Annotated in this window: 57 protein-coding genes, 1 tRNA gene and 1 other annotated feature (1 of these 59 running past the window's edge); of the genes, 19 read left to right on the top strand and 39 right to left on the bottom strand. The window is 46.2% G+C overall.

Annotated features, from left to right (window positions below; genetic code table 11):
• Window positions 1-388, bottom strand: the start of a protein-coding gene (locus tag KNQ15_RS07070; RefSeq protein ID WP_214728526.1) for a DEAD/DEAH box helicase. 785 nt of this gene lie to the left of the window's left edge; 388 of the gene's 1173 nt are visible here — the first part of the coding sequence; the start codon lies at window positions 386-388; its stop codon lies beyond the left edge, outside the window.
• Window positions 389-416: 28 nt separating this feature from the next.
• The gene (locus KNQ15_RS07065; protein WP_214728524.1) at window positions 417-845 is read right to left on the bottom strand and encodes a hypothetical protein; all 429 of its coding nucleotides are present in this window, start codon (window positions 843-845) and stop codon (window positions 417-419) included.
• 339 nt (window positions 846-1184) lie between these two features.
• Here KNQ15_RS07065 and pflB point away from each other — a divergent pair, with 339 nt between their 5' ends.
• The 3 genes from pflB to abc-f all read left to right on the top strand — a co-directional run bounded on the left by pflB (window position 1185) and on the right by abc-f (window position 6163).
• Window positions 1185-3434: a formate C-acetyltransferase gene (gene pflB / locus KNQ15_RS07060; protein WP_214728522.1), complete on the top strand. Its 2250-nt coding sequence runs from the start codon at window positions 1185-1187 to the stop codon at window positions 3432-3434.
• Window positions 3435-3468: 34 nt separating this feature from the next.
• Entirely contained in the window at window positions 3469-4188 is a 720-nt protein-coding gene (gene pflA, locus KNQ15_RS07055) for a pyruvate formate-lyase-activating protein (RefSeq protein WP_214728520.1), read from the top strand.
• 274 nt (window positions 4189-4462) lie between these two features.
• Complete coding sequence (gene abc-f / locus KNQ15_RS07050; protein ID WP_214728518.1) at window positions 4463-6163, top strand: ribosomal protection-like ABC-F family protein; 1701 nt, start codon at window positions 4463-4465, stop codon at window positions 6161-6163.
• A 71-nt stretch (window positions 6164-6234) separates the two neighbouring features.
• Here the strand turns inward: abc-f and rsgA are convergent, their stop codons facing one another.
• A complete protein-coding gene (rsgA, locus tag KNQ15_RS07045) occupies window positions 6235-7284 on the bottom strand; it encodes a ribosome small subunit-dependent GTPase A (RefSeq protein ID WP_029340866.1) in 1050 nt (349 codons plus the stop codon).
• 273 nt (window positions 7285-7557) lie between these two features.
• On the opposite strand from rsgA, the gene KNQ15_RS07040 reads away from it, so the two are divergent.
• Genes KNQ15_RS07040 through KNQ15_RS07020 form a run of 5 tightly spaced genes read left to right on the top strand, consistent with a single transcriptional unit; the run spans window position 7558 to window position 11035 of the window.
• On the top strand, window positions 7558-7935 hold the full coding sequence (locus tag KNQ15_RS07040; protein ID WP_023467260.1) for a lmo0954 family membrane protein: 378 nt from the start codon (window positions 7558-7560) through the stop codon (window positions 7933-7935).
• A gap of 55 nt (window positions 7936-7990) precedes the next feature.
• Entirely contained in the window at window positions 7991-8608 is a 618-nt protein-coding gene (locus tag KNQ15_RS07035; protein WP_214728516.1) for a PspA/IM30 family protein, read from the top strand.
• A gap of 59 nt (window positions 8609-8667) precedes the next feature.
• Entirely contained in the window at window positions 8668-9387 is a 720-nt protein-coding gene (liaF, locus tag KNQ15_RS07030; protein WP_029340864.1) for a cell wall-active antibiotics response protein LiaF, read from the top strand.
• On the top strand, window positions 9384-10409 hold the full coding sequence (locus tag KNQ15_RS07025) for a sensor histidine kinase (protein ID WP_034785901.1): 1026 nt from the start codon (window positions 9384-9386) through the stop codon (window positions 10407-10409). Before liaF ends, KNQ15_RS07025 begins: the two co-directional genes overlap by 4 nt.
• Window positions 10406-11035, top strand: a complete 630-nt coding sequence (locus KNQ15_RS07020) for a response regulator (protein ID WP_023467256.1) — start codon at window positions 10406-10408, stop codon at window positions 11033-11035. The genes KNQ15_RS07025 and KNQ15_RS07020 overlap by 4 nt, the downstream gene beginning before the upstream one ends.
• Before the next feature lie 90 nt (window positions 11036-11125).
• On the opposite strand, the gene KNQ15_RS07015 is transcribed toward KNQ15_RS07020, so the two are convergent.
• The 11 genes from KNQ15_RS07015 to KNQ15_RS06965 form a co-directional block, all read right to left on the bottom strand.
• The gene (locus tag KNQ15_RS07015) at window positions 11126-12817 is read right to left on the bottom strand and encodes a b(o/a)3-type cytochrome-c oxidase subunit 1 (RefSeq protein ID WP_214728514.1); all 1692 of its coding nucleotides are present in this window, start codon (window positions 12815-12817) and stop codon (window positions 11126-11128) included.
• 1 nt (window position 12818) lies between these two features.
• Window positions 12819-13289, bottom strand: a complete 471-nt coding sequence (locus KNQ15_RS07010) for a cytochrome c oxidase subunit II (protein ID WP_050678241.1) — start codon at window positions 13287-13289, stop codon at window positions 12819-12821.
• A 12-nt stretch (window positions 13290-13301) separates the two neighbouring features.
• Complete coding sequence (locus KNQ15_RS07005; protein WP_214728512.1) at window positions 13302-13415, bottom strand: cytochrome C oxidase subunit II; 114 nt, start codon at window positions 13413-13415, stop codon at window positions 13302-13304.
• A 231-nt stretch (window positions 13416-13646) separates the two neighbouring features.
• Entirely contained in the window at window positions 13647-14360 is a 714-nt protein-coding gene (locus tag KNQ15_RS07000; protein ID WP_251137623.1) for a Crp/Fnr family transcriptional regulator, read from the bottom strand.
• A 157-nt stretch (window positions 14361-14517) separates the two neighbouring features.
• Window positions 14518-15672: a CDP-glycerol glycerophosphotransferase family protein gene (locus KNQ15_RS06995; RefSeq protein ID WP_035412610.1), complete on the bottom strand. Its 1155-nt coding sequence runs from the start codon at window positions 15670-15672 to the stop codon at window positions 14518-14520.
• A gap of 52 nt (window positions 15673-15724) precedes the next feature.
• Window positions 15725-16114, bottom strand: coding sequence for a glycerol-3-phosphate cytidylyltransferase (gene tagD, locus KNQ15_RS06990; RefSeq protein ID WP_035412608.1), 390 nt, complete (start codon window positions 16112-16114; stop codon window positions 15725-15727).
• Between the two features lie 16 nt (window positions 16115-16130).
• Window positions 16131-17300 carry a CDP-glycerol glycerophosphotransferase family protein gene (locus KNQ15_RS06985; RefSeq protein WP_214728564.1) on the bottom strand — a complete coding sequence of 390 codons (1170 nt, stop codon included), beginning with the start codon at window positions 17298-17300 and terminating at the stop codon, window positions 16131-16133.
• Window positions 17301-17362: 62 nt separating this feature from the next.
• Window positions 17363-18745, bottom strand: a complete 1383-nt coding sequence (locus tag KNQ15_RS06980) for an aldehyde dehydrogenase (protein ID WP_214728510.1) — start codon at window positions 18743-18745, stop codon at window positions 17363-17365.
• Window positions 18746-18845: 100 nt separating this feature from the next.
• On the bottom strand, window positions 18846-19553 hold the full coding sequence (gene deoD, locus KNQ15_RS06975; protein ID WP_023467244.1) for a purine-nucleoside phosphorylase: 708 nt from the start codon (window positions 19551-19553) through the stop codon (window positions 18846-18848).
• Window positions 19554-19577: 24 nt separating this feature from the next.
• Window positions 19578-20282: a response regulator transcription factor gene (locus KNQ15_RS06970; RefSeq protein WP_023467243.1), complete on the bottom strand. Its 705-nt coding sequence runs from the start codon at window positions 20280-20282 to the stop codon at window positions 19578-19580.
• On the bottom strand, window positions 20279-22042 hold the full coding sequence (locus KNQ15_RS06965) for a sensor histidine kinase (protein WP_214728508.1): 1764 nt from the start codon (window positions 22040-22042) through the stop codon (window positions 20279-20281). Before KNQ15_RS06965 ends, KNQ15_RS06970 begins: the two co-directional genes overlap by 4 nt.
• 197 nt (window positions 22043-22239) lie before the next feature.
• Between KNQ15_RS06965 and KNQ15_RS06960 the strand changes: the two genes are divergently transcribed.
• A complete protein-coding gene (locus tag KNQ15_RS06960) occupies window positions 22240-23532 on the top strand; it encodes an NCS2 family permease (protein WP_214728506.1) in 1293 nt (430 codons plus the stop codon).
• Between the two features lie 58 nt (window positions 23533-23590).
• On the opposite strand, the gene KNQ15_RS06955 is transcribed toward KNQ15_RS06960, so the two are convergent.
• Entirely contained in the window at window positions 23591-24871 is a 1281-nt protein-coding gene (locus KNQ15_RS06955) for an ABC transporter substrate-binding protein (RefSeq protein ID WP_058703668.1), read from the bottom strand.
• Between the two features lie 188 nt (window positions 24872-25059).
• Between KNQ15_RS06955 and KNQ15_RS06950 the strand changes: the two genes are divergently transcribed.
• Window positions 25060-26520, top strand: a complete 1461-nt coding sequence (locus KNQ15_RS06950; protein ID WP_023467237.1) for a potassium/proton antiporter — start codon at window positions 25060-25062, stop codon at window positions 26518-26520.
• Window positions 26521-26579: 59 nt separating this feature from the next.
• On the opposite strand, the gene KNQ15_RS06945 is transcribed toward KNQ15_RS06950, so the two are convergent.
• The 5 genes from KNQ15_RS06945 to KNQ15_RS06925 form a co-directional block, all read right to left on the bottom strand.
• Entirely contained in the window at window positions 26580-27215 is a 636-nt protein-coding gene (locus KNQ15_RS06945; protein ID WP_149426856.1) for a DedA family protein, read from the bottom strand.
• A 16-nt stretch (window positions 27216-27231) separates the two neighbouring features.
• Complete coding sequence (locus KNQ15_RS06940) at window positions 27232-27453, bottom strand: hypothetical protein (protein WP_058703665.1); 222 nt, start codon at window positions 27451-27453, stop codon at window positions 27232-27234.
• Window positions 27454-27621: 168 nt separating this feature from the next.
• Complete coding sequence (gene asnA, locus KNQ15_RS06935; protein ID WP_029340849.1) at window positions 27622-28596, bottom strand: aspartate--ammonia ligase; 975 nt, start codon at window positions 28594-28596, stop codon at window positions 27622-27624.
• A gap of 66 nt (window positions 28597-28662) precedes the next feature.
• Window positions 28663-28910, bottom strand: a binding site (T-box leader).
• 144 nt (window positions 28911-29054) lie between these two features.
• Complete coding sequence (locus tag KNQ15_RS06930; protein ID WP_058703664.1) at window positions 29055-29942, bottom strand: carbohydrate ABC transporter permease; 888 nt, start codon at window positions 29940-29942, stop codon at window positions 29055-29057.
• Entirely contained in the window at window positions 29939-30826 is an 888-nt protein-coding gene (locus KNQ15_RS06925; RefSeq protein WP_023467232.1) for a carbohydrate ABC transporter permease, read from the bottom strand. The genes KNQ15_RS06930 and KNQ15_RS06925 overlap by 4 nt, the downstream gene beginning before the upstream one ends.
• A 166-nt stretch (window positions 30827-30992) precedes the next feature.
• Between KNQ15_RS06925 and KNQ15_RS06920 the strand changes: the two genes are divergently transcribed.
• Together KNQ15_RS06920 and KNQ15_RS06915 are read left to right on the top strand one after the other, a co-directional pair.
• Window positions 30993-32672 carry a formate--tetrahydrofolate ligase gene (locus KNQ15_RS06920; RefSeq protein WP_214728504.1) on the top strand — a complete coding sequence of 560 codons (1680 nt, stop codon included), beginning with the start codon at window positions 30993-30995 and terminating at the stop codon, window positions 32670-32672.
• A 16-nt stretch (window positions 32673-32688) separates the two neighbouring features.
• Window positions 32689-33645: an alpha/beta fold hydrolase gene (locus KNQ15_RS06915; RefSeq protein WP_082202576.1), complete on the top strand. Its 957-nt coding sequence runs from the start codon at window positions 32689-32691 to the stop codon at window positions 33643-33645.
• 73 nt (window positions 33646-33718) lie between these two features.
• Here the strand turns inward: KNQ15_RS06915 and KNQ15_RS06910 are convergent, their stop codons facing one another.
• Both KNQ15_RS06910 and KNQ15_RS06905 read right to left on the bottom strand, forming a co-directional pair.
• Window positions 33719-34138, bottom strand: coding sequence for a hypothetical protein (locus tag KNQ15_RS06910; RefSeq protein ID WP_023467229.1), 420 nt, complete (start codon window positions 34136-34138; stop codon window positions 33719-33721).
• On the bottom strand, window positions 34135-34680 hold the full coding sequence (locus KNQ15_RS06905) for an imm11 family protein (RefSeq protein ID WP_244290094.1): 546 nt from the start codon (window positions 34678-34680) through the stop codon (window positions 34135-34137). Before KNQ15_RS06905 ends, KNQ15_RS06910 begins: the two co-directional genes overlap by 4 nt.
• Window positions 34681-34849: 169 nt before the next feature.
• Between KNQ15_RS06905 and KNQ15_RS06900 the strand changes: the two genes are divergently transcribed.
• Both KNQ15_RS06900 and KNQ15_RS06895 read left to right on the top strand, forming a co-directional pair.
• Window positions 34850-34923, top strand: a tRNA-Gly gene (locus KNQ15_RS06900).
• A gap of 152 nt (window positions 34924-35075) precedes the next feature.
• Window positions 35076-35885 (top strand): MBL fold metallo-hydrolase, encoded by an 810-nt coding sequence (locus KNQ15_RS06895; protein ID WP_058712863.1) that lies wholly within the window; start codon window positions 35076-35078, stop codon window positions 35883-35885.
• 53 nt (window positions 35886-35938) lie between these two features.
• On the opposite strand, the gene argF is transcribed toward KNQ15_RS06895, so the two are convergent.
• From argF to argC, 7 genes are read right to left on the bottom strand one after another with little or no spacing between them, the layout of a single operon-like run.
• Entirely contained in the window at window positions 35939-36868 is a 930-nt protein-coding gene (gene argF / locus KNQ15_RS06890; RefSeq protein WP_214728502.1) for an ornithine carbamoyltransferase, read from the bottom strand.
• Window positions 36865-39897 (bottom strand): carbamoyl-phosphate synthase (glutamine-hydrolyzing) large subunit, encoded by a 3033-nt coding sequence (carB, locus tag KNQ15_RS06885; protein WP_214728500.1) that lies wholly within the window; start codon window positions 39895-39897, stop codon window positions 36865-36867. The genes argF and carB overlap by 4 nt, the downstream gene beginning before the upstream one ends.
• Window positions 39887-40945, bottom strand: a complete 1059-nt coding sequence (locus KNQ15_RS06880; protein WP_214728498.1) for a carbamoyl phosphate synthase small subunit — start codon at window positions 40943-40945, stop codon at window positions 39887-39889. Before KNQ15_RS06880 ends, carB begins: the two co-directional genes overlap by 11 nt.
• Window positions 40942-42087: an acetylornithine transaminase gene (locus KNQ15_RS06875; RefSeq protein ID WP_214728496.1), complete on the bottom strand. Its 1146-nt coding sequence runs from the start codon at window positions 42085-42087 to the stop codon at window positions 40942-40944. The genes KNQ15_RS06880 and KNQ15_RS06875 overlap by 4 nt, the downstream gene beginning before the upstream one ends.
• A complete protein-coding gene (gene argB, locus KNQ15_RS06870; protein ID WP_214728494.1) occupies window positions 42053-42826 on the bottom strand; it encodes an acetylglutamate kinase in 774 nt (257 codons plus the stop codon). Before argB ends, KNQ15_RS06875 begins: the two co-directional genes overlap by 35 nt.
• The gene (gene argJ / locus KNQ15_RS06865; protein WP_214728492.1) at window positions 42823-44040 is read right to left on the bottom strand and encodes a bifunctional glutamate N-acetyltransferase/amino-acid acetyltransferase ArgJ; all 1218 of its coding nucleotides are present in this window, start codon (window positions 44038-44040) and stop codon (window positions 42823-42825) included. Before argJ ends, argB begins: the two co-directional genes overlap by 4 nt.
• A 27-nt stretch (window positions 44041-44067) precedes the next feature.
• A complete protein-coding gene (argC, locus tag KNQ15_RS06860) occupies window positions 44068-45099 on the bottom strand; it encodes an N-acetyl-gamma-glutamyl-phosphate reductase (protein WP_214728490.1) in 1032 nt (343 codons plus the stop codon).
• 507 nt (window positions 45100-45606) lie between these two features.
• Here argC and nhaC point away from each other — a divergent pair.
• Together nhaC and KNQ15_RS06850 are read left to right on the top strand one after the other, a co-directional pair.
• Complete coding sequence (nhaC, locus tag KNQ15_RS06855; RefSeq protein WP_214728488.1) at window positions 45607-46983, top strand: Na+/H+ antiporter NhaC; 1377 nt, start codon at window positions 45607-45609, stop codon at window positions 46981-46983.
• A gap of 258 nt (window positions 46984-47241) precedes the next feature.
• Window positions 47242-47451, top strand: coding sequence for a DUF3006 domain-containing protein (locus KNQ15_RS06850; protein WP_023467214.1), 210 nt, complete (start codon window positions 47242-47244; stop codon window positions 47449-47451).
• A 91-nt stretch (window positions 47452-47542) separates the two neighbouring features.
• Here KNQ15_RS06850 and KNQ15_RS06845 read toward each other — a convergent pair whose 3' ends face one another.
• The 5 genes from KNQ15_RS06845 to nfsA form a co-directional block, all read right to left on the bottom strand.
• Entirely contained in the window at window positions 47543-47995 is a 453-nt protein-coding gene (locus KNQ15_RS06845) for a hypothetical protein (RefSeq protein ID WP_214728486.1), read from the bottom strand.
• Window positions 47996-47997: 2 nt separating this feature from the next.
• Window positions 47998-48543, bottom strand: a complete 546-nt coding sequence (locus tag KNQ15_RS06840; RefSeq protein WP_214728478.1) for a TlpA family protein disulfide reductase — start codon at window positions 48541-48543, stop codon at window positions 47998-48000.
• A 148-nt stretch (window positions 48544-48691) separates the two neighbouring features.
• Window positions 48692-49402 (bottom strand): NAD(P)H-binding protein, encoded by a 711-nt coding sequence (locus KNQ15_RS06835; protein ID WP_023467211.1) that lies wholly within the window; start codon window positions 49400-49402, stop codon window positions 48692-48694.
• Between the two features lie 155 nt (window positions 49403-49557).
• A complete protein-coding gene (locus KNQ15_RS06830) occupies window positions 49558-50796 on the bottom strand; it encodes an LCP family protein (protein WP_251137622.1) in 1239 nt (412 codons plus the stop codon).
• Window positions 50797-50811: 15 nt separating this feature from the next.
• Entirely contained in the window at window positions 50812-51558 is a 747-nt protein-coding gene (gene nfsA / locus KNQ15_RS06825) for an oxygen-insensitive NADPH nitroreductase (RefSeq protein ID WP_064300829.1), read from the bottom strand.
• Between the two features lie 144 nt (window positions 51559-51702).
• On the opposite strand from nfsA, the gene KNQ15_RS06820 reads away from it, so the two are divergent.
• Entirely contained in the window at window positions 51703-52614 is a 912-nt protein-coding gene (locus KNQ15_RS06820) for a hypothetical protein (RefSeq protein WP_214728476.1), read from the top strand.
• Between the two features lie 88 nt (window positions 52615-52702).
• Here the strand turns inward: KNQ15_RS06820 and KNQ15_RS06815 are convergent, their stop codons facing one another.
• A complete protein-coding gene (locus KNQ15_RS06815) occupies window positions 52703-52966 on the bottom strand; it encodes a hypothetical protein (RefSeq protein ID WP_149426844.1) in 264 nt (87 codons plus the stop codon).
• 149 nt (window positions 52967-53115) lie between these two features.
• On the opposite strand from KNQ15_RS06815, the gene KNQ15_RS06810 reads away from it, so the two are divergent.
• Complete coding sequence (locus KNQ15_RS06810; protein WP_290780440.1) at window positions 53116-53946, top strand: GNAT family N-acetyltransferase; 831 nt, start codon at window positions 53116-53118, stop codon at window positions 53944-53946.
• Here the strand turns inward: KNQ15_RS06810 and KNQ15_RS06805 are convergent.
• From KNQ15_RS06805 to KNQ15_RS06790, 4 genes are all read right to left on the bottom strand, one after another.
• On the bottom strand, window positions 53935-54870 hold the full coding sequence (locus KNQ15_RS06805) for a hypothetical protein (protein ID WP_214728474.1): 936 nt from the start codon (window positions 54868-54870) through the stop codon (window positions 53935-53937). The genes KNQ15_RS06810 and KNQ15_RS06805 overlap by 12 nt on opposite strands.
• Before the next feature lie 112 nt (window positions 54871-54982).
• Window positions 54983-55342 carry a hypothetical protein gene (locus tag KNQ15_RS06800; protein WP_029340826.1) on the bottom strand — a complete coding sequence of 120 codons (360 nt, stop codon included), beginning with the start codon at window positions 55340-55342 and terminating at the stop codon, window positions 54983-54985.
• Window positions 55343-55371: 29 nt separating this feature from the next.
• Window positions 55372-55857, bottom strand: coding sequence for a GNAT family N-acetyltransferase (locus tag KNQ15_RS06795; protein ID WP_214725314.1), 486 nt, complete (start codon window positions 55855-55857; stop codon window positions 55372-55374).
• A 14-nt stretch (window positions 55858-55871) separates the two neighbouring features.
• Window positions 55872-56387 (bottom strand): GNAT family N-acetyltransferase, encoded by a 516-nt coding sequence (locus tag KNQ15_RS06790; RefSeq protein ID WP_214728472.1) that lies wholly within the window; start codon window positions 56385-56387, stop codon window positions 55872-55874.
• Between the two features lie 248 nt (window positions 56388-56635).
• On the opposite strand from KNQ15_RS06790, the gene murB reads away from it, so the two are divergent.
• Window positions 56636-57547, top strand: a complete 912-nt coding sequence (gene murB / locus KNQ15_RS06785) for a UDP-N-acetylmuramate dehydrogenase (RefSeq protein ID WP_029340824.1) — start codon at window positions 56636-56638, stop codon at window positions 57545-57547.
• Window positions 57548-57671: the final 124 nt, after the last annotated feature.

Here is a 57671-nt window from a genome sequence, read left to right as displayed (position 1 = left end):
TCAACTCAACAAGGCGTCCAGGTGTACCAACGATGATTTGCGGTTTTTTCTTCAATCGTTCATATTGTCGTTTTAATTCAACTCCACCAATGAATGCACCGGATTTGATCCCACTTCCTTGAGCAAACAATTGAATGACTTGATGAATTTGCATGACGAGTTCCCGTGTTGGTGCCGTGATCACGACTTGCACGTGTGGTTCTTCTACTTCAATCTTTTCTAAAGCTGGAATGACATAGGCAAGCGTCTTCCCTGTACCTGTAGGCGCTTCAGCAAGGACATCTTTTCCTTCGCGCAACAATGGGATCGCTTGTTCTTGAACAGGCATCAACTCCGTAAAACGTGCCCGTTCCCATGCTTCCTGTAAAAATGGTTTTGTAAAGTTCATAACGATTTCTCCTACTCTCTTAATTCCATCATGCCGTTACGTATTCGACATGATCTCCTGATGCATCACGGTATCCCCGTAATGTCTGTGTATATTCATTTCCTGCATCGAGCAATCGAATGTGGAACCGGATCTCGCCTTCACCGGCTTCTTCTTCTAGAATCTCGAATCCTTGGATGACACGATCCTGTAATTCTGCAGCGAGTGCCGGATACTCCGAAAGACTCGCATACGTCGCTTTTACGTCGACGGGACGGCGAACAAGCGCAATCCAATACGATTCATCATAGCCGATAAAGTCTTCATAATCAAAATCGTCTTCAAACCGAATCCAGAATCCATCATCTTCAAATTCCGTGATCATTCCCGTTCGCGTCGAACCGTCCGATCCGATTTTCAGCGAGACCCAGTCTCCCGACTGATACTCTCCTTGTTGTGTTAATGATACATACTCCATTTGGCACACCTCCACGTTCTATATTCCCTTTTTCATTGTCAACGATACGTCTTAAAAATACAAGGCACCGTAGCGTGACATTCCTCACAGTTTCAACTGTTCTAGTGGATCTTTTTTAAATTAACTCATACAGTTTCCAAAAAACCTTGAATTAGCAACACCAAACTGTTTTTTCTGAACTATTTTCATATGGATACAGAAATAAAGAAAGCCCGTCATATCAACGTTTATTCACTTGTTAAAACATTCACATGAACGTAAAGGGAATCAACCCTTCCTTTTGTTACACTATTCACATAAGGAACTGATGATTAGCTCAATATTAAAGGAGTGGTATCCATGTTATTAGAAAAAACGAGTGCTTGGACGAACTTTACGTCTGGTGAATGGGTAAAGACGATCGATGTCGCAGACTTCATCCGACTCAATCGCACAGAATATACAGGAGATGATCACTTTTTAGTCGGTCCAACGCAAGCAACGGAACGGCTCTGGCAACAAATTCTACAGCTGACGAATGAAGAACGCCAACGTGGTGGTGTGTACGCCGTCGATGCTAAAACACCATCAACGATCCTCTCGCATGATGCAGGATATCTGAATCGCTCACTTGAAAAAATCGTCGGTTTACAGACAGACGAACCGTTTAAACGTTCGATTCATCCAAACGGTGGGATTCGGATGGTAAATGATGCCCTAGCTGCGTATGGCTTTGAAGCAGACGAGACTGTCACGAAAACCTTCAGCGAGTACCGGAAGACACATAACCAAGGGGTTTTCGATGCCTATACCCCTGAGATGCGCGCCGCACGTAAAGCCGGTATCATCACAGGATTACCTGATGCTTATGGTCGCGGACGGATCATCGGTGACTATCGTCGTGTTGCTTTGTACGGAACGGCACGCTTGATTGAAGAACGTAAGCGAGATTTAAAGGCGCGTGGCGGGTTCCTCTCTGAATCAATGATTCGTGATCGCGAAGAGATGAATGAACAGTTGCGCGCATTAACAGAATTGACCGAGCTTGGAACTCGTTATGGTTTTGACCTCTCTCGCCCTGCAGAAACAGCACAAGAAGCATTCCAGTGGGTCTATCTTGCTTATCTTGCTGCCATCAAGGAGCAAAACGGGGCAGCCATGTCACTCGGTCGAGTCTCGACGTTCCTTGATATTTATGTCGAACGTGATCTTGCGACTGGGCGCTTGACTGAAGAGACTGCACAAGAGCTCGTCGATCATTTCGTCATGAAGCTTCGGATCGTCAAATTCTTACGGACACCGGACTATAATGATTTGTTCTCGGGTGACCCGACGTGGGTAACGGAATCCATTGGTGGAATGAGTGAAGATGGGCAATCAAACGTCACGAAAAGTTCGTTCCGCTTCTTACACACGCTCTCGACACTCGGTCCGGCACCGGAACCGAATCTAACCGTTCTCTGGTCTACTCAGCTTCCACGCGGATTCAAGGAATTCTGTGCGAAGATGTCGATCGTATCGAGCTCGATTCAGTATGAAAACGATGATTTGATGTTGCCGGTTTATGGGGATGATTACGGTATCGCTTGCTGTGTCTCCGCGATGAAGATTGGGAAACAGATGCAGTTCTTCGGTGCGCGAGCAAACCTGGCAAAAGCATTACTTTATACGATCAATGGCGGAATGGACGAGAAGCTCAAAATCCAAGTCGCCCCTGCTACACCACTAATGCTCGACGAAGTACTCGATTACGAGACCGTCATGGCGGCTTATGATCGTCAACTCGATTGGCTTGCAGAACTGTACGTCAATACACTGAATGTCATTCACTACATGCATGATAAATACAGTTACGAACGGATTGAAATGGCGTTACATGATCCGGAAATCTTACGGACGATGGCATGCGGTATCGCTGGTTTATCGGTCGTCGCTGACAGTCTATCCGCCATCCGTTACGCAACAGTCCGTCCGATCCGAGATGCGGATGGGATTGCAGTTGATTTCAAGATCGAAGGTGAGTTTCCGAAGTTCGGAAATAACGATGAACGGGTCGATCAGATGGCAGTTGATCTCGTGACGCTGTTCATGGAGAAAATCCGTAAACATCCAACGTATCGCAATGCGCTTCCGACACAGTCTGTCCTAACGATCACTTCAAACGTCGTCTACGGTAAAAAGACAGGAAATACGCCAGATGGACGCCGTGCGGGTGAACCATTTGCACCGGGTGCTAACCCGATGCACGGACGTGACACTAGAGGAGCTGTCGCCGCACTGACATCTGTCGGAAAATTACCGTATGAACATGCGCTCGATGGTATTTCGTACACGTTCTCGATCGTGCCAAAAGCACTCGGTAAGGATGAGGTTACACGTATTCGCAATACGGTCGGATTACTTGACGGGTATATGGGTGGTACGACTTCAAAAGGACACCATTTGAATGTTAACGTCTTTGACCGTGAGACGTTACTCGATGCCATGGAGCATCCAGAACAATATCCGCAGTTAACGATTCGGGTATCCGGTTATGCCGTCAACTTCATTAAACTGACGCGTGAACAACAGATCGACGTCATCAATCGAACGTTCCACGGTTCTCTCTAAAATGATGTGTAGTATGTGAAAGGAAGTGAGTAAGATGACCTATGGTATGATCCATTCCGTTGAATCATGTGGAACAGTCGATGGTCCTGGCATTCGATTCATCGTCTTTACGCAAGGATGTCCATTACGGTGTCAATACTGTCATAACGTGGATACATGGGAGTTCGGTTGCGGACGGCGTGTCTCAGCAGAAGAAGTCGTAAAAGAAGCGATCAGCTATCGCTCCTTTTTCGAGGCAACGGGTGGCGGAATCACCTTCTCTGGAGGTGAACCACTCGCTCAGCCAGAATTCTTGGAGGCTGCTTTAACAGAAGCAAAACGCCATGGACTGCATACGGTCATCGATACCGCGGGATCCGTCGTCCCGAAAAACATCGACGCCATTCTCGATGCGACGGATTTGGTTCTGCTCGATATCAAACATATTGACGATGCTGCTTGCCGTGTCTTGACCGGACGAAGTAACGCCAATACACTCGCTTTTGCAAAACGCCTAGCCGAGCGAAATATTCCTGTCTGGATCCGCCACGTCTTAGTTCCAGGCATTACGATGTCGGAACATTTCCTCCGTCAGACTGGCGAGTTCATCCGGACGCTCGGAAACGTCGAGCGCGTCGAAGTACTTCCGTATCATCAACTCGGAGTCTATAAGTGGGAAAACCTTGGTCTTGCTTATCCGTTAACTGATGTCCTTCCCCCTTCACCAGAAGAAACGGATGCTGCGCAAACCTTACTTGAATCGTACTTGTGTTAACGTTTCCATTTTGTTACAATGACGTCATAGACTATGAACAGGAGGTACAACACCGAAATGAAGCAATCACTCGTACACGTCGCTTGATGAATGAAATCATCTCTTTCGCAATGCAGTTGCGGATGTCTGACGCTACGAGTCTGCTCTTTTTCGGTGTGACCAGTCTTTGGTCATCGCCTTCTTTGAGTTACACTCCGGCACACCATCCGCTCGCTTCGGATGGTGTGTTTTTCATTTCATCTTATCGGAAATGAACGCTAAAGGAGCTGCTTTTATGCCTACTGAAACACTTACGATTCAACACCTATCGATGGACTACGACGAACGACGCCTTTTCTCGGACGTTTCTTTTCATATTCATACCGGCGAACATGTCGCCTTAATCGGTCCGAACGGTATCGGAAAAACAACACTATTACACTTGATTGCTGACCAACTTCAGCCGACTGACGGTTCGATCAAACGTCATTATAAACAGCTCGGTCTCCTATCCCAACACTTCCTGCCCGGTGATAGAACCGTTCTTGATGTCGTCGAACGAGCGGATGCGGTTCGTTATCGCCTTCGCGCTGACGCCATGAATGGTGACTTGACGGTCTATCAACAAGCACTCGATCAGGATGCCTTCTCGCTTGAAGCAGATGCGACCCGCGTCTTGAAAGAAGTCAAATTAGAGGAAGCACTCTGGACACATGTAGCATCTAGTTTAAGCGGTGGTGAACAGACACGCCTCCAGCTTGCCTGTCTGCTTCTGTCACGACCTGATTTCATCATTCTCGATGAACCGACGAATCATTTGGATCAAGAGACACTCGAGTGGCTCACCGAATGGGTCAATACGTCACGGACTTCGATTCTCTATGTCTCACACGAACGGTTCTTCATCGATGCAACGGCAGATGCCGTCATTGAACTATCCGAATCAGGAGCAACGCGATACAACGGAAACTACCAGTCCTATAAAGAACAAAAAGAACATCAAGCTCTGTCGCAACAACGAGCGTACGAAAAACAAGAACGTACACGTAAAGAGCTGACCCGCATGATTCAGGGTTATCAGCAATGGCATCAAAAAGCCTCCGATCAAGCGAGTGAACGAGATCCGTATGCGAAAAAAAAGGCTGCTAAACACGCAACCAAGGTCAAAGCAAAGGAACAACAGCTCGAGCGTCTACTCGAGGATCGTGTACAAAAACCACAAGTTGCACCGACTGTTCACGTCGCATTCGAACATGAAGCGATTCGTGCGAAACGGCTGATTTCGTTCGAACGTGTCTCATTCATGCATGAGACAACAGTAATCCTAAACGATGTTTCGTTTACGGTAGAACGTGGCGACCGAATTGCTGTCATCGGACCGAATGGAAGCGGGAAATCGACCTTACTGCGTCTCATCGAGGGCGAGTATGTCCCTAATCAAGGGAATGTAATCCGTCATCCTCGATTGAAGACTGGCTATTTTTCACAAGCCCTTTCCCACTTACCGACATCCGGTACGTTGTTAGAGGCATTACTTGAGTACGGCACGATGAGTGAAACGGACGCTCGGACGTTGCTCGCCTGTTTTTTATTCCGTCGCGATGATGTTTACCGGTCGATTTCCGACGCTAGTATGGGTGAGAAATGTCGGATCGCTTTCTTACGCCTGTATTTTTCTGGTGCTCACTTGCTTATTCTCGACGAACCAACGAACTATTTGGATCTTGCGACTCGTGAACAAATCGAAGCCGCTCTCGATGTCTTCCCTGGTGAGCTCCTCTTCGTCTCTCACGATCGCTATTTCACCGATCGGCTGTCGAATCGGACGTTTGATTTAACGACTGGATTCAACGATCATTCGGTCGGAACTGCCACGGTACGAAACGCTCGCCGAAGTGACCCTGAAGCGATTCAATCCGACTTACACCGTCTTGATGCTTTGACGGGTAACGTTCCGTTCAATACAGAAACGAATGAATCACTTTCAAAAGAATAACGAGAAAAAGCATCTGCATAGAAAAAGAGACTCCTTTTTCCGTTGCAGATGCTTTTCATATTTCAGTCGTATTATCGCTTTTGATACTTCACTTTCGTATGCGCTTGGGCCTGCTTGTGGATTTTTTTCCACTTTTCCTTCTCTGCCGCCTGCAACGCCACGTTTTGCTTGCGTTCCGCATAGGCGATTTCCCGTTTTAGCTTGACGAAGCTGTTCCAGCGCTCAGCAGTTAGTGTACCATCTTCTAAAGCTGTCCGAACGGCACAGCCCGGTTCCTTCTCATGTTCACAGTCTCGGAAACGACAGTTTTCAGCAAGCTCCTCAATATCGGAAAACGTCGACGATAAACCGTCACTTCCATCCCATAAGGCCAATTCTCTCATCCCCGGTGTATCAACAAGCAATAGACCGTTCGATAGTCGTTTCAGTTCGCGATGCGTCGTCGTGTGACGTCCGCGTTCATCGTCTTCTCGTACGCCCCCCGTCTCCATTAACTGTTCTCCAGCTAAAGCATTGACGAGTGTCGACTTCCCGACGCCGGACGATCCAACTAACACGATCGTTTGCTTGATTTGTAACTGTTCACGCAACACCTCTAATCCGTCACCCGTCAAGGAATCAACGGCAAGGATTGGTGTTCCGAACGCAATCGCTTCGACAGCCTGCAGTTCCGTTTCAATCGACGGCATCAAACTTTTTTTCGTCAGGACGATGATTGGTGTCACCCCTGCATCCCAAGCAACCGTTAAATAGCGTTCCAGTCGACGGACGTTGAAGTCATGTCCAAAAGCCATGACAAGCAAGGCGACGTCGACATTTGCGCAGATGATTTGTTCCTCGGTTTCCGTTCCTGCCGCTTTTCGGGAAAATTGAGAAGATCGTGGCAAGACACGTTCGATTCGTCCTTTGCCTGGCTCTCGCTCTGTTTGGATGATCCAGTCCCCGACCGCTGGCAATTCAGCTTTTGTTCCCGATTGGAAACGTAACTTACCAGACAGCTCGCTGAGCGACTCTCCTGTTTCCGTCATAACACGATAGTGTGTTTGATAGACAGCTATAATCCGTCCTAATCGTTCTGTTCCTGTCGTTTCGTAGACAGGTGGTGTACCCCATTCGTTCAAATGGTTTCCTCCTCTGATTTAAGGGAGGGAAACCCCTCCCTGGTTTCCGACACATGTTACTTGTTTTACGTTGATTGTTGCACTCATCAACATCACTCCTCTCAATTCGATTCCTTTATAGAATACCATATCAATCAATGGTTCTGACAGCGCTTCCCTCGAAGTCAGATCTTCTCTCCGCCTTAAGCCCGAGAGCAAATACGGTCCAAAGAGCGTCGTCGGAACAGAAGGACTCCCGTATCATAAAGGTATCAACACAAGGGAGGCTTCCTCATGAAGCAATCGAAAGGAAAACAACTGGTGATGATTCTCGCTGGACTGGCATTACTTGCCGTTGTCATCGGAACATTACCGCACATGATCGGACTTGGCTTAGGGGCGTTACTCGCGTTCTATTCGATCAGTAAGTTCATGCAATCGAACAAATGGCCAGCGAAACTCGGTTTCGGATTCCTAGCAGCCATCGGAATCGGACTTGCCCTCTCGAACATCTGGGCAGTTATCGGAATCGCAGCAGCCATCGCATTGTACGTCGGTTACATGCGTATGAAGCTACAACGTGTTAATGTCCAGGATCTCTTTAACCGTCGCCGTACATCAACGACACATTTCGAAGCAGACTGGAAAGACTTAGACGAAAAACGTTTCTAATCAAATCAAAAGGTATGACCCGATAGCATTCGCCACTTCTAAGGAGGAATTTTTCATGAAAAATGTATTTGATCAACTCAACGATTTTGCAACACAAATGATGACAGAAGTTAAAAAGGCAGCCGAACAGGGCGAAGTACCTGCTAAAAAGCTCGTTCGTCATATTCGATCTACAGAAGCTGATTTAAAAGAAATCGATCGACTACTCGAGCGTCAACGGACATTACTGCAAGAATTAACGCATAAACAAGAAGAAGCGAAGGATTTAGCCGATAAACGCTTCAAGCAAGTTGAGATCGCAAATGAAGCCGGTGAACAACAACTGGCTGAGCGCGCAGCCATCGAATCGAAACATTACGGGGAGCAATACCGGTTCTTCGAAGAACTCGTCGCTGAGACGAAACGCGAGTTGAACGAATTGGAACGTGAAGCTCTCGAGTTGAAGTTAAAGCTCGAAGATTTACAGAACAAACGGTACGAATGGATGATGCGCGAAAACGTCTCAAACTTAAAAAACAAGATGAACCAGGTGCTAGATCGCGAACCAAATGCTACTATAAAAGAAGAAGCACATCCGTTCACGGCAGAAGAGTCTGAGGCAAAACAACCAGCCGTTGATGAAGATGATATCGATGCGCGTATCGCTGAACTCGAGCGCCGCATTCACCAATAAGCAGTCAATGACGAAGGAGGCGTATGCCTCCCTTTGTCATGTTAGAAAGGAGATTGATCGTGCGACGATTAAGTACGAAACAACTGGTCGGTTACGTATCGATCCTGTTCGCCCTCGGTCTGTTCTATGACCTATTGTCCGGTGCAGGAAATGTATTGTTTGGTGTCTTATTTCCGTTCCTGCTGTACTATGTCGGGATTCATTTCCGACGACGCAATCATGAAAAATTAGCGATTCTCTTCTACATCGTCGGTACGATTATTCTTGCTGGCGTCGTCCTTAGTTCGGCTGCCATCGGTTTTGTCATTGCCGGAATTTTGCTCTATCTCGGGATTATTCTCGTAACACGGCATTCCGTCCGAGAATTTTTGTTTTCACGGATTGCCCCGCATCAATATGAAGAAGAAGGCATCAAGATTCAACCGGCTTACTCCTTCTCGACCCAAGCCGATGCACCATACGTCTTACAGGATTTGAGCGAACAGTTCATCGTCAAGGATTTAGAAATCGATTTGACACACGCTTACGTTCCGGAAGGTGAGACATTAATCGTCGTCAGTGGTGTCGTCGGGGACGTCCGGATTCTGTTACCGTCCGGCTATGACTATACGCTTGATACCTCAATCGGCTTTGGAAGCGTCAAAACGGACATCCGCCGGATTCCAACCTTCTTTAATCGACGTATTCAATTCCGAGCACCTGAATACGGTGAAGCGACACGGAAGGTTCGTATCCATGTCATGCTCGGTATTGGCAACGTGGAGGTGTCTTCGATATGAAGCGTGATCAATTCCCGCTTGGTGTCATTGCACTCCAAGTCATGACGGGCTTTTTGACAGCCGTCATGACGACGTTGTTATTCTTAAGTACGCGACAAGTCGATTGGCATGTCTTGTTCGTTCGCCAACAAGATTTCCCTGTCCTTCTACTCGTCATCGGACTCTCTTTATTGCTACCGCTTGCCATCGGTAGCATGCATTACTTTTTCTTGCGACGTGACTTCAAACGTGTCACGACTGCCATCATTGAACTGGAACAAGGAAAAGATGTGACAATCGTTCCCGGTCCCTACTTCCATACGTTGACACGCTTATCGCGGATCGGAAAACGTATCGACGAACAAGTCGAAACCGTCCAAAAGATCAGCACGCGTCCGCAACATGTTGAACAAGTAAGAGTTCAAGCCGTTACGGAAGAACGAAAGCGATTAGCACGTGATTTACATGACTCCGTTTCGCAACAGCTTTATGCCATTTCCATGATGACAACAGCAGCCAAACAGACGATTCTGTCTCAACCTGAAGCTGCCGCCAAACAAATCGAGATGGTCGAGACGATGGCACAAACGGCACAGTCCGAAATGCGCTCACTCTTACTTCAACTTCGCCCCGTCGAACTTGAAGGGATGACGTTACAACAAGGACTTTCTCAATTGCTCGAAGAATTATCCAGAAAGCAGTCCACACAATTAAGTTGGAAGTTAGAAGAGATGTCACTGCCACGACAAATTGAAAACGAGTTATTCCGGATCGTTCAAGAAGGATTGACGAATGCATTACGTCACGCGAAAGCGTCTCATATGGATATTGAACTTCGACAATTCAACGAAACGATCATTCTGAGCATGAATGATGATGGTGTCGGATTCGTCGTTGATGAAAAGAAACTTGCCTCTTATGGCATTAATTCGATGCGGGAACGGACGGCTGAGATGGGCGGAACGATTCGTCTCGTCAGTGTTCCAGGACAAGGAACCCAAATCGAAGTCAAACTTAGAAAAGATCGGATGGTGCAAGTATGATACGCGTATTATTAGTAGATGATCATGAGATGGTCCGGGCCGGTGTGTCTGCTTTCCTTTCCACACAACCAGACATCGAGGTCGTCGCCGAAGCGTCGGATGGTCAAGCAGGAGCCTTGCTTGCGCTTGAACATCGACCGGATGTCATTTTGATGGATTTAGTGATGGAGCCAGTTGATGGCGTCGAAGGAACACGACTGATTCGCAAAGACTGGCCGGAAGCAAAAATTCTCGTCGTGACGAGTTTTCTTGATGACGAGAAAGTCTATCCTGTCATTGAAGCGGGTGCGATGAGTTATGTTTTAAAGACCGCTAGCGCCTTTGATATTGCAGAAGCGATTCGCAAGACGGCAAACGGTCAATCGGTCATGGCAGCACAAGTGACCGGTAAAATGATGGAACGTCTTCGTCGTCCTACGACACACTTGCATGATGATTTGACGGAACGTGAGCAGGAAGTTCTTCAATTGATGGCTCGTGGTATGGCGAACCAAGAAATCGCAGACGAATTATTCATTTCCTTAAAAACCGTTAAGACACACGTCTCGAACATCTTATCGAAACTCGATGTCGTAGACCGTACACAAGCTGTCGTCTATGCCTTCAAGCATAATCTCGTCAAATAAGAATTAGCCCTTCATTACTTATTCCTTAAGCTCACGCAAAGAACCCCGAATCGTCTCCTATTTAGAGACGATTCGGGGTTTTTCACTGTCTTACCAGAGTCTCCATCCGGGAGCTCCTGGAGGGGCATTTTCAATCATATGCCAAATCGGTACCGTATAGGCAAACGCAATCAAAGCGAACGTCACGAAAATCCATAGCTTCCAATTTTCAAAGAAGAGTGGCGTTGCCATCGCCTCTTCTTCTGTTTCAGCAATCGGAAATTCTTCTTTTCCCTTCGGTGCCCGGAAAGCAAGTTGGAACATCGCATAGAGGAATAGCAGAATCGAGATGAATAAAATCGTTCCACCGATCGCCATTGCAACATGATACGGAATCCAGTCGGCGACGATTGAATCTTTGAAATAAGCGGCCGGACCGGTCCGTCTTGGATTACCGAGTAGACCTGAGATATGCATCGCCGTCGACATGAAGAGCATTCCGATCGTCCAGGCAGCCGTTTGAACAAGTCCGAGACGATTCATTGCCGGCGTCAACGTCCGACCACGTAAGAGTGGAACAAGCCAGTACGCTGTTCCGAAGAACGTTAGTGCGACAGCCGCACCGACCGTGATGTGAAAGTGTCCAGTGACCCATAATGTATTGTGAACGATGATATTTAGTTGATGGGACGCATTAATGACACCACCTGCACCTGCTGGAATGAAGAATAACATCCCGATGAACGGTGCAAGAAAACGAACATCACGATATGGCATTTTCTTCACCCAACCAAATATGCCAGTTGCTCCCTTACGGCGACCCGCTAGCTCGAATGTCGCAAACATCGAGAAGGCAGTCATCAATGATGGGATGATGACGAGGAATGTCAAAACGACTTGGACATACTTCCAAAATGCAGAAATCCCCGGCTCTAACAATTGATGGTGAAAACCAACTGGGAATGAAAAAAGTAAGAACAATAAAAATGACATTCGCGCTAACGCGTCAGAAAAAATCTTCCCACCAACGATTTTCGGAATGACCGTATACCAAACGATATAAGCAGGTAATAACCAAAAATAGACGAGTGGATGACCAAAGTACCAAAATAGCGTTCGGGATAGCTCGATCCCGACCTTATCTGTCCAACCAAGAGATAAAGGAAGGAGTTGAAAGAGAATCGTCGCTGCTACGCCGAGTGTCGCAACCACCCATAATAAGGCAGTCATAATACTCATGTATGCTTGAAGTGGTGGATGAACGCCAGGGTGTTCCCGTTTATAATCAGCATACATACGGAACATGGCACCAGAAGCAATCCACGTTCCGACGACGAAGATGACGAGTCCAATATAAAATACTGGATGTGCCTTGAGTGGTGCATAGAATGTATAGAGGACGGAAGCTTCTCCTGCAAGCACCATCCACGTGACGAGGACGACACCAAGAATCATGAACCAGAATCCGACCCATCCGAGACGTCGCGGAAACTCTTCGAATCGTCCGAACGATTGACCTAAAAATGAGAACAATAATCCGAAAATGAATAACGTCGTAAAGACGATTGCAAGCATTAACCCGTGGGCAGTGAGAAGCTCATAGTAGCCGACTCCAGCAATTTCTGGAATGACACCTGTCCGCACCATCGTTTGCAACAATCCACATAAACCACCAATCAATAAGGCGACAAGTGAAAAACTAACATGTGCGAAAGCGAGCTTCGCTTCCTTAATTCCGATGACGGTAGCAGGCAGACCACGCTCCATCTCGAACTGTCTTAATTTTTTTGAAATGGCATTCATCTTATTCCACCACCTTGATTTTCGTTGCCATCATATGATGGGCATTACCACAATATTCATTACATACGACGAGATATTCGCCTGCTTCCTTGAACGTATACTCAATCGAATTAATATGTCCGGGAACGACCATCATGTTGACGTTCGTCTTAACGATTTCAAATCCATGAACGACGTCCTTCGATGTCACGAGAAAATCGACTGTCGCCCCTTTAGGTATGACCATATCTTTTGGTGTAAACTGAAAAGCTTGTGAAACGATGACCGCTTCGTATCGGTCATCATCAATCTTTTTTAGTCCTGGTTTATCAAACGGTTTCGTCTGATCGACTTTCGTCGGATCAATCAATGTCGCATCGGATGGTGGTTGATTGCCCGATGCAAAAGCGGATACACCGATGATGGTCAAGAAGACCGCTAGCATCGCTACTCCGAAGATCAGCCAAATTTTTTCTAAACGATGAATGTGCATCGTGATTCCCCCTTAACGTGATATGAACAATAGAAAGATTGAACTCCACATCCCGATGATGACACCTGCTACGATCAGGACGGCAATAAATGTTCCTTTGAGGTTTGATTCTGATTTTTGGTCCATGGTGATTACTCCTCTCCTGCTTTGAACTTGTCTTTATTGTAAGAATTCAGCAAGTTCGGAAACTGTGATATATATCACTTCAAATGTGAAGAATCCGCACTTTTCTTTCTAAAAACACACAAAAAGTTCACATCTGAACAAGAGAAGGAGGCACGACTCATCTACAAAAAAACAATCCATACATGAGGCAGAAAATTCTGCTTCACGTTTGAATTGTTTGTACACTATCTATTAAATTCGACAAACACCTGCTGGGCATCCTTCACAATGACACAGATCACGCAGATATTGTGCATCATGAATGATGATTTCTTTTGGCGTCATCGAAATGACACCTTCTTTTTTCCACTGGGAGAACATCCGATTGACCGTTTCACGCGGTGCGCCAATCAATTGACCAAACTCCCCATCGGATGGACGTTTTGCAAGACGGTAGGTTTCTCCTACTTGTTCCCCTTCCATCGCGATGAGACGAAGTAACGTCGAAGCTAACGCACCCGGTTTTCCGAACAATAGCAAGTCGCGCAATTTAGTCTCCGTCTGTTTCCGCATCAATGCTTGCCACCGCATGATCTCAAGCGCAAAAGTACCATCCTTTCTCATGAGTTCCTCTAATTTTTCTTTTGAGAGGAAACCGATGATACTATCCTCCATCGTCTCGATACTGTATGAACTCGGAAAAGCTTCTCCTACATCAAATTCACCAAATAGATCCCCTTTGAAATATAAGAACATCAGTAATGGACTGCCTTTTTTCGTCAACTTCGATAGTTTGACGCCTCCTTGTTTCACATAAAACAACTTGTCGTTCATTTCCCCTTCCCAACAGACGATGGAATCCTTTTTGAACGTCGTTTCCGTCATGAAGCTCTCTAGTAACGTTCTTGTCTCAGGTGATAAGATGAATGTATTCGCTTCAGTCGTTCCACAAGTCAGCATATCCATTTCTCCTCTCCTTTTCTTCTGCTTTTAGTATAGAACATCACAGTTCAAAAGAATGGATTTTCAAAAGATTGTCAAACTTTGTTCAATTTTTCACATTATTTTTGAAAAAGTATCTGACGACCGCTTTCTAAAACTAAAGCAATCGTCAGATATAGTATTACATACCTGTTCCGTAATAATGATGAACGATTCGTTCAACTGCTTGACCTGGTGGGTGATCATACCAACTTGTTTGGAATTCTTGCATGTGCTGACGGCACTCTTCAAGTATCGCGTCAGACACGATCCACTCCATCAATTGCGCCATCTGCTCCGTCTGTCGCACCGGTAATGGTTTTGGATACTGATCGACAAGTCCTGGTAGTTGTCGATATGTATCGATGTCCGGTGTGTATAAGAACGTTGGAACCTCAAGAAGACAGCTTTCAAATGGAATCGACGAATAGTCGGTCACCAGAACATCCGTGATGAGCAAATAATCATTGATCTGATACGTGTCATCCACAAGATGTATATGGGCGGAACGATAGGTCGAAAGCGCTCGGATCGTCGGATGTAACTTAACAAGAATCGTCCAGCCTGTTTTAGCCAGTTGTTCAAATTGTTGAATCGTGTGATCTTCCGTTCCTTTATATTCGCGGTAAGTCGGGGCATACAATAGAATCCGGCGGTCGGGTTTTACATAACGTTCTTTTAAATCAAGCGCCCGATGTTCCCGCTGAACCTCATCATACCAATAATCCGTCCGTGGCATGCCGAACGGTTTAAAATGAGATCGTTTTAAATCATGCGGTGCCATGAATTGTGTCGCACAACGCATCCCCGGCACGATGAAATCACCATATTCCTGATAGACACGTCGGAACCGATTTCGTATCCGTTCCGATACGAACAGGCTTTTCGAAGAAGTTAGTCCAAACTGCTTTAACGTTCCGCCGGCATGCCATAGCTGGATACGTCGTGTTCCACGTCGCGTTTTAGCAACACTGAATTCCGCAACATAATTATCGACGAAAACCGTCCGGGAGGTCGCAAGTAAATATGCGAGTCTGACGAACCGTAATCGACGAAAGCGAAGCATTCGGTCTGACTTCCATAAATCCGGCTGCTTCATGAAATGGTGATCATATACCAGATACCGTTTCTCATTTGGCAATTCCTGCGCCAAGCGATCATTAACAGGTTTTGCGTTATCCCCGTATGTCATCCAAAATAAAGTGACGGGGCGAAGCGGTAACAACCGAAAGACACCATAACAAATACGAAACAACAATAAATAGACCCATACGATTCCTTCTCTAACCACTTTCATCCTGCCCTTCTACGAAGAAAGACCGCACGTCGTCGTGTGGTCTCCTCTTCAATCACTTCGAAGCTAATTCCGTTTTAATCTGACTCGTAGAAATACCCTCAGTTCGGCTAAGGTAAACGACTTCACAATGCTCTTTTAAGAAATCGAACTCGCCTTTCCAATCATCACCCATGACGAAGAGGTCGACGTTATGCTTCTTCACATCTTCTACTTTTTGATCCCAGCTGTTTTCCGGAATGACTTCATCCACATAACGGATGGCTTCAAGAATCATCTTTCGATTCTCGAAATTATGGTAGGACTGCTTATGTTTCAAACGATTGAATTCGTCCGTTGAAATCGCAACGATAAGATAGTCTCCCATCGCTTTTGCGCGTTTTAAGATGTTGATATGACCCCAGTGTAATAAATCAAATGTTCCGTACGTAATAACCTTCTTCATGATTCTGCTCTCCCTTTTATCCGTGAATTCTCTTTATGATCGTCTTCATCGCCCGTTCTGAAGCCTGTCCATCATCCCATTGACAATACGTCTCTTGGAACGCTCGAAATGCTGACGCATACCGTGTGTGCCAATCATCTAACTGGTTCAGCTCTTCAAACAGTGCTGTTTCAGTCGACAACAATGGTCCCGGTGCCTCCTGCTCAAAATCGAAGTAAAATCCACGCAACTGATCTCGATAATGTTCTAAATCATACGTATAGAATAAAATCGGACGAGATAAGTGCGCAAAATCAAACATGACAGAAGAATAATCCGTGATCAAGGCGTCCGACGCCAGATAGAGCTCCGCGATATCCGGGTAGTCCGATGTATTTCGAACGGATGGATAAGCAGTGACGTCGAGACGACTTCCGACTAAATAGTGCATTCGGACAAGCAGAACGTATTCATCCCCAAATCGCTTTTCAAATTCATTTAGCGAAAAAGGTAGCTCAAATGAATATTTCCCTTGACCTTCGAATGCATTATCTCGCCAAGTTGGTGCATACAACAAGACTTTTTTTGAATGATCAATATCATAGTGGCGATATACTGCTTCTTTGATTTTAGCATGCCGTGCCTCTTGATAAAATATATCATTTCGAGGGTATCCAATTTCTAGCATCTCACCTTCAAAAGCAAATGCTCGCCGAAAGATTGAACTAGAGTAGGCATTCGGGGAAATTAAGCCGGACCATTTTGCAGTCTCTTGCTTAAATCCTTGCTTGTACCGCTCCGTCGTCGTATTCGCCATTTGGACATCATCCATATCAAGCGCGAGCTTTTTGAGCGGTGTGCCGTGCCATGTCTGGAGATAATACGTTTTTTTCGGTTTGATCAACCAACCCGGTAACCGACTGTTTGATACCCAGACCCGTGACGTCGCGAGCAAATAAATCCAGCGAAACGTCAACCGATCTACCGTCTTGACGTCTCGTGGAAACGTAACACCTCGTTGTTTACTAAAAATCAACTCACATTCCGGATGCATCGTACGCATCAATTCGTAGATGGCACGCGGACTGTCACTATATTGCTTTCCGAGAAAACTCTCGAAAAGGACTCGATTTGATTTTTGTGGCAACCACGTAAAGACTTTCATGATGGTTCGCAGACTGCGTTCAATCAAGCCTGTTCGTTTCATCCACTGTTTTACTTGATCTTTCAAGTGAAGAGCTCCTTCTTAAGTCAATTAATCACAGCTCATCATAACAAAAAGCGCATCCATTTGGAATTGCTATTTGTTCGCATGTAGCGGAAAGGTAAATCGAACGCCGTCGTGTTTTTGACGATTCCTTTACGATGGCTGAACGTCTCGAAACTATACTTGCCATGATATCCACCCATGCCACTCGCCCCGACTCCACCAAATGGTAGATGATGCTGTGCGACGTGCATCAACGTGTCATTGACACATCCGCCACCGAATGAAATCCGTTCAAGGATACGATGTTCGACGGCTTTGTTCTCTGTGAACAGATAAAGCGCAAGCGGCTTATCACGATCGTTAACGAACGCGATGACCTCTTCGACTTCACGGTATGTCAATACCGGCAAGATCGGTCCAAAGATTTCGTCTTGCATCAATGGAGCATCCACCGCTACATTCGTCATGACAGTCGGCGCCATCTTACGCGTTTCCGGATCCACTTGTCCACCGAATTCGATCGTCCCTTGCGACAAGTAACTGCTGAGGCGATTCAGATGATCGTCCGATACGATTTTGACGTAGGATGAGACGCCGACGCCATTCCCGTACTGTTTAAAGGCTTCTTCTTCAATCAACTGCAAAAAACGTTCTTTAACGTCTTCATGGATCAATACGTAATCCGGGGCAATACATGTTTGTCCGGCATTCAGCCACTTTCCCCATGCGATCCGCTTCGCTGCTAGACGAAGATCCGCATCCTTGTGAACGATCGTCGGTGATTTCCCACCCAGTTCAAGTGTGACCGGTGTTAAATGCTTCGCCGCAGCCTGATGCACGATTTTTCCGACGCGTGTGGAACCCGTAAAGAAGATATAATCAAAACGCTCGTTTAGTAAAGCGCTACTGACTTCAGCATCTCCTTCTATGACGATTCCGAATCGTTCATGGAATGCCGTTTCAAAAACTTCTCGTAATACACGAGAGACGTTCGGTGTCAGCTCGGATGGTTTAAGGACGACCGTATTCCCCGCTGCAATCGCACCAATGACCGGAGCAAGTGCCAGCTGGAAAGGATAGTTCCATGGCGCGATGACAAGAACGTTGCCATAGGGTTCGTACTGGATTTCACTTTTTGAGCCGATATGCAGAAGCGGTGTTGCGACACGCTTTGGACGTGCCAGTCGACGGAGTTGTCGCTCCATCCGTTGAATCTCTCCATAAACGAAACCGATTTCCGTCGTAAAAGCATCATGCTGTCCTTTATTGAGATCTTGTTTTAATGCCTCATAGATCGCGGCTTCATGCGTTTCAATCGCTTGGCGTAAGAACGTCAGCATGCTTAAGCGAAAAGCTAGACTACGTGTTGCACCTGTTTGGAAAAAGTGACGCTGTGTCTCAAGGCGCTCTGAAAGCACTGTCTCTGTCATCGTTGTCTCCATCCGAGAATCTCCCCTTTAACTGATCTATAACACTGCCTTTATCTTACCATATCTCTTTTCGACTATGAAAAAAGACGGAGAGGCTTCTCCGTCTTACTTCTTATAATTGAATCGCTGTCTCAAGCGCGACTTTCATCATATCGTTGAATGTCGTCTGGCGCTCTTCCGATGTTGTTTCTTCACCTGTCAACAGATGATCTGAAATCGTCAGGATCGTCAGTGCGTTTACTTTATGTTTTGCTGCAAGTGTGTAAAGACCTGCCGCTTCCATCTCGATTGCGAGACATCCGAAATCCGCCCATTTTTTGAAGTGATGGAAATCATCTTGATAGAACTGATCCGTCGTGAAGATTTGACCAACTTTTGCATCGATACCTTGTTCTTTAGCTGCTGTATATGCTTTATGCAACAGATCAAAAGAAGCTGTCGGTGCGTAGTCTAGTCCATTAAAACGGACACGGTTCTGTGCCATGTCATGCGAAGCACTCATCGCGATGACGACGTCACGAACTTTAACGTCTGGCGTGATCCCACCGGCAGTTCCGACACGGATCAAGTTCTTCGCACCATATGACTGAACAAGTTCGTTCGCATAGATTGACATCGATGGTACACCCATACCTGTTCCTTGAACCGAGACTTTTTTCCCTTTATAAGTACCTGTGAAGCCATACATGCCTCGAACTTCGTTATAAAGGACGACGTCCTCTAAAAACGTCTCAGCGATGTATTTAGCACGTAACGGATCTCCTGGGAGTAAGACCGTTTCGGCGATTTGTCCTTCAGCTGCATTAATGTGTACACTCATGTACGATTCCTCCTCGATAGTCGTTTAAATCGACAACAATTCACGAAACTCATTCGGTGTCATACCGAATTGTTTTTTGAACACTTTCCGAAAATACTTATCGTCCTGATATCCGACTTCAAGTGCGATTTCGTAAATGCGCGCTTCCGTCTCACTCAATAATTCCTTCGCTCGATTCAAGCGAATCGTTTGAATATAATCAGATAAGTTAACGGAAAAACGCTGTTTGAAGCGTCGTGATATATACTCTCGGCTCAAGTAAAACCGTTCGCTCATGAATTGCAGTGTCAATTCTTCCGCATAATGCGTTTCGATGTATTTGGCGATTTGATCAATCGCTTCTCCTGATTCCACTACCGGATGGATACATTCCATCGCGCGGGACAAGGCATCATTGAGTACATCTGGATCAACCGGCTTCAATAAATAATCAAAGGATTGATGCAAAATGGCACGTCGCATATACGTATAATCATCATACCCTGTCAGCACGATCGTGACGACCTTTGGATGATGATTTTTTGTCCATTCTAGTAATGTTAATCCGTCGAGTCCAGGCATTTCGACATCTGTCAGCATTAAATCGATCGTTCCAGTATCCAGTAATCGTTTCGCTTCTTCCCCATGTTCCGCCTCGTAAATATGTGAGACCTGCCAACTGTCCCATTCTCCGAGCAATTTGACCGCTTCCCGTACATGTCGTTCATCGTCTACGATCAACACGTTCATGCCAAGTCCCCCTTCTCATATGGAATCCGAATCACGATTTTGAATCCTCCCTCTACCGCTGAAGAAGAGAGCGTCATATTGGCTTGCTCCCCGTAAAAAATCAAGAGTCGTTCATAAATATTATGGAGACCAATGCCGCTCGTCTCGAGATCTTCTGGGTTACGATGCATGCGCATTTTTCGATCAATCTCTTCAAGTCGTCCTGTTTCGAGGACGGCGCCGCTATTCTCGATGTGAATGATGAGACGTCCACCATCCGTCCGGACTTTGTAGGCGAGATAGTTTTCTGTCGCTGCTAATTGCTGTCGAAATCCGTGTTTGAAGTAATTTTCAGCGAACGGTTGCAAGATCATCTTCGGCACTTCAATGTCATTGAGATGCCACGGGATGTCAACGATATAACGGAACCGTTCCGGAAAACGTTGCTGTTGCAAACGAATATACGCTTGAAGATGATCGACTTCTTGTTTTAGGGTTACGATCGTCTGCTCATTATTCATCGAGTAGCGCATCATTTGTGATAATCCGGTGATCGAGCGGTACGCGATCTTCCGGTCTCCTTGTAGCGTCGTCGTTCCGATCGATTGTAAGGCATTGAATAAGAAGTGCGGATTGAGCTGAGATTGTAATGCACGTAGCTCATTCGTCCGGTTTTCAAGTGCCAGTCGATACTCCCGTTTGATTAAACGATCAATCCGTTGAATCATGCGTTGGAACTGACGGTTGAGTAATCCAATCTCGTCATTCGTCGTCGCAACGAATGGTGCTGATAAATCCCCTTGTTCGACTCGCCAGACGTTTGCTGTCAACTGTTTGATTGGTTTCGTGATCTGCATGGCAACGAGACTTGCGGCAATGATCATGACGAACAGTGAGACGAGACCGATCAAAACAAGAATCAATGCAGTTTCGTTCGCCCCTTGGATGACTGACGCATACGGAATCCGTTTGACGAGTATGAGTGGAACGCCATTCGTCATCGTCTTTGAGTAGACGATGAACGATTTTCCGACACGTAAACTCCCACTCTGCCCAGTGAATTGATCGACCGGTAGTTCCATCTCTGCTCCAGTCTGTGCCAATACACGCTGTTCTGTCATCAACCATAACGACTCTTCCGGATCATTCTCGAACAGTTTTAACTGTTGTTCGAATACACGGACTGGAATATCCACTGAAAGGAAGCCGAGTGGCTCATCTGTTTCGACACGATCGATGCGATAACGAAAACTAACGACTTGTTTCTCATCAAGAATCATCGTGTGCACATTGTATGGTTCAATCGTGTGCGCTCCGTCAATCAACCAGCCACTTTTTTCTTTCATCAATTGAAAATAATCCGTTTCTTGCATCCAATCAAACGTTCCCCGACTCGTCGTTTTCATGTTGTAGACCGAATACTCCGAATAACCATTTAATATGACGAAATGTAACTGCTCGATATCCTGACGTGATAAAAACAGACCTAACATCGCCCGCGAAACGACTCCATCAGATTCGTCTAATTCCTGATCTGCTCCGACGCGCATGATGTTCATCAACGAACGATTCGCATACAGACTTGTCGAGAGACGGCGGATATCCTCTATGTAATGGGTCACCTGTGTATTTCCTCGCGTCAACACGTTCAGGCTAGAACGTTCTGCCTGTTCAATGTTTTGGTGCCGTACATACAAGTAGGAGATCGATGTCGCGAGGGCTGTCGGAATCAAGATCGCTAGGACGACGAGACGAATCAAACGTGTCCGGATACTTTTCATGAAAGGCGCCCCCATCCTTTTTCTTGTAATCAATCGTATCATAACCTTGAATCCGCTTACATCATTTCCTGATATTCTCTTTCATGATTCCTATAAAAAATTCTTTTTTGTTTCGACTTGATTCCGAATGAATTTTACTATAATATCATCAATGTTCGTTTTTTAATCAATTTGTTATGAAGGTGGTCCTTTTACCCATGTTTAAACTTGCCGCACATCAAACAACCGTAAAACGTGAAATCCAAGCTGGATTCGTGACGTTCATTACGATGGCATATATTCTGCTCGTCAATCCGACGATTTTAGCAGATGCCGGTATCCCCCAAGCCCAAGCATTTTCTGCGACGATCATCGCGACATTGATCGGTACGCTCCTGATGGGGCTTTATGCGAATCTACCAATCGCAGTCGCACCCGGAATGGGACTCAATGCGTATTTTACTTATACACTTGTCGTTGGTGAAAAGATTCCATATCAGACAGCACTCTCAGTTGTCTTCGTTGCTGGTGTCATTTTCTTATTGTTATCACTATCACCAATCCGTACGAAGCTGATTGAAATCATTCCGATGACATTAAAGCTTGCGATCACAGGTGGAATCGGTCTTTTCATTGCTTCACTTGGTCTCAAGATGTCAGGAATTCTCGTCGCTAGTGAAGATACACTCGTCACGATTGGCGCATTGACGTCACCAGAAGCATTGATCACACTCATCGGACTATTAGTTGCAGCCATCTTGACGATCAAACGTGTACCAGGTGCTATTTTATATGCCATGATCCTCTCTGGATTGATTGCATTCCTGACAGGTGAATTGAAGTTTTCCAATTCCTTCGTTGCGTTACCGACGTTACCAGAAGGATTGATCATCACGAATCCGTTCAACGCCATTCAAGACGTGTTCCAATACGGTCTGTTCAGCGGTGTCCTCTCCTTCGTTCTCGTGACGATGTTTGATACGACAGGTACGATGGTCGCTGTCGGAGAACAGGCTGGATTGATTGAAGAAGATGGATCATTGAAAAACAGCGAACGTGCCCTATTATCTGATTCGACTGCGATGGTCACTGGTTCATTGTTCGGAACAAGTCCCACAACCGCTTACGTAGAATCTGCAGCGGGTGTTGCTGCTGGTGGACGGACTGGACTCACATCCGTGACGGTCGGGATTCTATTCGCATTATCTGCCGTCTTTGGACCGTTCGTTCAATCGATTTCGAGCGTCCCTGCGATTACTGCGCCAGCATTGATTTTAGTCGGTGCCTTCATGATTCAAAACATCAAACAGATTCCATGGGATGATTTCAGCGAAGCTTTCACGGCTTTCCTCGTCATCTTGATCATGCCATTATCCGGTAGCATCGCAACCGGTATCGCATTCGGTTTCATCGTCTATCCAATCATGAAAGCTATCCAAAAAGAGCGTGTCCATCCACTCATCTATGTGTTCGCGCTTCTCTTCTTCATCCAATTATTCTTCTTATCATAAAAAAACATGCCTGTTCCGTCAGTTAATCGGAACAGGCATGTTTTTTTTGAATCACTTCTTATTTTTTCATTTTATCCCATGTTTTCGTGAAGTCCTGCAGCATCTCGTCAGCTGTTTTTTGCTTACCAACATATGCTTGCATGATCGCTCCGAACTCGTTTACAGCACCATCCGGATACTTGAACCAGTTCCATGAGATCGTTTTTCCGTCTTTCGAGTACGCTTGAATATCATCTGCAAGCGGTCCTAGATCCTTCGCTTCGATTGATTTGAAGGCAGGGATGAATTTAAATTTATTGACCATGTAGTCTTTTCCTGTGTCAGACGTCGCCATCCACTCGAGGAATTTTTTCGCTTCTGCTTTGTTCTTCGAGTTCTTATTGACGACCCAGTTGTTTGGTACGCCAACAGGAAGACGGTCCATTTTTTCTTTATCATCATTGATCGGCATCGGGATGAAGCCCATGTTGATGTCCGGATTGACGTCCGTAATCAATTGTTGTGCCCAGTTCCCTTGTTGAAGCATCGCTGTCTTACCTTCAGCAAATTGAGAGACTTGTGTGTTGTAATCCGTCGTTAACGGATTTTTATTACCGTACTCAATCGTTAAATCAAATAGATTCATGAAATCCTTGAACTGTTTGTTATCTTCGAACTTTCCTTTTCCAGAATTCAAGTCTGCGATGAACTGATCTGGATCATCCTGCTGTGCGACCGGAATGTTCAACAGGTGATTACCGAGAATCCACCACTCCCCGTACCCAATCGAGAATGGCGTCACTCCGTCAGCCTTCAGCTTCTTTGAAGCTTCCGTCAATTCAGTTAATGTTTTCGGAAGTTCCGTGATACCGGCTTTTTTGAAGATATCTTTATTGTAGATAAAGCCATACCCCTCAAGGTTCATTGGCATACCATACAATTTACCATCAATCGTCATAGGCTCTTTTGATAGCTCCGTTAGATCACCGACCCACTTTTCATCTGACAAATCTTCTAACTTATCCTGCCATGTCTTTGCTTCCGTAAAGCCACCGTTGTTAAAGACATCTGGTTCATTACCTGAAGCGAACTGTGATTTCAGAGCCGCGCCATAGTCCGATCCACCACCGACTGTTTGCACAACGACTTTCGTTCCGGTTTCCTTTTCATACGCTTTTGCCATCTTTTCCATGTCTTTTGCGATTTCAGCCTTGAATTGGAATACGTTGAGCGTCTTACCGTCTTTTGAACCACTATCTTTCGAGTCATCGCTATTCAATGTACCGCCACCACATGCTGCCAAAGCGACGACCATCGCCGTCGTGACGACAGGTAATGCTGCCCATCTTCTTTTACGCATTCGGATTCCCTCCCTGATTTCGTTTCATTTCGTGCTACATCTTCACAATAAATGAAAACGCTTGCAATGAAGAGAGAGAAAGTTGTCCGGTGTGGTGGAAAATATTGAACAATCGTTATCCGAGTCTTTTCATCGGAATTGTTGTATCATGAAACTAGAGATTCTTTTAGGAATAGGAGTTTGATGCCATGTCCTTGCAACTCACGATTTTATTGATTGGTATATTGCTGTTTGCCGCCGTCTGGACGACGAAGTTATCAAGTCGTCTGAATATTCCTGCTCTACTGATTTTTATCGCCCTTGGTATGATTGCTGGAAGCGACATTACGGGGTTCATTCGTTTTGACGATGCAGAACTGGCTCAGCTTCTTGGAACCGTCGCCCTCATCATCATCTTATTCGAGGGTGGTCTGCAAACAGTTTGGAAGGAAGTGCGTCATGAATTAGCCCCTTCCCTCTCGCTTGCGACGTTCGGGGTCTTCATCGCTACATCCATCGTTGCCGTTGCTTCCCATTATATTCTGGGCTTTAGTTGGGCGAATGCTTTTTTACTCGGGGCAATCGTTGGTTCGACGGATGCCGCTGCTATCTTTTCTGTCTTGAGTGGTCAGCCGATTCGACGGAAAGTCGGATCAACACTCGAAGTTGAATCCGGTACGAATGACCCGATGGCCGTCTTTTTGACTGTCTTGTTCCTTGAGTTCGTGACAAACCCTGAAGAAGCATCGCTCTTATCGGGACTTGGATCACTCGTTTGGGAAATGGCGATGGGACTTCTGATTGGTTTGTTCATCGGATGGGCAGCTTCGACCTTGATCAATCGGATCGATTTGTCCTCTTCTAGCTTTTATCCGATCATGCTCATGTCGTTTGCTTTCCTGTCTTTCGGTTTAGCTGATACGTTCCATGCCAGTGGATTTTTAGCCGTTTATGTCACAGCGATCTACATCAGTAATCATGAACTCGTCTACCGACAGACACTCGTTCGTTTTACGATGAGTATGGCGCATCTTGCCCAAATCGGAATGTTCATCGTGCTCGGTCTGCTCGTCTTTCCGAAACAATTGCTCGATGTCCAGGTCATCCTGTCTTCCATTGCGTTGGCGCTGATCTTAATTTTCATCGCTCGTCCTTTGTCAGTCTGGGTGAGTCTTCTTCCGTTTCGTTATTCGTGGCAAGAGAAGGTCTTCATTTCTTTTGCTGGTCTAAAAGGAGCGGTACCGATCATTCTCGCGACATATCCTCTCGTTGCGGATATCGAGAATGCATCGATGATCTTCAATATCGTGTTTTTCACAGTCTTATTATCAACGCTAATTCAAGGAAGTATGTTGACGTTCCTTTCCGAGCGGTTACGACTGAACGAAACACAGACTTCTGCTATCCATACCGTCATTGAATTCATGTCAATCGGTAAACCGAATGCGGAAATCATTGAATTGACGTTACCGATGTCCCATCCATTCATTGGAACGACGATCTCAGAGATTGATTTGCCTCAGGAATTTTTGATCACAGCCATCATCCGTGATGATCAAATCATTACACCACGTGGGGACACTGCCCTAGAAGGCAATGATCAGTTACTACTCCTTACCCCAAAACATCGGATCAAGACACTGAAGCGATTCCTGTTTCCTCCCGCTTGATCTGTTCATGAAACAACGCAGTGGATCCTGAAGATCCACTGCGTTGTTTTTTTACATATTCATGAATCTTGTTGTTTCGTTTGTGTGTCTTGCTTCTGTTCTTTACGCTTCGCTTTAGCACGACGGTAGAGAACGTATCCACCAAGAATCACGACGATTCCACCTAAGATCCACCATAACTCCTGCTCTAATCCTTTTAGCATGGATTCGGCACGTTCTACTCCGAATCGTTCACCGACCCAGATGTAAAAGAAGGAAACCGGAAAAAGTCCAATACTTGAAGCGAGTAAATAGCGTTTGAACGAAAGACCAAACAAACCACATGGAATCGAGACGACCGAGCGCACGACGGGGAAAAAGCGGCCGAACAAAGCAGACCATGTTCCGTATTTCCCGACGATGCGCTCCCCTTGCTCAATTTCTTTTTCTTTAATCAGTAACCATTTGCCGTACCGGATAAGTATCGGACGACCTGCATAACGACCTAGAAGATAAAAGACCGTCGCGCCCATCAGACTTCCTAAAAAACCGACCAGAACAGCAGCTGTCCAGCTGACCGTTCCGTTCGACACATATAGACCGAGCAACGGTAAGCCCACTTCTGCCGGAATCAATTCTGTTCCAAGACCAACGATCATAATTCCTAAAAACAGCCAGAGATTGGATTCTCCGGCTGAAAACAACCATTCCAACATACGAGTAACCCTCCGTTCATCCTCTCGCTGGACGGAGGAGATAATAAATGATGACGACTAACGTCGTCCAGACGCCTGTGAAGATTCCGATAATCCCGACAATGAAGAAACCGAGTGCAACGATTGAGCCTGTCTGTTTATAATCTCGCCACATCGTCCGTAATCCTTTAATGTTGAACCAAAGGAATACGAGGAATAATACAGGGATGAGTAATCCTACGATCAATAAAGAAGACATGTCTTCACCTCTTTCTTATTTATTGTTATCCCCATTCTATCAGGAATCGACACGTCTTTCCTCCGCCTGAGGTCTTACGAACCTAAAAAAAAGAACACGCTTCTGAATCGAAGCATGCCCTTTACTTTATAAAACATCCTGTTTTGACGCTTTCTTACTATATATATGTCAGAGCAAGTGGACGCCTTCCGCTTGAAGACTTTTACGCGTCTCTTCTGACCAGACAGAAGCTTGGACTTCACCGATGTGACGTTTTTTCAATAAGAACATCGCCATACGGGATTGACCGATCCCTCCACCCATCGTTAACGGTAGACGCTCTTCGAGCACACCTTGATGGAACGGGAACGCCAATTTATCCTCTTCTTGAGCAATCGCCGTCTGTTTTAAAAGTGCTTCACGATCAACGCGAATTCCCATTGAAGACAATTCGAATGCTCCGATTTCTGGGTGGTGTACTAAAATGTCACCGTTGAGTGTCCAGTCATCGTAGTCAGCCGCTCGACCATCGTGCTTCTCGCCTGAAGCCAGTGCGCCACCGATTTGCATGAGGAAAACGGCGCCATATGCTTTCGTGACTTCCGTTTCACGTTCTTTCGTTGAAAGAGTCGGATACGCATCCTCTAGCTCTTGTGTCGTCATGAAATGAATCGTTTCCGGTAAGATTGCCGAAATACCATACTCCGCTTCCACTTCTTGTTCGACTTGGCGAATCGTTGCATAGATCGCTTGTACCGTTTCTTGTAAATAAGCACTCGTCCGTTGTTCTTTCGTAATGATCCGTTCCCAATCCCACTGATCGACGTGAATGGAGTGTGTCGCATCCAGCATCTCATCGCGACGAATCGCATGCATCAACGTGTATAATCCTTCTCCCGCTTCAAATCCGTACGTATGAAGCGCTTGACGCTTCCATTTCGCAAGAGATTGTACGATTTCAAGATCTGCTGTGTGATCCAAGGCATCGAAGCGAATGATCCGCTCTACGCCGTTGAGATGATCGTTGACACCGAGTGTGCTTTCTACGAACAATGGTGCTTCGACACGTGTCAATCCGAGTGTCGTCGAAAAGCGTTCTTCAAAGCGTTTCTTTACGAGTGTGATAGCTTCCTGTGTGTGTTTCATCGATACGAGTGTTGTCATGGTGGTGTTCCTCCTCAATTGTGTTTTGAAAAAGAAGCCATAAAAAAGAGCCCTTCTTTCCCAAGAATATGGGACGAAAGACTCGGTTCCGCGGTACCACCCATGTTAGCAACGATGTTGCTCACTCAAAAGACGAATCACTTCATCTTCGGCCATATGATAACGGACAGGCAACTCCGGCTACGCCTACTTACATTCGGGTTCGGGTAGCGACTCCGGGAGGTTCTTCGCATCTTGCTTCCGACTGGGCTCTCACCATCCCCAGCTCGCTATACGGTCGTACAAGGTGTTACTCTTCCCTTCAACGTCGTTGTTACAATTGAATTGAGAACATCGTACAACAGGTCGCAAGTGTTTGAAAAGACTTTTTTTCAAAAAAAATAAAAGTTGTCAGATTAATCTGACGTGTAAAACATGAAAAAAGCGTTCTCGCAGAAGCAAGAACGCGCTTACAAAAATTATTTGATCGACCCACTCGTAATTCCTTGAATGATCTGTTTTTGCAAGGCAAAGAAGAACAACAATAACGGAATGATCCCGAGGACGAGTCCGGCAAGTGCTAAGTCCCACTGCTTCGTATACTGACCGAAGAAATAGAACGTCGCGAGTGGAATCGTTCGTAAATCGACGTCTCGTAACATCAGCGATGGCAGTAGGAAATCATTCCAAATCCAAAGCGTGTTCAAGATGATGATCGTGACCGTGATCGGTTTGAGTAATGGGAACACGATACGCCAGAATACACCCCATTGTGAACAACCATCAATGATGGCTGCCTCCTCGATTTCTTCAGGAATCGACTTCATGAATCCATGGTATAAGAAGATTGATAATCCAGATCCAAAACCAAGATACATCAGAATCAATCCCCAATAACTGTTCTGCAATCCGAGATCACCAGACAGTTTCGATAAGGGAATCATGATCGACTGGAATGGAATGATCATCGCGGCAACGAATAAGAAAAAGATGATCGTCGACAAGCGTGTTTTCGTCCGGACGAGTTTCCAAGCTGCCATCGAACAAAAGATGATGATGACCGCGTTAGCGCCGACTGTAATGATGACGGAGTTTAAAAAGACTTTTCCGAAGTTCATGGCTTCCCATGCTTCTGAATAGTTGGACGTCATCCATTCCTTTGGTAGGCCAGATGTATTCGTAAAGATATCTCCCTGCGTCTTGAATGAATTCGAGACGACGTAATAAAACGGAATCATATACAGAAGCCCCATCAATAAGGCTGCCAGTTCGACTGTTCCAAGACGGAATGAATAACGACCTCTCGTCTTTTTAGAGCGCTTCGGTTTCTCCTCTTGCGGAGTGGGTAACGGTTGTGCCGTACTCATGCTTCCACCTCCCGTTTTTTCGTCAGATAGACTTGAGTGACTGTAATCGCGGCGACAACAACGAAGAAGATGATCGCTTTCGCTGACCCGAGTCCAAGATTATTGTTCGTAAACGATTCTTTATAAATGTTTAAAGCAAGCATTTCGGTCGATTTGAATGGTCCACCATTCGTTAGGGATAAGTTCGTATCGAATAACTTGAAGGACCATGAAATCGTCAAGAACAAACAGATCGTGACCGACGGCATGATCAGTGGCAACGTAATGTTCCGTAACGTCGAGAGACGATTGGCACCATCGATTTTTGCTGCTTCAATCAGCTCTTGTGGCACGTTTTGTAGAGCTGCGATATAGATGACCATGATGTAACCGCCACCTTGCCAAATCGAAACGATGACGATACCCCAGAATCCTGTCCGGGCATCTCCTAACCATGGAAGTTCAAATATACTCCACCCTGTCAATTCACCAATCGATGCGAAGCCTTTGACATAGATGAACTGCCAAACAAACCCGAGGATCAACCCACCAATCAAGTTCGGCATGAAGAAAATCGTTCGTAAGAAATTACGTGTGCGAATATTTTGTGTTAATAAGAACGCCAAGATGAAACCGACGACATTCGTTAAGATGACGGCGACGACCGTATATTTCGTCGTCAACCAAAATGACTGCTGGAACTGCTCGTCACTCGTAAAGAGACGGACATAGTTATCAAAGCCGATCCAATTTAATTCTCCGGTCACACCGTTCCAATCTGTGAACGAATACATGACGCCATTGAAAAACGGTACAAGCACGATCACTGCGAATACAAGAAAGACCGGTCCGACGAAGAGCCAAAAATCAAGACCGCGTTTCCACTTCTTTTGTCCAGATGTCATTGTTTCATCCCTCCTCCACTCTACAGTACGTCTTTCTCTAACACTTGAACACGTCGCCATTTGACCCATTGGGTGGAAAATATTGAACGTTTTCCTTTGGCGCGTTCGCACTAGATAGGCTACTATTAGAAAAAAGAGAGATCCAATCAAAGAGGGAGTCGATATCATGGAAAAGACCATTCGTTCGGACTTAGAAATCGCACAACAAACCGTCTTACGCCCGATTCGAGAAATTGCGGACCGGATTGGTTTGCAAGAAGAGGATTTTGATACGTACGGAAAGTATAAAGCGAAGTTGACAGACGGACTGTTGAACCGATTGTCAACGAAATCTGACGGTAAACTGATTCTTGTCACTGCCATCAATCCGACAGCTGCCGGTGAAGGAAAATCAACCGTCACTGTAGGACTCGGACAGGCATTGCATCGGGCAAAATATAAGACGATGATTTGTTTACGGGAACCCTCACTCGGTCCGACGATGGGCTTAAAAGGTGGCGCGTGTGGTGGTGGCTATAGCCAAGTCCTACCGATGGAAGAGATCAATTTGCATTTCACAGGCGATATGCATGCGATCACATCTGCTCATAATACAATCAGTGCCTTGCTCGACAATCACCTGCATCAAGGGAACATCCTTGGCATCGATCCGCGTCGTATCGTCTGGAAACGCGTTCTTGATTTGAATGACCGTGCCTTGCGCCAAGTCACGATTGGTCTCGGTGGTCCTGCGCACGGCGTACCGCGTCAAGATGGCTTCGATATCACGGTCGCTTCCGAGATCATGGCGGTCCTCTGTCTAGCAGACTCGATCACGGATCTCGAACGACGCTTGAGCCGTATCGTCGTCGCCTATACGTACGATCAACAGCCGGTTACGGTCAAAGACATTCAGGCATCAGGAGCTGCGACGTTGCTTCTAAAAGATGCCTTTCGTCCGAACCTCGTTCAAACTGTCGAAGGAACACCAGCATTGATTCACGGTGGACCATTCGCGAACATCGCACATGGTTGTAACTCTTTGATTGCAACACAAACCGCACTGAAGCTAAGTGATTATGTTGTCACAGAAGCAGGATTCGGAGCCGATTTAGGTGCCGAAAAGTTCTTCAACATCAAATCACGTATTGGTGGACTCCACCCGGATGCCGTCGTCATCGTCGCTACGGTTCGTGCCTTGAAGATGCACGGAGGTGTAGACAAAACGCAACTCAGCGAAGAAAATCTAGCTGCCTTAACAGATGGTCTTGCGTTACTTGAAAAACATGTCGAGACGATGAGTCTGTTCGGCGTTCCTGCCGTCGTTGCCTTGAACCGTTTCTTCACCGACACGGAAGCAGAACGGAACATGATCCTAGAATGGTGTCAGGATCGTAATATTCGTGTCGCAGAAAGTGAAGTCTTCAGTAAAGGGGGGGCTGGCGGCGAAGCACTCGTCACGGAAGTCATGCAAGCTCTTGAGGAACCGAGCCAGTTCCGCCCTCTGTATCCTGACGTCTTACCGCTTCGTCAAAAAATCGAGCGTATCGCAAAGCGTGTCTACGGTGCAGCCGACGTTCATTTTGAAGACAAAGCACTCCGCGAACTCGAACGGTGTACGGAGATGGGTTTGAATGAGTTACCGATTTGTATGGCAAAAACACCATTTTCTTTAACCGATGACCCTGCTCGTTATGGTCGTGTCGAAGACTTCACGATCACGGTCCGCGAAATCCGACCATCGGTTGGTGCAGGGTTCATCGTTGCATTGACTGGGAATGTATTAACGATGCCAGGATTACCCGCAGTTCCCGCCGCCTTCCACATGGGCGTTTCGGAAGACGGACAGGTATTCGGACTTTCTTGATGAGAGGATGAGTTACATGACGATTGATCATTCACATTGGATAGCCTCTGACGGCTATACTACGACATTGCATAGCCTCGAAGCCCATGATCCTAAAGGAGTCGTGATCGTCTTTCACGGGATGATGGAGCATGGCGCACGGTATGAGGAATTCGCAGAATTCCTCTATGCGCATCATTACCACACGATCATCGCAGACTTACGCTGTTTCGGAACCCGAGCAGCACAGCTTGGAACACTTGGACACCTTGAGCCGAATCAAGGGTTTAAACAATTGATGCAGGACGCAGAAGAACTCGTCTCTGACATCAAAGAGCGTTATCCGACGTTACCGGTGTTCATTTTTGGTCATAGTTTTGGTTCGTTGATCGCTCGCCGGATCGGTCAAACACTCGGTCATACGGTAGCAGGAATCATCGCGAGCGGCCCCCCGACGAGTACAGGTTTACTCGGTGATGTCAGTCAAAAACTCGTCGAACGTCAAATCCATCAGCTGTCAGCAACACATCCCGCTGAACGGTTTGGACAACTCGTGTTCGGACGGTATAACTTGCGCTTCTTCCCAGCACTTTCTAAAAATGCTTGGCTCTCTTCGGATCCTCAATCCGTCATGCGCTATGATGCAGATCCATTGTCCGGTCAAACGGTCACGCTTGGGTTCTTCCACGAACTCTTGCATGCAACGAAGCTCGTCAACGCACTTGCTTCCGTCTATCAGCATCCACGTCACTTACCCCTCTTATTGCTTGCTGGTGGGGATGACGCGGTCGCGTTCGATGGAAAGGGTATTCATCATTTGTTCGATATGTATAATCGTGTCCGTGTCGATGCTGTACAGCTGACGATTTATCGAGGGTTGCGTCATGAGCTCTTCCATGAGTTCGAACGCATCCGCGTTTTTGCTGATATCGCGAGCTGGTTGAATAAACAAGTCAACCCTGCAGCTAAACAGTCATCTTCCCGTTCTTCTTAAGCCACATCGATCGATATAAAAAAAGGCAGCGGATCCTTGTGATCCGTTGCCTTTTGCACTTCTATCGTATCCTTCATTGAATCCAAGTCAGTGAAGAAATCATCGCTTCGATTTCTTCGATTTCAAGCGTCTCGCGTTCTGCAGAGTACGTCAATAAGACTAACCGTTCCCCGTCCGAATACGCGTAGATCCGTAAGAAGATATCTTCTTCTTTCCCATCTACTGCAAGCAACGCTTCTTTTGTTGAATTACGACGGACTTCAAGTGCTCCTGTTAGTTCGATGCCGAACTCTTCCACCAACAGATTGATTTCTTGTTCCGCCGCCTCATACGGTGTCAATTCTTCTGAATCGGACTCATAAATGGATAATTGGAGCGTACCCATTGCATTTTCATCCGTCGAATAAAAACTGACATATGTCTCTTCTTCTTGATATTCGAATACCTTTGGATATTCTAGCGTGATCCAATGATCGACTGTGTACTGTTTCATTTGAATTCCTCCATTCGTTGTATCTCTTCAAAGCGGATACCCGTCACAGCCATACGCTCAAATTGGCGAGCGAGTTGAGCAGAGACGAACATGCGATGCGTGCGCTCATCTCGCATAAGATGATGCGGACAAATCGAATCGCTGATTCGTCGCTCTGTCAAAAAATAGACGCGTCGTCTCGGGACCGGACGGAATACATCCGTCGTATGTAGATGTTCGATCCGACTGACAGATAAGAGATTGAGAAGATAGTACGGAACCACTCCGTCCTTCGTCTCAAGATGTACCTTGAGACATTGTACAGAAAAAGGCGCGTATGCTGCAATGACGCGTTGCACACGTTCCGAGACGAGCGGCAGATCGAATGTGTTTGGAAGGACATCCGGTAGCAAATCCGCATCTTGATTGATGGAAAAAGCAAGTACACCTACGTTATGGAACCACTCTCCTATCAATAAGCGATGACGATCGAATTGATGGTGACAGATCGCCTTCCATCCTTTTCCCATCGACTGTTCGCTCCAAACTCGCACTTCATTCACCAGACACTCTCTCCTCTACCCAACTTTACCCATATTGCAAATCAAGATTACCATTGGAAACGATTAACTAGTATTATTGTACACCGAATCTTAAAAGAAATTGCTTTTTTTCATAAAAGTTATGGAAATGCCCTCTTTGCTATGCTACTATATTTCATGTAGCCGATACGCGGGTGTAGTTTAATGGTAAAACCTCAGCCTTCCAAGCTGATGACGAGAGTTCGATTCTCTTCACCCGCTCCAATTATGACATAACATAGGTCTAGGACCATTTCCCTCTAGAGGGCAGGCGACTCGCGACGTGTGAGTCGTCTTTTTTATTGATTCTGCTGATGATTCCAACGAATTTATGGGTATACAACGATATAGATAGAGATTCGTAAAGGAGGATTCGTATGATTCAGATGAAAATGCCCGGCGTGACGATCTATCAAAGTACACTCATGAAAACGACTTCGACATTAATCGAGACGCCTGATTGTCTGATCGTCGTCGACCCTGGCTGGCTTCCCGATGAGATTGCAACGATTCGTCGAGACGTCGAAATCGTGCGTCGCGAACGACCATTATACGTCGTCTATACGCATGCCCATTTCGATCATATTTTAGGTGCCTATGCCTTTACGGATGCCATCGTCATCGCTTCTAAACCGTTCATCGATGTCGACCGACAAGAAGCGCTCCAAGCCGTCCAAGATTTTAATGATGAGTTCTATATCGATTCCCCCGTCCTTTTCCCAGACGTGACACATGTCATCCATGAGTCTGAGACGATTTTAACGATCGGACAAACGAAGTTAATCTTCTTTTTGACGCCCGGTCATGAAGCGACTCATCTTTCCTTCATCGTCATGCCACTTCACTTGTTAGTCTGCGGCGATTACGCTTCAGACGTTGAAATCCCCTTGATCGAACACGATTCCTCTGAGTATTTGACGACGCTCGAGTTACTCGAGTCGTTCATTTATGAATATGAAGTCAAACTCTTGATTCCCGGACACGGTCACATTTGTGATGTCCGAACAGAGATGATCGAACGACTTCATCAGAGCTATGATTATATTCTTGCCCTCCGTGCCGGAAAAGAATCCGACTGGGCTCCCTCTTGGCAAACGACCCCTTTTATGAAACGTCTGCATGAAAAAAATAAGCGACAAGTCAAAAAAGAACAAGAAGAACGATTAGCCCGACGCCATTATGATTAACTTCGCTCAACCAAAAGACTCGGTCGCCAAATTGGCGACCGAGTCTTTTATGGTTATCCAAGTAATGTGACGAGCAACGCTTTTTGTGCGTGGAGGCGATTCTCAGCTTGATCGAAGATGACCGATTGCTTGCCATCGATGACGTCCTCCGTGACTTCCTCCCCGCGATGCGCCGGAAGGCAATGCAAGAAAATAGCTTCATCATTTGCTTGATTCATAATATTGGCATTAACCTGATATCCTTCAAATGCTTGCAGACGCATCGTCCCTTCTTCTTCTTGTCCCATACTCGCGAAGACATCCGTATACACGACGTCTGCACCACTTGCCGCTTCCTCGGGATCCGTCATGACGATGATGTTTCCACCCGTTTCCTTCGCAATGACTTGTGCCTCATGAACGATTTGTGGATCAGGAGCATACGCCTCCGGCGCACAGATGCGAACTTCCATTCCACTGAGCGCTCCACCAATCATCAGCGAATGCGCCATGTTATTTCCGTCCCCGATATATGTCAAAATCTTCCCAGACCGGGTTCCAAATGTCTCTTCGATTGTCAGCAAGTCAGCAAGGACTTGGCACGGATGGTGTAGATCCGTCAATCCATTGATGATTGGAATCGTACCATGTGCCGCAAGTGTGTCGACGATCTCATGACCGAACGTCCGAATCATCAGGGTATCGACGTAACGGCTCATGACTTGAATCGTATCTGAGAGCGGCTCCCCCCGCCCGATTTGCATGTCTGCTCCACTTAGCACGATCGGATGTCCACCGAGTTCGACGACACCCACCTCAAACGATAGACGTGTTCGCGTGGATGCCTTTTCAAACAATAAGGCCACTTTTTTATGGCTTAATGCGTTTTGGTAGACACTCGGCTGATGCTTGATGTCTTTCGCGAGTGCCAACAGCTCCGTCAGTGCTTCCGGCGTCAGTTCCGCCATCGTCAAGAAATGCTTTAGTTGTTGCATCGTCTTCATTTTACTTCCTCCTTGATCGGCTCTGTCCATGTATGAAGTGGCTTCACAGCATAAGGGGACTTTTCTGTCGCTTGTAGATGATAATGTGCTAGTTCAGGTTCTGTCAGAACTTGTACCCCGGCAGCAAGCGCTGCTTCGCGACTCGCTTTTTCTTCTGTCACGTGCGAATAGAAAATCGCACATTGTGCCCAGTCAATCGTTTCATCTAATGCTACACCCGTTCCGAAAGCCTCTGTATCTGCTCCAGCAACGATGATGTCTCTCGTCGTCAAATGTCGTTTTGTCGTCTCATCGAAAATGAAACGTTCCAGCGCCAGTCCGTCTGTCGTCCATTGCAGCGTTTCACCTGTCGAACGCATGACGGGACCTGTTTTCGGATCAACACCTTGTAGTTTCAACGTTGAAAAAACAGGGGTCTTGACGGCATGGAAATCAAGTTTCGTCTGTTCCGTTGGTAGTGCGACCGCTTGACCGACCGCTGCTTGGACTGCCCACTGCAAGATCGGTTGACCTGTTACTTTGGCGACGATCGGTAACGTGCGGGAGGCACGTGGATTGATTTCTAGCACGTAGACTTGATCGTCATGCAAGACGAATTGGATATTGTACGCTCCTTTATAATCCATTCGTTGCCCGATCATCTGTGCAATTCGCTCGATTTCGCTCTGAACGGTATCGCTGAGCGATACAGGTGGCAGAATCATCGTCGAATCTCCAGAGTGAACTCCTGCCCGTTCCAATTGCTCCATCAAAATCGGAACGTACGTCGTTGTTCCGTCCGTAATACAGTCGACTTCAATTTCCTTTCCTTGGAGGTAGGCATCCACGAGGACAGGGAATGCTAATTCGGACACGATCGTCTCTAATTGCTCTTGATCGTGGATGATATGCATTCCCTTACCTCCGATGACATAGGAAGGACGAATCATGACCGGGTAACCGATCGTTGTTGCGACTTCTATCATTTGTTCGTGCGTCGCCACTTCTTGTCCCGGAATACGATCGATACCAATGTCATCTAAAAATTGATAGAACCGCTCACGGTCTTCCATTTGATCGATGACATCTGCCGTCGTTCCGAGAAGATGATAACCGGCTTTCTCCAAACCAGACGCCAGCGCAATCCCCGTTTGTCCTCCGAACTGGACTAAAACGTCTTCGCAATCCTCTGCTTCTAGTACATGCATGACGTCTTCAAGTGTCAACGGCTCGACATACAGGCGATCTGCGACTTCGAAGTCGGTCGAGACGGTTTCTGGGTTATTGTTGATCATGATCGTTTCATAACCGGATGCTTGCAATGCACGTACCGCGTGAACGGAGCAATAATCAAATTCGATTCCTTGACCGATCCGAATGGGTCCCGCACCGATGACAGCGACTTTCTTTTTCGTCGATGCTGTGACTTCCGTTTGACCACTCCAGTTTCCGTAGAAATAAGGCGTCGCACTCTTGAACTCACCTGCACATGTATCGATCATATGATAGACAGGGAGGATGCCTTTTTCTTTACGTAAGTGCTCGATCTCTACAGCACTGACACCCGTCAGAAGCGCAATTTGTTCGTCCGTAAAGCCCATCATTTTGGTTTGCTTTAGAGAACTTTCATTCGATACATCGATTTTTTGTTGCTGATCGACAAGACGTTGAAGTACTTTGACGAATAAAGCTTGTACTTTCGTCTGTTCAACGAGTTCTTCGACGGTCGTCTCCTTGCGATCGAGTAGTGCGAGCATCGCAAGCAAGCGACGGTCCGTCGGAGCCTTTATTTCTTTCCACAATACGTCAGCCTCCGCTGTTTTCATCCATGTCGGATAAAGAGGTGATTGCTCAACTCCCGCACCGCGCCACGCCTTTTGTAACGCTTCTTCTAGCGTCTTCCCCATCGCCATGCTCTCACCCGTCGCCTTCATTTGTGTTCCAAGCGTCCGGTTACTGCCGGTAAATAGATCAAATGGGAAACAAGGCACTTTTGCCGTGATATAATCCATCGTTGGTTCGAAGCTCGCCATCGTTTCCTTCGTGACAGGATTGATGCAATCCTCGAGTCGCTCACCGAGCGCAAGACGTGTCGCTAATTTCGCGATCGGATATCCCGTCGCCTTGGAAGCAAGTGCCGAAGAACGACTGACACGCGGATTGACTTCAATGACGAAATAGCGTTCTTCCGTCGGATGGATTGCGAATTGAATGTTGCATCCACCGATGACACCGAGATGCGATACGATTTTACGCGCTTCCGTCCGCAATTGTTGATTCATTCGATCCGAAATCGACTGAATCGGTGCAAAGACGACCGAGTCCCCGGTATGGACACCGACAGGATCGATGTTTTCCATGTTACAAACGATGATCGTCGTATCTGCGCTGTCACGCATGACTTCGTATTCGACTTCTTTATAGCCAGCGATACTCACTTCAACCAAACACTGTGAAATCGGACTCGCTTGTAAGCCGTTCTGCGCTAACAGACGTGCCTCGTCCTTCGTCAACGCGATTCCACCGCCCGTTCCCCCGAGCGTAAAGGCTGGTCGGATGACGAGTGGCACCCCGTGTACTGCCATGAAATCTTCAAGTTCTGCTAACGACTCGATTGTTTGACTTTCCGGGAGCGGTTGCGCGAGTTCGATCATCTTTTGCTTGAATCGTTCACGATCTTCTCCGTCTCGGATCGTCTCAAGCGATGTCCCTAGAAGTTCGACACCGTATTGCTCAAGTACGCCTGCTTCTTCGAGTGACATCGCAAGATTGAGTGCCGTTTGTCCGCCGACCGTCGCTAGGAGATGGGATGGTCGATCTTGTTCGATGATGGCCGTTGCTTTTTCAAGGGTCATCGCCTCAATGTAGACATGATCTGCCGTGCTCGGATCCGTCATGATAGTAGCCGGATTCGAATTCATTAAGATGACCTCGCATCCCGCTTCTCGAAGCGCCTGACAGGCTTGTGTGCCGGAATAATCAAATTCTGCTGCTTGCCCGATGACGATCGGACCCGAACCGATGACGAGTACTTTCTGTTTATCCCACATATGCTACCTCCTGATGTAATACGCTATTTACGAATTGATCGAAGACGACCATCGCCTCTGTCGGTCCTGGACTTGCTTCTGGGTGAAATTGGACTGTCATGATCGGTAGAGCCGGATGAATCAATCCTTCAACGGATCCATCATTGATGTGTTCGTACGCAAGTTCCATTTCAGACGCTTCGATACTTTTTACATCAACGGCATAACCATGATTTTGAGACGTCATGAACACTTGTCCGGATGCCAGATGACGTACAGGATGATTCGCTCCTCGGTGTCCGTGATGTTGTTTTAATAAGGTACAGCCGAAGGCATGAGCGAGAACCTGATGTCCCATACAAATACCAAGTGTCGGATAGCTCGTCGCCAGTTCACGGATTCCTGAAAGGAACGGGTCTAATTGTGTTGGATCACCAGGTCCATTAGAAAACAGCAGACCATCTGGAGCCAGCGCTTGAATCCGTTCCGGTGTCGTATCATATGGCACGACCGTGACACGCATATGGCGTTCAAGCAAAGCATCGATCATCGATTGTTTCACACCGTAATCGATACAGACGATGTGCCCCTGGTCGGCTTCCGGTACGTATTCGATGTTTGAAGTCGTTGATACGGAAGCGATGTATGCTGTGTCGATTGACGCAGTGACAGTCATATCTACTTGCATCATGTCACCGAATTGATCGCCTTCCGTCCGTAATAGATGCACAAGAGAACGCGTATCGACTCCCGACAAAATTGGCACATTTGCTTCACCCAACCAACTCGCGAGCGATGTTCCTTCCCCGTCCTCAGCCAAAGTTTGAACGATGACACCAGCGACTTGAATCTGATTGCTTTCTGACGCTTCCGCTTGAATACCGTATTGACCGATCAATGGGTATGTGAAGACAAGAATTTGTCCTTGATAAGATGGATCCGTCAAGACTTCCTGATATCCTGTCATTCCAGTGAAAAAGACGACCTCTCCTTTGACTGGAGCTGTTCCTTGCCACGAACCGGTAAACGTCGTTCCGTTCGCAAGCGTTAGTTTTCCGGATTGTTTCATACGATGACCTCCTGTTGACAAACGAGTTGTATTTTTTCGATGGCGTGCATGAGTTCCTGTTCCGTTACGAACAATGATGGCAATAAGCGAATGACATGAGGGCCAGCCGATACGACGAGAAGACCATTCTCACGTAAGGCGTCAATCAGCGGTGCAACAGGCATCACACACTCGATACCAATCATCAAGCCACGTCCGCGAACAGAGCGAATGATGGATTTAGGTAGCTTTTGCTCTAATTGCTGTCTCAAAAATTCGCCTTTTCCTTGAACGTCTACCATGACAGTGTCACTTAACAAGAGGTCAAGTGTGGCTTCCGCTGCCGTCATCGCGAGTGGATTCCCACCAAAGGTCGAGCCATGCGATCCAGGTGTGAATACTTCCGCTGCCTCTGCCGTCGCGAGTAGCGCACCGACCGCGAGTCCACTTCCAAGTCCTTTCGCAAGGGTGATGATATCCGGTACGAGTGGCGTCTGCTCAAACGCAAAACGAGAACCCGTCCGACCAATGCCGGTCTGCACTTCATCGACGATGATTTTGACATCGTATTGCTGCGCCTTCTTCATCAACGCTTCTAGCCACGCATCATCAGCAACGACGACCCCACCTTCTCCTTGAATGATTTCGAGCCATACGGCAGCAGTTTGCTCCGTAATCGCTGATAGGCTCTCCATCTCGTTAAACGGCAGATGTTTGAAGCCATTCACCATCTCACCGTATCCCGCTTTGATTTTCTCCTGTCCTGTTGCGCCCATCATCGCAAACGTTCGCCCGTGGAAAGATTGTTTAAACGTGACGACTTCCGTTTTCCCTGTCCATTTTCGAACGAGTTTGTACGCCGCCTCGTTTGCTTCTGCACCACTGTTACAAAAGAAAGCATGACTGAGATGACTGTCTTCCGTCAGTCGCTCGGCGACCCGCTCTTGTGCCGCGATTTGAAACAGATTCGACGTATGCCAAATTTGATTCAACTGTTCCTCTAGACGTTGCTGAATATAAGGATGACGGTGTCCTGTGTTGCATACAGCGATTCCCATGATGAAATCAAGATACGTCTTTCCTGTCGCATCTTCTACGATCGACCCTTGTCCTTTGACCAATTCCACATCAGTACGTTGATAAGTGGGTAGTAGTGCACTCATGTAACTCCTCCTTGATTCGTGTCCCAGCAGCTAACGCATTTTTCCCAGACCGAATGACGACCTCTGGAATACCATGCTGAGTGGCCTGCATCATCGCTTCGACCTTCGGAATCATTCCCCCGTAGATTTCTCCCGACGCTATCGCAGCTTCGATGGCTGCAGACGTGATTTCTGATTGATAGTCACCGTTTACTTTTACACCTTCGACATCCGTCAACAATTCAAATCGGTCGACGGACCAAGCCTTCGCGACAGCAATGGCACACGCATCCCCGTTACTGTTCAACACACCTTGTTCCCCTGTAACAAGGGATGTGACGACCGGCACATAACCATTCGTACTCAACACTGTGAACAATCGTGGATGAATGTGCGTAATTTGACCAACTGCACCGAGTCCTTTGACTTTTTTACCATGGACGCTCGCACCGTCTAACCCGCTCATCCCGACCGCTGGAATTCCTGCCTGATTCAATTGCTGGACGATCCCGGATTGGACTTCCCCTGCTAAGATCCGTCGCGCCCCGAGTAACACACCATCCGTCGTCACACGGACACCATCTCGAAACACGGGTTTGATTCCCTCTTGTTCACAGTAACTCGATAGAAGTGGGCCACCCCCATGGACGATCAATAGTTCGTTACCGGTTTCGACCCACGCTTTCCATTCCTCGAAATACCGCGTATCCAATTGCTCCCACACACTACCACCTAGTTTGATGACTTTTCGTTTCGTCATGTCCGGTAACTCGCATTGATTTTGACGTAATCGTACGTCAGGTCACAGCCGTAAGCGTGTCCTTGTCCTACTCCGTCATGAAAATCAATGTGAATCTGTACATCCTGCTTTGCCAGTTCCTGCGATGCAACTGCTTCATCGAATAAGACAGGCATGCTCTGTTGCAGCACCCACTGCGAACCAATTTTGATGTCAACGTTTGATACATCGAGTGGCTCCTTGATACTTCCGACAGCAGCGATGATTCGTCCCCAGTTCGCATCTTCCCCAAAGATTGCTGTTTTGACGAGAGACGATCCGACGACTTGTTTAGCGACCATCCGCGCTACTTCATCGGTTTGTGTTCCCTTTACCGTCACTTCGATTAACTTCGTCGCGCCTTCCCCGTCCCGCGCAATCTGTTTCGCTAAATCTTGACAGACCGTTTCGATCGCCTGTTCGAATGCTAACGCTTCGTCCGTGCCTTCAACGATCGTTGCTCCTCCTGCAGCTCCGCTCGCTAAAATCATGACCATGTCATTTGTCGAACTGTCTCCATCTACGGTAATGCAGTTGAACGTACGATGAATCGTCCGACGCAACAGTGTCTGTAAGACATCCGGTTCAATCGTTGCATCGGTCGTCAAGAAACCAAGCATCGTCGCCATGTTCGGATGAATCATCCCTGACCCTTTTGCCACACCACAGACTGAAATTTGGATATCCCCTTGCATGTATTGTTGACCAGCTATTTTCGTACCAGTATCGGTCGTCAGGATCGCATGAGCAAAATCATCCGCGGCATCCTTGTCATTTGTAGGCATCAGCTGTGGAATACCTGCCAGTAACGTATCAATGGCTAACGGTTGACCGATGATCCCTGTTGAAGCAATCGCGACTTGTTCTGGAGCAACATTTAAACTTTTCGCCATCGCTTGTTGCGACATATACGCATGGGATAACCCTAGTTCCCCTGTACACGCATTCGCGTTCCCGCTGTTAACGAGGACGGCATGAATACGACCTTGTGACGCCTGAATCGCTTGTTTCGTCACAGCGATTGGTGCTGCTTGCACCTGATTCGTCGTATAGACAGCTGCAGCGCTTGCTCCTACTTCACACCAGATCAGACCTAAATCCTTCCGCTTTCGTTTCAGACCCACATGTATCCCGGATGCTTGAAATCCCTTCGGTGTCGTGATCGTCAATGGGGTCTCTACTTGTACTTGCCACACAGGCGTTCCTCCTCTTTTTTCTCTTGATTAAATGTAGATCGGCTGTTGCGTTAAACCGGATGTCTCATCAAAACCAGCTAGAATGTTGGCATTTTGAACGGCTTGTCCGGCAGCTCCTTTTTGCATGTTATCGATGACTGAAACGATGGTCACTCGCCCTGTCCGATCATCCTTATAAACGGTCAAATCACAGTGATTACTCCCGACGACGGATTTGATTTCCGGATCAGCCTGTTGGATTCGGACGAATGGTTCCGTTGCATACTGGTCAATCAACCAGGATCGCCACTCCGCTTCCGATAAATCGATCAACGGCTGGACTGTCATAATCGCCATGATGCCTCGATTGATCGGTAGTAGTTGGGTCGAGAACGTAATCGGATCCGATGATCCAGTCCATTCGAAAAGCGCCTGCTCAATTTCCGGAATGTGCTGATGCTGATTCACTTTATACAAACGAACGTTTTCGCTGGAATGGACATGATGCGTTTGTGCCGTTAACGTTTTGCCAGCCCCCGTTAGACCAGAAGAAGCTTGAATGATGATTTGAGATGGATCGATTTTTTTCTCTTTTAAGAATGGTGTCAGTCCGAGCAAAACTGCTGTCGCGTAACAGCCCGGATTCGCAATCCATTTGCTCGATGCAACAGCTTGACGATTCCATTCTGGTAATCCATAAGTTGCTCTTTGTTGTAACTGGAGATCAATTGGTTCCTTGTCATACCACGCTGCATATGCTTCAGATGGAAGTCTCAAATCGCCACTCAAATCAATGACATAACCGGACCAATTTTGAAGTTGTTCTAAGTAATGCTTCGAAATCCCACTCGGTGTCGCTAAGAACACCATGTCTGTCTCGGTTTCCATCAAATGCTCGACCGAAAAGGAAGATAACGAGGAATATGTTTTTTTATTCATGAATGGGAATACATCATGCATGGATTCCCCTGCCATCGAGTCACTCATTAAACAGACGATCTCAAATGAAGGATGTGCTTCTAGCAGGCGAATCAGTTCAATTCCGGTATATCCTGTTGCTCCGATAATGGTACATTTCATATCTGTACGCTCCCCTTCAAAGAATGTTATACCGATTTAAACATATGTATATTTATACTGTCAATTGAATTTTTATTAGTTTTTATACAAAAAAAGAAGCGTTGAAGCGATTGTCTTCTATAAGACAGTCCCTTCAACGCTTCTTTTACACGCATCTACTTAACGCTTTTCCGCACGTTGCGCTACGAGATGATCAATCCCAAATACGCCTGCACCCATGATCGCGACGACTACTACAAAAATCAATGTAAACATATGTATCCTCCTCATCGTTCACAAAAATGTCATTTGATACTTCTTATTGTGCAAGATTTGAACTAAAAAAGAAAGCGTTTACGACAAAAAATCGTCACATTTCTATTTTTTTATATTTTTCATCGACACTCTTATGGTTGACGTCCTCTGTAATATTCGTTAGTATTACGTTTGTTCAATGCTTTTGTGCATAAAAGCGTGTTAGTAACAGAGCATTATCATACTTTCATATTCATATAAGGAGGTGGAAGCATGCGCATGTCATTCCGTGAATCCGCAGCTATCCTAGGAATCAGTATCATCATCTTATTGTCCGCGTTATTCGGTGCTAAAGCCGAACCGCATCTTGCCATCTTGTCTAGTCTTATTTTCGTCTCAGGATATGCCGTTTACCGCGGTTTTAAGTTCGAGGACGTCGAACACCATATGATTCAAGGTATTCGTGAAGCGATCAAACCGATCCTGATCATGTTGCTCGTCGGTATGACGATCGCGGTCTGGATGATGAGTGGCGCAGTGCCGACCCTTCTTCATTTTGGGTTATCTACCCTTTCAGCGACTTGGTTCGCACCGAGCGCTCTTCTGATCGCGATGGTCGTCTCGACCTTTACAGGCAGTTCGTTTACAACGATTGGTACGGTCGGTGTTGCCTTGATGGGAATCGCGATCGCACTGGGCGTCAATCCTGCGCTTGCAGCAGGTGCCATCATCAGTGGAGCTTGTTTCGGAGATAAGATGTCACCTTTATCAGATACGACGAATTTCGCGCCCGGAATCGTCAATGTGTCTGTGTTCGATCATATTCGTTTCATGATGGGAACGACGATTCCCGCTATCACAATCACATTCATCTTATTCTTCATTTTCGGACGTAGTAGTGGAAATATCGATTCGTCTGCTGTTCAAACGACACAACAAGAGTTAGCTCGTTTGTTCGACTTGTCACCTTGGACGTTGCTTTCACCGTTGCTCGTCATGGTATTAGCATTACGTAAGATGCCGGTCGTTCCAACACTTGTTGCTGGCGTTTTAAGTGGATTGTTGTTAACAGGTCTTGTACAAGGAAACTGGAATATCTCGAACTGGATGGCCGTCATTCAGAACGGGTTAAAACTAGAATCTTCTAGTGAGACGGTCACATCCATCATTAGTAAAGGTGGATTGCAATCGATGATGTGGTCGGTGTCGCTCGTCATGCTCGCCCTTGCGTTCGGTGGTGTCTTACGTGGCATCGGTGTCATTGACGTGGTCATTGAACGGACCGTTTCTAAACTAAAACGTGATGGTAGCATCATTTCATCCGTCGCCTTATCGTCTATCGGTGTAAACGTGATGGCTGGGGAACAATACTTGTCCATCTTGCTTCCGGGTCAAGCATTCAAGAAAATCTTTGAAGAGCGTCAGATTGATCCGCGCTTCCTCTCTCGTTCACTCGAGGATGGAGGAACACTCGTCAATCCGCTTATTCCGTGGGGTGTTTCTGGGGCGTTCTTCGCTTCGACACTCGGTGTCCCAGTAACAGCATACGTTCCGTTCGCATTCTTTTTACTCCTTTCACCATTGTTTACGTTTTTACTCGCATTTCTTCGTCCAACGAAAATCGAAACAAAACACTCTCTCGCTTCTTGAGTCTATTTCATATTAAAGATCCGATATGTCCTATCGGGTCTTTTTTTCTTTCCAATATCTCCTTTATTTCCTGTTAAATACGTCAGATTTAAGACGAAAACGGCTTGGAATCACGTTTTTTTAAAGAATCATGTGTAAAGATGAAATGAACTGGGAATATACCAAACATAAGATTAAAAATTACAGAGAATGATAGAGAGAGAGTACGTTCCTGATCGACCGAGGGATGACTTCGATGTAATTGTGGGAGGAGTTAATATGATCAAACGTGGTACGCTGGAGCGACTTGACGGCAAGTATGCTGTCCTACTATGGGAAAATGGTTCAAGTTTCATTCCACGACGTTATTTACCACCTGAAGCAAGGTTAGGCGATACGATTATTTTTGACGGTACAACCTATACGTTAGATGTCAGTAATTCATCACCCTCTTCCTTTCAAACATTTTCGTTTCGGCAAATGGGTTGATGATCGATAAAAAGCCATTCCGTATCATGCATTGACTATGGAGAAGGAATTTCTCTCATCAGTCTTTCATGAAATGAATGGCTTTTTCGCTTTATCTACGCACATATAGGGAGTGACCATCACACGATGGACAAGGAAAGTGATCAATATCGGATATTTCGATTCGTTCAAGTTCCGTCTGATCATGTGGGCATTCGTAAAGTGGTTGAACGACATCTAGTTGCAAAAACAGGGCACACCAAAATCGATTCGAAAATCGGTGACAAGTCGGACAGTGGTATAAATCCAATTGATACGGTACCCAACCATCCGCTAATTCCTCCTGATGGAGCTGATAGTGCTGAATTAATCGAAATCGATTCCAGTCGTCTACATACGTCCGCTGTAAAATCGGTTCATGCATCGACGGAACGAACCAAAGCGGGAGACCTGTCATGAACGCTTCGACCCCTTGCGTCAAGACAGCAGGAAATGTCGGCCAACCATCTAGTTGACCGAGTTGGAATGTTTGTTGAAAGGAGCAGTTGCGGCATAGGAGTTCCATCGTCATCCTCCTGTTCGTTTCACCATCTCTTTTAACATCTGTTCCGTTACAGGACCGATGTGTTTCGAAAGAATCGTTCCTTTCCGGTCTAATACATAAGTTGCTGGCATTGCTACGAGACGATAAGCATCTTCTGAAGTTCCCTTTCGATCATATAACACAGGATATTCAACAGGTGTCTGCTTCAGAAAATCAGCAACATCCGAAACACGTCGTTCTGATGTCGTGACATTGATTCCGTAGACGGGTATATCTGTATGTCGTGCAAAGGCATTTAGTTCTGGAATCTCTTGTTTACACGGTGGACACCACGTTGCCCAAAAATTAATGACAAAGACATCATGATTGATTTCGTCTAGATCGACAGTTTTTCCTTCTTGATGCAAGGATAGATTCGGGGCTTTCATCCCTACTTCGAGACCACCTTGTGATACTTGTTTTTGTTGTTGCTCCACTTTTTTTTGTTTTGCATCATATGTTTGATAACTTTGATAGGCAATGCCGATAATAGCAATCGCTAGGATCAGATAGATCAACGGTTTTTTCACATCTAACCCCCTCCTTCTTTGTTCAGTGTAGCAGACTTCCTCTTTTCGACTATCTACTTTTATCAACAAAAAAGCGAACTCTTCCGTCTTACACGCGGAAATGAGTTCGCTTTATTTTAGAGAATTCACGTTTTAACGAGACACACGGTTAGTTAAAACGTGGTAATTGTTTTTTGACTTGACGGTTATCTTTAACGCTACCGACAGCTTCCGCTCCTCCTAAGGCCTCATTCAAGGATGTCTTTCCTTCCTTGACTTCTAGACGTCGATTAAATACCGATCGATTATCGACAGAAGCAACGAGGATCGATGCGACATCCGTTTCCGAAATCGTCGCGTCCTTCGTGTCCTTCAAATCTTCATCGGCTTCAATCAAGCCACGCCCTTCACCTGTTGTGATGGCAACCGGACAAATGATCGTATACGTCAAACCACTATGTTCAATCTGTTCCTCTGCTGCATTCTTAGCAGCGTAGAACGGATAGACATCTTTCTTGAATTGCTCAGGTCGATCTGCACCATAAGCGCTCAGTAGCACGAAATGACGTACTCGCGCTTTTTTAGCTGCATCAATTGTTTTCAAAGCGACTGTTCGGTCCAGCAGTTCTATTTCAGTTGCTTCGCCGTCTACTCCTGCGGTCGCCGCACAAATGACTGCATCCTGCCCTGCGACTCCGTGCTCAATGACTTTTTCGAGTTCTGTTTCGATATCGACGTAATGCGCCTTGACACCGAGTTTTTCGAATCGTTCCACCAGATGTTCATGACGAACGATGACCGTGACCTGATGACCCTTGGCAAGCGATTTGACGACGCGCGCTCCAATCGTACCGGATGCACCTACGACTAGTACTTTCATATGGGGGTCCCTCCTCGATAAGTTAGTCACCTTCGTGGAATGTCATGATGTCATGTCCAAAAATCGTCGATTTCAGAGATAACCTAAAACAATCCACCAAAGGAGCAACGTACATCAATTTATACCCGCAATGACCGGAAGGAAACCCCTCCCCATTAGTTCTTCAATGTGCCATAAAACGTCGTATCGAGCTGATCACGTAGTTCTTGCAGTGCCTTCTCATTCGGTAAGTCATAGAAAATCCCGTTCAGTCGTTGGCTGACGGCTTCGATTTCATAATGTTTTCGTTCTGACATCAAGGCAATCGATAACCCTGCCGTTGCCATCTCGCGGACACTTAAATCAAGGTTCATCTCTTCTTTCATATATGTGTGCGCTGCTGGAATTTTCGACCATCCAGTCGGCTTCATCAAGTGTGTCGCGACGGCTTGGATGACTTCCGACTGACGATTCGCGCGCGCTCCGTCATTATCCGTTTTTCGATGTCTCGAATAGGCAAGTGCCATCGCACCATCCATATGATATTCCTTCCCTTTTTGAAATGAATACTGATTTGCTTTCCCACTCGCATCCTGCTCGGAGAACGTTCCTGTCGAGACAAGGTCGATTACGCCGATTTGATCCACTAATCCGATGAAACTATCGAAGGAGATGACGATCTTTCCATCGATCTCTTCATCGAGTAGACCCGAAACAGCATCTTGCGTACATTCTTCTCCACCGAAGGCAAAGGCATGTGTGATTTTATCCTTCTTTCCATTCTCACAGGAAATCGGTGTATACGTATCTCGAGGAATCGACGTCAGTTGAATCGTTCGAGAAAGTGGAATGAATTGCATGACCGACAGGGAATCCGAACGTGATCCACGCAACGACTCTCCAGGTCGTGCATCACTACCAATCAATAGGAACGTGAATGGTTGTGAAGCAAAAAGAACGAATGCGATGAGCAACAATAAAAATAGTCCAAGAAGCTTTCGTTTAAAACGACGTTTTTTCTTGATTTTTTTAGGATGAGTTTCTCTTGAAGAGACGTCAGGATTCTGCTGTACCGATTGCTCTGATCGCCCCGCCTTCCTCGAGCGTCTCGAGCGTTCCCGATTAGCAAACAACCGTGATCCGGCATTCCCGATCATCTGTGCGACCTGTTTAAGCATGCCGCTCCCGGAACGACGCGATGTACTTTTTCTATCTCGCGGTTGCTCTTCGACATATCGATGATACGTAGCCGGTTCTTGCTGTTTCTCAAAGGAGTCTTGAGAAAATGATTCGTCCGGCGCGTACGCTTTCGAAAAAACTTCTTCTTGCCTAGCCTGCTCTTCTTGTCTAGCTTGCTCTTCTAACTGCATACGTCGTCGCTCTAAGCGAGAGCGGTGTGGTTGATGTTCTGCCATTCAGATACCTCCGTATCAATCTTTTGCGATCTGTTTCTCTTTCAAGAACTCGCGGAGATACGTCCGTTTCGGTTCGTGCATCGAGGCAGCCATCTGTTTGACCCACCCTTCTGTCCGTTGACCACCGGTCCGTTCTCCGTAATACGATGACGTTGACTCTTCGTATCCTGTCAGTAACTCACGCATCGTATCGTCATCAGTATACGTATTCCGGTGGAAGACCGCATCCATCGGAAGGCGGGGTTTTTTACCCGGTTGTTGATCTGGAAGACCGACCGCGACTCCAAATAATGGTACGACGTGATCTGGAAGTTGTAAGAGTTCGCTGACACGACGAGCATCATTTCGTAGTGAACCGATGTAGACCGTTCCGTAGCCGAGCGACTCGGCAGCTACGACTAAATTTTGAGCGGCAAGTCCCGCATCGACAGCCCCTACGACAAGCGCTTCCGTCGTCTCGATCGTCCGGCTCACGTCGCCTCCTGCTAGTTCTGCCGCTAACGTATGTTTGTGGTAATCCATACAAAAGACGAAGAAGTAACTGTTTTCTGCCACATATTGTTGACCACTTGCAACGTCGACTAATTGTCGTTTCAATCCTTCATCTTCGACACCGATGATTGCATAAGCTTGCTGATAAGAGGATGTCGAGGCAGCCTGTGCGGCTTTTATGAGTGTTTCAATCGTCTCTTCGTCTAATTGATGTTGTTTGAATTTCCGGATGGACCGGTGGTTGAGTAAATGTTGAATGGTTTCATTCATGTGTAATCGTCCCCTTCTGTAATGAGTCTTCTTATTTAAGATAGTCGTCTCTGACTAAAAAGCGCAAATGAAGAGGTTCGGTTTATGAAAAAAGCGGGAATTGAATAGTGTTGTACTGTGCTTTTCTTGCGAAGGAGGGCGATCATGAGAATACGGAAACTGCGACTCTTACTAGAACAATATGGCGATACGACCCTTCGCGATATCATCGTCGAAATCTATCGTCAACTCCCGAGACAAGTCATCGAAGAGAAAGAGTTTGACGCCATGTTGACACAGTTCATGAAGTATAAGGATTTGCAAAAAGAACAGGAACAACCGACCGTCGAACAGACGATTGCTCAGACGGAACGGTTTATTCAATTAGCATACGATCTCCAGTACCTTGAGCCGAATCCGATCGTACCGCTTCGCGAACAAAAGAATTGGTATATCACCGCCAAACGTCTGTTGAAGCATTTACGCCACTATGCTCATCGTAAAAACGGAACCCGTATTGCCTTTGAGGAATTTTTCTTTCTTCTTTCGTCGGCTGCCGGGGAAGAACCTTTATTTTTAAGTAATGATCCGTTTCGATTATTGAAAGTCTCGCAAGTCGATTTTTTTCAAGAATTAGTCGGCTATTATAAAAATGATAGTCATGGTGTCGAATGGATGGAACGCGCCCTCTATACAGCGTTGAAGGTTCCGATGGACGTCGATACTGAGCGCAGTGATCTTTTGCTTGCCGTACTTGCCCATTGCGAGAAACCCGAACATCAAGAAGCATACATCCATTACTTGAATGCGCATGCTAAAAAATTACAGTCGCATGTTCGGATTGATGCAGACGCTTTATCCACCTATCAAGAAATTCGTTTCGCAGAGCTACATGCTCTCATTTCCTTACGCGCGTTAGAACGAGCGGAGACGATGCTGTTCACTGAATACATCCCATATTTTTCGCATCGCTCGACTCCGTTTCGTTATTATCTCGATCTCCTCGAACGAGCCGGACTCGAACAAGAACACGAAAGAATGGCACGCGTTGGTCGAAAAAAACGAATTCATTTCTAAGAGTAGATTCTTCTTGTTCACACGTAGTAGACAATAAAAGGCAAGTGACGATGGATTCGTCACTTGCCTTTTATTAGTCAGATTCATTTCAATCGGAGGCATTGACGATGCCAAGTCCGACTGTTGCGAGTAATGCAATACAAGCGAATAGGAATGCCATGTCGTTCGGTGAATCGAAGCCTTCATAGATCGGTTCCTTCCGATCAACGATGATATGATCCTCCGCGCCATAATTCCCATATGTCGTCGAACTGCTTACACCCGGTTCATCGTAATCACGCGCTTCGGCTACCAATGTATCCGCGCTGAATAACCAGCCCGATAAACCGATGACGATCCAGAGATACTTCATGATAATTTTGCCTCGATTCTTTCTTATCTTCAGGAATCCATCTACTTTTTGTTTGAAACAGAAGATATAAATACCTTTTATTTCCTGTAATATAAAAGTAAGATATTTTGAACTTCACTTTGCTAAAGGAGGAACTTAATTTGCCTATTGTGTATTACAATCAATTGTCTCATGTTCAAAGGCGACACGTCCATCAACTTCTTCAGTACCATCAAAAGGCATATGATTTTTCATATTTTCAGCCGCTTGAAGATTGTCAATGGGTCTACCTCGAATCCGGTCAGGTGAAAGCGACGCTCGGATATCATGTCGTGCATGACGTCGTTCACTTTATGAACAGCGCCTTTCATGACATCAAAGCCTTTCGTCATCTGGCTATTTTGCTACACTTACATGCCGTTCGACAAGGATGCCGGCAGATACATGTACAAGTCTCTCCGCCGCATGATCTTTCTTTAACTTCGATTTGGAAAGAGCTTGGTTATAGTTTATATGCCGAACAGTTTCGTTTAATTGGACTCTCAGAAGGACAGCCTGCTACGCTACGTTTGAAAGCTGTTCATGCACAGAATCAAGATACTTATCTCGCACTTCGTAACGATGCCCTTCAAGGAACACATCACTTTTTTCCTTATCAGGTATCTGATTTAGACAAGTTGATTCAACGAAAAGCGATTCCTTACTTAGTCTATGATAAGCAACTGATCGTCGGTACACTATTATTTCAAAAGCAGGGACAGAATATCCGTCTTCTTGAAATCACGTGCTTACCAGAGCTGAGACGTCAAGGATACGGTAGCCGCATCCTCCATGCATTTCAAGAAAAGTTACGACGTGCAAACATCCAAACGTTTGAAGTCTTTTTTCTCTCAACACAACAAGATGTATTACGCCTGTATCATCCCTCGATGTTTTGCGATATCCAGTTAACCTCTCATTGGCATACGTTCAGTACGGATCAACCTCCGTTAATCATTTAGGCGATTGACGATTCCCTTGTATTCAGGCAACACATACTCCGCATCCATTTCCCGAAAATCAACATGACCCGTTTTACGAAGCACTAGCCCCATCTCGTATAACTGTTCGATATAGGCATCTCCCCATGTCAAGGCAAGTCCCGGTTGGTGATTATGAAAAGCAAGCAAGGCATCTTCAATAATTTCAGAAGCAATGGATGCTTGCATCACACGGTTCAATAAAGATTGGAACAGTACGGTTTGTCGTCCGATCAGCGCATAAAACGGGAAATAATGTTTAGCATAAACAAACGTCGGCAAATAGGCATCCGCCTCAATCGTCTTTAACAACAATGGTGAAGCGGGACGTTGTAATCGTTCTGCAAGTCCAACGGTCGCCTTGCATTCGCACAGCTGATCAAGCACTCGAATCGTCAACTCCTCTTCTATATCGAGCAATAAGACGAGATCAAGCAGATTCAATTCATGCGTCTCCATGAATTGATCACTGCGTTGAAGATGCATCGTATAAGTAACGTCCAGCTTTTCAGCAACAAGTGCCCATAACTCTGAATGGCGCGCCGCATATAGACCTACCGGAAAGTGAAGAGGTTGGCGGACGATCGAGCGATGCCCTTCAAGTGTATAGACTTGATTGACGTCCAGACCGTATGCTAGCAACATTTCGAGTAACTGCTGACGATTTTGACAAGTGACGAGTGTTTGAAACAGACGATCGACCTCGACGAGTGGTTGTTTCATTTCGAGCGCTATTTTTAAATGAGCAGGTGAATCCTGCTCTAGCGCACGCTTAATGAATTGTAAGGCCTGTTGTTCCGCATCGTTCAGTTGGGCAACATGTGTCCGAAACATTTCGATGTCAAGCTCCCGGAAGGCTTGTAACGCCGGTGCAATTGATTGATTTTTTATAAAGGGTTTCCACATGATTCCCTCGACCTCCTCATTCCAGTATCTCTTCGTAGTGTACGCAATATCCTATCGTCTTGAAAGTAAAAAATGGAGAATCTTCCGGCGTTTCAGGAAGATTCTCCATTTTTTATTTTTTACCGACTTTTAGATGAGTATTTCGAAAGACGGCATCTTGTTTTCCTGTCTTTTCAACACTTGTTCCGACAGACCCCAGATATTCGATTTCATCCTTTGGTTGAATGAACTCGTATGTGATGGCAGGTTCACCCCGAAGTCGAACGTGTATGATTTGTCGATGTCGTAAAGAGAATGATGCGCGTACTTCAAGAAAGGAGGAAGCTGACAAATCATGTTGCCGCTCTAAAATCGTCATCAATTCTTTTTCCGAGTCACGATAGTTCCCCTGCAATTGAGCATACGAAATACCGACTCCTAAAGATAGGATGCCAATTAGACTAAGAGCGAAAATGACCAGCACTTTCTTCATGACTGATCCACCTCCGAAAAAAGTTCATTCTACTTATTCATCGGTTCATCCATCGTTGACGTGAAGTCTTTTTTCGAATCCTTTACGTGAAACTGCATGTCCACATGTGGAATATCATCTTCTAAATAAGGGTCGGATACGGTTTCGAAACCAAACGATCCGTAAAACCCTTCTAGGTGTGCTTGTGCCTGTAAGTAGATCGCAGCTTCTTTCTGCAAATGTACCATCGCTCTCTCCATCATTTGTCTCGCTAACCCAACCGATCGGTGATCACGATGAACAGCTACCCGTCCAATCGCTACTCCTTTTGTAGGATGATTATACATCCGAAGGCATCCGACGATTTGACCGCTCTCACTCCGTACGATTAGGTGTGTCGCTTGTTGATCTTGATCATCTAGCTCCGGATACGCGCACTCCTGCTCGACGACGAAGATATCCGTTCGTAATTTCAAAAGTGCATATAAGGTATCAGGTGTCATGGAATGAAAAGACGCGAAGTTAAATTCGTACATAAAAACTCTCCTCTTTAGTTACGACAAAGTCGTGATAGTTGTCCAACATAAATCGTGACGGGAACATCTCTAAACACCGTATCTTTTTCCCAGTTCAGCCCGTTGGCACGAGCGACATTTTGCGAAGCACGATTATCGGGATGAATGATCGAGATGATTCGATCATGCCCTCGATTGAACGCCTCCATCATTAATCGTTTTGCTGCTTCACGACCATAACCGACTTTCCAGTGCTTTGGTTCGAGCCAATAACCGACTTCTAACTCTTCTTTCCCATCCACTTCCTGCATCAATAATCCGGCAAAGCCAATCGGTTCATTCGTTTCTTTTATGAACAACAGTAAAAAACCAGTTTGTCGCTCATCCGAATATCGCTCCAATTGCCGTTCGAACCACTCTCGTGCCTCATCTTCACTTAAGGCAGTGCCTCCATTGATATAACGCATGACTTGCTCATTTTGGACAAGTGACTTATAAAAACTAAAATCCTCTTCTTCGAACGGTCGCATCCATAAACGTTCACTTTCCATCGTCATCGCCTCCTTCTATACTTCTCTTTTCCCGAGTTCTTTTCGCTTCATTCCTCTTCCTGATCCTGCTTTCCCTGTGACATTTTTCATTACTAATCGATGACATTCACTCCCTAGTGCTTGCAATTCCCGGCATAAGTCGGTATTTTGGGAACAGTATGTTGAACAACGACCGCACGATTAATGTTAAAATATATTTTGAGCGCATGAGCGCTGGGTAGGAATTCACGAAAAGGACTGAGACCATAATGACTGAACAAGTAATGACGGGACTGTATGAAGGCATTTCAAAAGAGTCCGTACTAATCAATGAACCGTTAAAATATCATACGTATACTAAAATGGGAGGAATCGCGGATTTATTCATCATCCCAACTTCTTATGAAGAAACGGCTTTTGTCGTCCGATATGCTCACGAACAAGGTATTCCCTTGACGTTGCTTGGAAACGGATCGAATCTTGTCGTTCGTGATGGTGGCATCCGCGGCATTGTCCTCTCCTTTGAGAAGTTAACCGATATCTCGGTCGAAGGACATGAACTCGTCGCTCAAAGTGGCGCAGCAATCATCGAAGCTTCACGTGTAGCTTACGCGCATCAGCTCAGCGGTCTTGAATTCGCTTGTGGGATTCCAGGAACGATTGGTGGCGCATTGATCATGAATGCGGGAGCATACGGTGGTGAAGTCAAGGATTGCCTCCATAGCGCTACTGTATTGACACGACAAGGAGAACTGTTGAACATTTCGCATGATGAACTCGAACTGGGATACCGGACAAGTTGCTTCTCGAAGAAAGAATACATCATCCTCGAAGGTCGATTTGCCTTAACAGAGGGTGACCCAGCACTAATCAAGGAAGTCATGGATGATTTGACGCATAAGCGAGAAACGAAACAACCACTCGAGTACCCTTCTTGTGGTAGCGTCTTTAAACGTCCAGAAGGCTATTTTGCAGGGAAGCTGATTCAAGATAGCAACTTACAGGGAACACGCATCGGTGGTGCTGAAGTGTCCAAGAAACACGCTGGTTTCATCGTCAACGTCGAGAATGCGTCAGCATCCGACTATATCGCGCTCATTCGTCATGTCCAAGAAACCGTTCAAGAAAAATTCGGTATCTTACTTGAGACAGAAGTGAAAATCATCGGTGAAGAAGCATAATCAATCATTTTACGAAAAAGGTGAGCTCCGTATTCGGAGGCCACTGAAAAACTTCAATACTTTGTATCGTATTGAACAGTTTAAGACGAAGATACCGGATTTCCACTCAGGGAATCCGGTATCT

This window comes from Exiguobacterium sp. s168 (assembly GCF_018619035.1).
GTDB classification, from domain to species: domain Bacteria; phylum Bacillota; class Bacilli; order Exiguobacteriales; family Exiguobacteriaceae; genus Exiguobacterium_A; species Exiguobacterium_A acetylicum.
The sequence above is the reverse complement of the archived record's forward strand: the minus strand, read 5'-3'. Positions and strand labels throughout refer to the sequence as shown.

What these genes read in the sequence shown, in the direction of transcription:
- KNQ15_RS07065 (WP_214728524.1), bottom strand. Translation starts at nt 845, where the DNA reads ATGGAGTATGTATCATTAACACAACAAGGAGAGTATCAGTCGGGAGAC.
- pflB (WP_214728522.1), top strand. Translation starts at nt 1,185, where the DNA reads ATGTTATTAGAAAAAACGAGTGCTTGGACGAACTTTACGTCTGGTGAA.
- pflA (WP_214728520.1), top strand. Translation starts at nt 3,469, where the DNA reads ATGACCTATGGTATGATCCATTCCGTTGAATCATGTGGAACAGTCGAT.
- abc-f (WP_214728518.1), top strand. Translation starts at nt 4,463, where the DNA reads ATGCCTACTGAAACACTTACGATTCAACACCTATCGATGGACTACGAC.
- KNQ15_RS07040 (WP_023467260.1), top strand. Translation starts at nt 7,558, where the DNA reads ATGAAGCAATCGAAAGGAAAACAACTGGTGATGATTCTCGCTGGACTG.
- KNQ15_RS07035 (WP_214728516.1), top strand. Translation starts at nt 7,991, where the DNA reads ATGAAAAATGTATTTGATCAACTCAACGATTTTGCAACACAAATGATG.
- KNQ15_RS07025 (WP_034785901.1), top strand. Translation starts at nt 9,384, where the DNA reads ATGAAGCGTGATCAATTCCCGCTTGGTGTCATTGCACTCCAAGTCATG.
- KNQ15_RS07020 (WP_023467256.1), top strand. Translation starts at nt 10,406, where the DNA reads ATGATACGCGTATTATTAGTAGATGATCATGAGATGGTCCGGGCCGGT.
- KNQ15_RS07015 (WP_214728514.1), bottom strand. Translation starts at nt 12,817, where the DNA reads ATGAATGCCATTTCAAAAAAATTAAGACAGTTCGAGATGGAGCGTGGT.
- KNQ15_RS07010 (WP_050678241.1), bottom strand. Translation starts at nt 13,289, where the DNA reads ATGCACATTCATCGTTTAGAAAAAATTTGGCTGATCTTCGGAGTAGCG.
- KNQ15_RS07005 (WP_214728512.1), bottom strand. Translation starts at nt 13,415, where the DNA reads ATGGACCAAAAATCAGAATCAAACCTCAAAGGAACATTTATTGCCGTC.
- KNQ15_RS07000 (WP_251137623.1), bottom strand. Translation starts at nt 14,360, where the DNA reads ATGGATATGCTGACTTGTGGAACGACTGAAGCGAATACATTCATCTTA.
- KNQ15_RS06995 (WP_035412610.1), bottom strand. Translation starts at nt 15,672, where the DNA reads ATGAAAGTGGTTAGAGAAGGAATCGTATGGGTCTATTTATTGTTGTTT.
- tagD (WP_035412608.1), bottom strand. Translation starts at nt 16,114, where the DNA reads ATGAAGAAGGTTATTACGTACGGAACATTTGATTTATTACACTGGGGT.
- KNQ15_RS06985 (WP_214728564.1), bottom strand. Translation starts at nt 17,300, where the DNA reads ATGAAACGAACAGGCTTGATTGAACGCAGTCTGCGAACCATCATGAAA.
- KNQ15_RS06980 (WP_214728510.1), bottom strand. Translation starts at nt 18,745, where the DNA reads ATGGAGACAACGATGACAGAGACAGTGCTTTCAGAGCGCCTTGAGACA.
- deoD (WP_023467244.1), bottom strand. Translation starts at nt 19,553, where the DNA reads ATGAGTGTACACATTAATGCAGCTGAAGGACAAATCGCCGAAACGGTC.
- KNQ15_RS06970 (WP_023467243.1), bottom strand. Translation starts at nt 20,282, where the DNA reads ATGAACGTGTTGATCGTAGACGATGAACGACATGTACGGGAAGCGGTC.
- KNQ15_RS06965 (WP_214728508.1), bottom strand. Translation starts at nt 22,042, where the DNA reads ATGAAAAGTATCCGGACACGTTTGATTCGTCTCGTCGTCCTAGCGATC.
- KNQ15_RS06960 (WP_214728506.1), top strand. Translation starts at nt 22,240, where the DNA reads ATGTTTAAACTTGCCGCACATCAAACAACCGTAAAACGTGAAATCCAA.
- KNQ15_RS06955 (WP_058703668.1), bottom strand. Translation starts at nt 24,871, where the DNA reads ATGCGTAAAAGAAGATGGGCAGCATTACCTGTCGTCACGACGGCGATG.
- KNQ15_RS06950 (WP_023467237.1), top strand. Translation starts at nt 25,060, where the DNA reads ATGTCCTTGCAACTCACGATTTTATTGATTGGTATATTGCTGTTTGCC.
- KNQ15_RS06945 (WP_149426856.1), bottom strand. Translation starts at nt 27,215, where the DNA reads ATGTTGGAATGGTTGTTTTCAGCCGGAGAATCCAATCTCTGGCTGTTT.
- KNQ15_RS06940 (WP_058703665.1), bottom strand. Translation starts at nt 27,453, where the DNA reads ATGTCTTCTTTATTGATCGTAGGATTACTCATCCCTGTATTATTCCTC.
- asnA (WP_029340849.1), bottom strand. Translation starts at nt 28,596, where the DNA reads ATGACAACACTCGTATCGATGAAACACACACAGGAAGCTATCACACTC.
- KNQ15_RS06930 (WP_058703664.1), bottom strand. Translation starts at nt 29,942, where the DNA reads ATGAGTACGGCACAACCGTTACCCACTCCGCAAGAGGAGAAACCGAAG.
- KNQ15_RS06925 (WP_023467232.1), bottom strand. Translation starts at nt 30,826, where the DNA reads ATGACATCTGGACAAAAGAAGTGGAAACGCGGTCTTGATTTTTGGCTC.
- KNQ15_RS06920 (WP_214728504.1), top strand. Translation starts at nt 30,993, where the DNA reads ATGGAAAAGACCATTCGTTCGGACTTAGAAATCGCACAACAAACCGTC.
- KNQ15_RS06915 (WP_082202576.1), top strand. Translation starts at nt 32,689, where the DNA reads ATGACGATTGATCATTCACATTGGATAGCCTCTGACGGCTATACTACG.
- KNQ15_RS06910 (WP_023467229.1), bottom strand. Translation starts at nt 34,138, where the DNA reads ATGAAACAGTACACAGTCGATCATTGGATCACGCTAGAATATCCAAAG.
- KNQ15_RS06895 (WP_058712863.1), top strand. Translation starts at nt 35,076, where the DNA reads ATGATTCAGATGAAAATGCCCGGCGTGACGATCTATCAAAGTACACTC.
- argF (WP_214728502.1), bottom strand. Translation starts at nt 36,868, where the DNA reads ATGAAGACGATGCAACAACTAAAGCATTTCTTGACGATGGCGGAACTG.
- carB (WP_214728500.1), bottom strand. Translation starts at nt 39,897, where the DNA reads ATGTGGGATAAACAGAAAGTACTCGTCATCGGTTCGGGTCCGATCGTC.
- KNQ15_RS06880 (WP_214728498.1), bottom strand. Translation starts at nt 40,945, where the DNA reads ATGAAACAATCCGGAAAACTAACGCTTGCGAACGGAACGACGTTTACC.
- KNQ15_RS06875 (WP_214728496.1), bottom strand. Translation starts at nt 42,087, where the DNA reads ATGAGTGCACTACTACCCACTTATCAACGTACTGATGTGGAATTGGTC.
- argB (WP_214728494.1), bottom strand. Translation starts at nt 42,826, where the DNA reads ATGACGAAACGAAAAGTCATCAAACTAGGTGGTAGTGTGTGGGAGCAA.
- argC (WP_214728490.1), bottom strand. Translation starts at nt 45,099, where the DNA reads ATGAAATGTACCATTATCGGAGCAACAGGATATACCGGAATTGAACTG.
- nhaC (WP_214728488.1), top strand. Translation starts at nt 45,607, where the DNA reads ATGCGCATGTCATTCCGTGAATCCGCAGCTATCCTAGGAATCAGTATC.
- KNQ15_RS06850 (WP_023467214.1), top strand. Translation starts at nt 47,242, where the DNA reads ATGATCAAACGTGGTACGCTGGAGCGACTTGACGGCAAGTATGCTGTC.
- KNQ15_RS06845 (WP_214728486.1), bottom strand. Translation starts at nt 47,995, where the DNA reads ATGGAACTCCTATGCCGCAACTGCTCCTTTCAACAAACATTCCAACTC.
- KNQ15_RS06835 (WP_023467211.1), bottom strand. Translation starts at nt 49,402, where the DNA reads ATGAAAGTACTAGTCGTAGGTGCATCCGGTACGATTGGAGCGCGCGTC.
- KNQ15_RS06830 (WP_251137622.1), bottom strand. Translation starts at nt 50,796, where the DNA reads ATGGCAGAACATCAACCACACCGCTCTCGCTTAGAGCGACGACGTATG.
- nfsA (WP_064300829.1), bottom strand. Translation starts at nt 51,558, where the DNA reads ATGAATGAAACCATTCAACATTTACTCAACCACCGGTCCATCCGGAAA.
- KNQ15_RS06820 (WP_214728476.1), top strand. Translation starts at nt 51,703, where the DNA reads ATGAGAATACGGAAACTGCGACTCTTACTAGAACAATATGGCGATACG.
- KNQ15_RS06815 (WP_149426844.1), bottom strand. Translation starts at nt 52,966, where the DNA reads ATGAAGTATCTCTGGATCGTCATCGGTTTATCGGGCTGGTTATTCAGC.
- KNQ15_RS06805 (WP_214728474.1), bottom strand. Translation starts at nt 54,870, where the DNA reads ATGTGGAAACCCTTTATAAAAAATCAATCAATTGCACCGGCGTTACAA.
- KNQ15_RS06800 (WP_029340826.1), bottom strand. Translation starts at nt 55,342, where the DNA reads ATGAAGAAAGTGCTGGTCATTTTCGCTCTTAGTCTAATTGGCATCCTA.
- KNQ15_RS06795 (WP_214725314.1), bottom strand. Translation starts at nt 55,857, where the DNA reads ATGTACGAATTTAACTTCGCGTCTTTTCATTCCATGACACCTGATACC.
- KNQ15_RS06790 (WP_214728472.1), bottom strand. Translation starts at nt 56,387, where the DNA reads ATGGAAAGTGAACGTTTATGGATGCGACCGTTCGAAGAAGAGGATTTT.
- murB (WP_029340824.1), top strand. Translation starts at nt 56,636, where the DNA reads ATGACTGAACAAGTAATGACGGGACTGTATGAAGGCATTTCAAAAGAG.